We start from the raw sequence: 43,336 nt of genomic DNA on the forward strand, positions 1-43,336 counted from the left end.
GAAGGCGACGATCATGATCAGGGGCCCGGGCGTGGTTTCGCCCAGCGCCAGGCCATCGATCATCTGGGGCGCGGTGAGCCATTGATAGTGCTCCACGCCGCCCTGGTACACATAGGGCAGCACCGCGTAGGCGCCCCCAAAAGTCATCAGCGCGGCCTTGGTGAAGAACCAGCCCATCTGGGCCAGCGCGCCCGCCGCGCCGTAGCGCCACGCCAGCAGCAGCCACACGCCGGCACCGAGGGCCAGGCCGCCGAGGGCCACGCGCACCAGGCGCGGCCAGGTAAAGCGGGCGTGGGCCGGCGTGGGGGTGTTGTCGTCGATGAGCGCGATGCCGTACGAGGCGCGGCTGTCCGGGTGCTGGCCGCCGACCTGGAATTGCGCCGGCAGCAGCCGTCCGCCGGCGAAACCGATGGTCGCCGCGACCAGCACGATCAGCGGAAACGGCAGTTCGCCCAGCGCGATGGCGAGGAAGGCGGCGACGGCAATCGCCAGCAAGGTGCGGTTTTTCAGCGTGCGCGAGCCGATGCGCCAGGCGGCGGCCAGCACCACGGCCACCACCGCGGGCTTGATGCCGTACAGGATACCGGCGACCACGGGCAGGGTGCCGTAGGCCATGTAAATCCACGACAGGACGATCAGGATCAGCAGCGAGGGCAGGAAGAACAGCAGTCCGGCCAGGATGCCGCCGCGGGTCTTGTGCATCAGCCAGCCGATATAGATGGCAAGCTGGGTCGCTTCCGGGCCGGGCAGCAGCATGCAGTAGTTGAGCGCGTGCAGGAAGCGTTGTTCGGAAATCCAGCGGCGCCGCTCGACCAGTTCGGTGTGCATCAGCGCGATCTGACCGGCCGGCCCGCCAAAGCTGATGAAGCCGAGCTTGAGCCAGTACCGGAAAGCCATGCGCAGGGTGACGGGAGCGGGAGGGATATCGGCTGGAAAGGTCATCGTTCACTCAGGTTCAAAGTAAATACGTGGTTTTTTCACGTAAAAAAGGGGAAGCCTCAGCTTCCCCTTTTTTTGTTGCGCCCTGATTACTGGCGGCTGGTATCCACCTGGACCAGCGGCTCATCGACTTGCGGCGGCAGCGGCTTGCGCTCGCGTGGCACGCGCACCGGCGGCGCTGCATTGGCGGCCGCTTCCTGGGCTGCACGCAGCTTTTCAGGATCGGTGGCAGCCAGGGTCAGGCCGGCCGAACCGAGGATCTCGGAGAGGTCGGCAACCGGTGCCGCTGCCGCTGCAACTGGTGCTGGGGCAACCGGCGCTGGTGCAACTGGCGCTGGTGGCGCGACAGGGGCCGGCGCAGGTGCTGCAACCGGCGCCGACGCTGCTTCGACCGGCGCCGCTGCGGCAGTTGCATCGGCAGCCGTTGTTTCGGTTGCCGCAGCGTCGGCTGCCGCAGCGTCGGCTGCCGCAGCGTCGGCTGCCGCAGCGTCGGCAACCGCTTCCGCAGCTTCCTCCGCAACCGGATCGGCCGGGGTGAACATCGTTGCTGGCACGATTTCTTCGCGTACCGGAGCAACTACCGGAGCAACCGCTGGAGCCACTTCCGGCGCTGCTTCGGCTGGTGCTGCGGCAACTACCTCGGCTACTGGAGCTGGCTCGGCAGGTGCCGGTGCCGCTTCCATTACCGGGGCCGGGGCTGGTGCAGCGTCGACTGGCGCAGGCGCTGCTGCTTCCACCGGCGCTGGCGCCACTACGTATTCCGACACGGGCTCAGGTGCGGCTTCCGCTTCAGCTTGCGCAGCTTCCACTGGTGCTGCCTCGGCGACAACCGGCTCGGCTGCGGCGAATACTGGCACTGCTACTTTTTCGAAGGACGGTGCATCCGCTGGCGCTGGTTCGACGGTGAAGCTGGCTTCGTTGACAACGTCGCCGTCTTCGCCTTCCATGCCCTCGGCCTGGTCGCGGTCGCGGCGATTGCGGTTGCGCCCGCCTCGACGACGACGACGGCGCGGCTCATCGCCACCGGCTTCGACTTCGATTTCTTCACCGTTCGGGCCGATCGTGGTGATCATTTTCGGCACGGCGGCTTCTTCATCGCCTTGCGGCACGGTAACATTGACGATTGCCGCGGCGGCCACGACCGGCGAAACGGCCAGTTCATCGGTCTTCGCTTCGGCTACCGGGGTGCGGTAGTCGGCGCGTTCGCGCGGTGGACGCGGGGTGCGCTCACCACGTTCCGGACGCTCGCCACGCTCCGGGCGTTCCGCACGTTCGGCGCGCGGCGCCACTGGCGCGCCGGCGGCGTCGACCTGCGCTTCACGCGGCTCGCGCGGCGGGCGTGGAGGACGCGGCGGGCGGGCAGCCTTGTCGGCGTCGCCCGGCTTGCCTGCCTCTTCCAGTGCGGCTGGCTTGCCCGGCTCGCGCTCAGGACGGCCGTCCGGCTTGCCGCCACGGGTGCGGGCACGCGGGCCACGGCCGTTGCGGTCTTCGCGGCCCGCAGGCGCGGCGGCCGGCTTGGCCGGGGCTACTGGTGCCGGAGCGACAATGACGGGTGCTTCCTTCTTGAAAAAGAAACCCATGATCCTGGCCAGGAATCCTTCTTCCTCGGGCGCGGTCAGTACCGGTGCCTGGACCGGCGGGGGGACCGGCTTGAGCACTTCGGAGCGGTCCACCATTGGCGCAGGCTGGTCCGGGGTGATGGTCTTGACGACGGCTTCCTGGCGCGGCTTGACTTCTTCCTTCTGGCGCTTGCTGTAAGCCATGTCGGTTTCAGCTTCTTCGGCCAGGTTGTAGCTGGCCTGGCTGTCTTCGAGGCGCGGATCGTCGTGCTTGATGCGTTCGAGCTTGTAGTGCGGCGTGTCCAGGTGCTTGTTCGGGATCAGGATCACGCTGATGCGGTGGCGGTTCTCGATCTTGAGCACTTCGCCGCGTTTTTCATTGAGCAGGAAAGCGGCAACGTCCACGGGAACCTGCACGTGGATGGTGGCCGAGTTTTCCTTCATCGCTTCTTCCTGGATGATGCGCAGCACCTGCAGGGCGGACGATTCGGTATCGCGGATGTGGCCGGTGCCGGAGCAGCGCGGGCACGTCACGTGCGAGCCTTCCGACAGCGAAGGGCGCAGGCGCTGGCGCGACAGTTCCATCAGGCCGAAACGGGAAATCTTGCCCATCTGAACGCGTGCACGATCATGGTGCAGGGCGTCTTTGAGGCGCGTTTCGACTTCGCGCTGGTTCTTCGCCACTTCCATGTCGATGAAGTCGATGACGATCAGGCCGCCAAGGTCGCGCAGGCGCAGCTGGCGTGCCACTTCTTCGGCCGCTTCGCAGTTGGTATTGAATGCGGTGGTTTCGATGTCGGAGCCGCGCGTGGCGCGGGCCGAGTTGACGTCGACCGAAACGAGGGCTTCGGTGTGGTCGATGACGATGGCGCCGCCGGACGGCAATGGTACCGTGCGGGAATACGCGGTTTCAATCTGGTGTTCGATCTGGAAGCGCGAAAACAGCGGTACGTCGTCGCTGTAACGCTTGACCCGGTGGATCATGTCGGGCATCACGTGGCGCATGAACTGGTGCGCTTGTTCGTAGATATCGTCGGTATCGATCAGGATCTCGCCAATATCGGGCTGGAAGTAGTCGCGGATCGCGCGGATCACGAGCGACGATTCCTGGTAGATCAGGAAGGCGCCGCTGGCCGACTTGCCGGCGCCTTCGATCGCGCGCCACAGTTGCATCAGGTAATTCAAGTCCCACTGCAGTTCTTCGACATTGCGGCCGATGCCGGCGGTGCGGGCGATGACCGACATGCCCTGCGGCAGGTCCAGCTTGTCCATCGTTTCGCGCAGTTCCTGGCGTTCTTCGCCTTCGACCCGGCGCGAAACACCGCCGCCACGCGGGTTATTCGGCATCAGGACCAGATAACGGCCGGCCAGGGAAACGAAGGAGGTCAGGGCGGCGCCCTTGTTGCCGCGCTCTTCTTTCTCGACCTGGACCATGATTTCCTGGCCTTCGCGCAGCGCTTCCTTGACCGAGGCGGTACGGACATCGACGCCTTCGCGGAAATAGGTGCGGGCCACTTCCTTGAATGGCAGGAAACCGTGGCGGTCTTCGCCGTAGCTGACGAAGCAGGCTTCGAGCGACGGTTCGATCCGGGTAATCACGCCCTTGTAGATATTCGACTTGCGCTGTTCGCGACCGGCGGTTTCGATATCGATGTCGATCAGTTTCTGACCGTCGACAATCGCTACGCGCAGTTCTTCCTGCTGCGTAGCGTTAAACAACATGCGTTTCATTTTTATTGACTCCGCGACCCGGGGGCCGTTCTAGTGCCGCTCTGCGCGGGACGCAGGGCGGCGAAAAGTACAGGGATGTACGCGGGAAGGGAAGTGGAGGGTGGGTATGCCTTTTCGCACGGCGCAGCAACGCAAAGCGTTACGGCCGCGACAGGGCGCGGTGGGGTCGATCGACATGCCGAGTGCACGCATCACCTGCAACTTAGCTGAAGCAGCCCCGGTGTGATCGGGGCACAGACAAAGCCAGGCGGTGAGCAAATCGGTGAGCCAAACCGTAGCCAGCGAACATACTAAGACTTCGATACCAGGCTTAAACACCAGCCCTTATTCTCAAGCCTTCAGGATGAGGCTTACATCGGGTCGGGCGAAAACGACAAGCGTTATCGACGCCATCATCCGGCGAGCTGGCCCCGAGGGACAGCTTGCCAGTACTTATCCTTACAATTCCAAACAATCCATTCCGCAGCCTTGCGCGTTATCCGATTACAACAACGGTGCAACCTTGATTCGCGCCGGGATGTGCGTACACATTTTTTCCATCGAATTTGCAATTTGGCGGGGCCGATGGAGACGCCCCTGTGTAAAATATCGTTTTAATTCTTACACCAGCAGAGGTTTGACCGCCGCCTGTCGATTATATATTCAAAATGAAGGACTTAGAGAGAATTTCTGGGAAGACAGAGCAAATGAAGATGCAAAACGATGTTGTTCCCCCTTCATCACAGGCCCCCGTTCAAGCCCAATTTGTCACAATTACCGAAGAGGAAGCCGGACAGCGGATCGACAACTACTTGTTGCGGGTCTGTAAGGGCGTTCCGAAAAGCCATATTTACCGCATCCTGCGCTCGGGCGAGGTCAGGGTCAACAAGGGCCGTATCGACCAGTTGTACCGGCTCGAAAGCGGCGACGTGGTGCGCATTCCGCCGGTGCGGGTGGCCGAGAAATCGACCGCCGTGGTGCCGGGCGCCGAATTCCCGATCCTGTTCGAGGACGCGCACCTGCTCATCATCGACAAGCCTTGCGGCGTGGCGGTGCACGGCGGCTCGGGCGTGTCCTACGGCGTGATCGAACAGTTGCGCGCGGCCCGGCCGGACGCCAAGTTCCTGGAACTGGTGCACCGGCTCGACCGTGAAACGTCGGGCCTGCTGTTGCTGGCGAAAAAACGCTCGGCCCTGACCAATCTGCACGAGCAGATGCGCGACGGCCTGACCGACAAGCGCTACCTCACCATGGTGTACGGCGACTGGAAAAACGCGCGCCAGCACATCAAGCTGCCGCTGCACAAGTTCACCACGGCCGATGGCGAGCGCCGCGTCTGCGTGCAGGCCGGGGGCATGGAGTCGCATACCGTGTTCAGCCTGCTGCGCAAGTTCGACAAGTTCGCCCTGCTCGAAGCCGAACTGAAAACCGGGCGTACCCACCAGATTCGGGTTCATCTGGCTTCGTCGGGCTTTCCCATCATTGGCGATGATAAATACGGCGATTTTGCGTTAAACCGCGTCCTGCTCAAAGCCGACGCCACGCGCGGCGCGCTCAAGCGGATGTTCCTGCATGCGCACCAGATTACGTTTACCCATCCTGAATCCGGCAAGGACGTGACGATAAATGCACCGTTGCCAGCAGAATGCGAACGTTTCTTGGTAAGCTTGGGGAAACCGCTGAACACAGCACCGCGCTAGTCTCACGAGAATAGTCCGCGTTGATCAATCCTGGAAGGAGCCGGCCGCCACAAGCGGCCGCAATACATGGCACGTAAGCAATTTGATCTGATCGTTTTCGACTGGGACGGCACCTTGATGGACAGCACGTCCACCATCGTCAAGTGCATCCAGGCCGCCGCCAGGGACCTCGGCTTGCCGATTCCGCGCGACGATGCCGCTTCGCACGTGATCGGCCTGGGCTTGCACGAAGCGATGCAGGCCGTGATGCCGAATATCGACCCCGCGTTTTACCCGCGCATGGTCGAGCGTTACCGTTTTCATTTTCTGTCGAAAGACCACGAACTGGTGCTGTTCGACGGCGTTCGCGAGATGTTGACCGAACTTTCGCAGGAAGCTTACTTTTTGGCGGTAGCCACCGGCAAGAGCCGGGTTGGCTTGAACCGTTCGCTCAACGCGGTCGGGCTGCTCTCGCTGTTCGACGCCACCCGTTGCGCCGATGAGACATTCTCCAAACCGCATCCAGCCATGCTGCAGGAACTGACCCGCGAACTGGGGCAGGATCTGAAGCGCACGGTGATGATCGGCGACACCACGCACGATTTGCTGATGGCGAATAACGCCGGTGCGGCCGGGATTGCCGTGCAGTATGGCGCCCATCCGCACGAGCAGCTGAGCGCTTGCAATCCCGTCTACTCCGCCGAAACCGTGGCCCAGCTGCGCACCTGGCTGAGCGAGAACGCATGATGGCGGACCAGGCCGACGGCGTGCTGGTCTGCGGGTCGGAGCACGTGCTCGAAGGCGGACGCGGCGTGCGATTTGGCGTCAGCGCCTTCGGCGACAAGGCGACCGGTTTCGTGGTGCGTCACAAAGGAACGGTGTACGCCTACCTGAACCGCTGCGCCCACGTGCCAATCGAGCTCGACTGGGCCGAAGGCGAGTTCTTCGAGTCCAGCGGCCTGTACCTGATGTGCTCGACCCACGGCGCCATTTATGTACCGGAAAGCGGCTTTTGCGCGGGTGGACCTTGCAAGGGCGGCCGCCTGCGCCCGATCGGCGTGCGCGAGGAAGATGGGCAGATTTACTGGCAACCCGACGAGTTCGTCAAGCCGCCCGCGGCCTGAGCACGCAGTACCGACACCCTATTACGTAAAGCGATTTATGAGAGACAACACTTTCGTCGATTCCAAGGAAACAGCGCTGGCGGCGGCACCGAGCACCGGCAACTGGGAGCGCGACACCCTGGAAAAGCTGGTTTTTGCCACCGTGCGCGAACAGCGCGCCACGCGCCGCTGGGGAATTTTCTTCAAGCTGACCTTCCTCGGGCTGGCGTTTTTCGCGCTGTGGGCGTTTTTCGATTTCGATTTCAGCGGCTCCGACGGCGAGGCCCTGGGGCGCCATACCGCCCTGATTGAAATCGACGGCAGCATCGAATCGGAAGGCAGCGGCTCGGCCGATGTGGTGATCCCTTCATTGAACAAGGCATTTGCCGATTCCGGCTCGGTGGCGGTGGTCCTGCGGATTAACAGCCCGGGCGGCAGTCCGGTCCAGGCGGGCAATATCGTCGATGAGATCCTGCGCCTGAAACAGGCCTATCCCAGCAAGCCGGTATATGTGGTGGTCGATGAAATCTGCGCCTCCGGCGGCTATTATATTGCCGCTGCCTCCGACAAGATCTTTGTGAATAAGGCCAGCATTGTCGGATCGGTGGGCGTGCTGATGGACGGTTTCGGCTTTACCGGCACCATGGAAAAACTCGGGGTCGAGCGGCGTTTGCTCACGGCCGGCGAAAACAAGGGATTCCTCGATCCTTTCAGCCCGCAATCGGACAAGCACAAGGCGCATGCCCAGGCCATGCTCAACGAAATCCACCAGCAATTCATCGCCGTGGTACGGACTGGCCGCGGCAAGCGCCTGAAAGAGACGCCGGAGACCTTCTCGGGCCTGTTCTGGAGCGGCGCCAAGGCGGTCGATATGGGCCTGGCCGACGGCTTCGGCACGGTGGAGACGACAGCGCGCGATGTGGCCAAGGCCGAGGATATTGTCGACTACACGGCGCGTGAAGGTTTGCCGGAGCGGGTGCTGAAGAAATTCGGTGCGTCAGTGGGGGCGGGAATGGTCAAAACCCTGGGGCCAGCGGCACGGCCAGCGTTGCATTAATATCGCGAGGCGAATATTTTCCTTGAAAGTTCGGGCAGGTGTCCTATATTAGACCTGTAGTTCTTTCCAAGGGAGGCCGATATAAAAAGTACACCCTGTGTTGGCAGCATATTGTTTGAAATGAACTACTAACCGCATCATGATGCGGTATAGAGAGAATTACAATTCCTCGCATGAAGTCCTTTCACCGGGACGTGGAAGCGGCGGCGTGAAGCCGCCGTTTTCCATCCAGCCGATGTTATTCCCGCTATTGTTTATTCCACCATTGTTTATTTCGCCATCTCCTCGATGTGCGATCGCATGGCCGTACGGGTGGGATATCGCCGTCGATTAACAATGGTCGTCCCCTTCCGCGCGCCGCACCGTCGCGCGCAATGGCCGGCCATGCCGGATGCATTGGTCGGGGACGCGCGGGGCCCGGACCCTAGGCCGCCAGCACGGCGCCGTACGAGGCATCGTTGGCGCATGCGCCGGCGCGGATCCTCAGGCGAGGAGATTGCTGCACCGACACCGGCTGCTCCTCACCGGGCAGGGTCACCATCGCCGCCACAATACCATCCATGCCGAACGCACCGGACAAACACTGGCGCAAATTGAAAAGGATTCGGACCGCGACAATTACATGTCGGCCGCCGAAGGGGCGCAATACGGCCTGATCGACCGGGTACTGGCCACGCGCGAGGGAGATTGAGGACGTCAATGCCCGTCAATTCCGCGCCGGGAGGCCGGGAGCGGCGGATCCGTCATTGCCGCCATTGGCAATCAGGAGGGATCCGCATCGGGAATGGATCTGGAGCGTGCCGGCGCGCTCGAGGGCGCCGGCGACAGTCTGGCGACGCGATCAGTCGATGCAGGATTCGCTGCTGTCGGCGTCGACCATGCGCAGGCGCTCCACGTTGCGTTGCGCGCAATCGATGTCCAGCACAGCCTGACCGGCGCAATCGGCACTGCTGGCTTGCACCGTATCGCCATCGTAGCCCTGCGCAAAACCTCCCTGGCTGAGCCATTCCTGAAAGCCATTGTTGGCTTGCGCATACCAGCGCGCCTGCGGCGACACGCGCACCATGCCCGGCACCAGCATGCGCGGCAGATGGATGCCGCCGGTCCAGCGCGCTATTGCGTCACGCGTCGTCTCCAGCGCCGACTGGGCCAGCGGATTGTCGGGAAGATTGTCGGCGGCCGATTCCAGGAAGTCGGCAGTGTTCATTTGCGTGGCGGCGGAAGTAATGGTGCGCATCCTGGTCCTCATCATGTTTGTCGGGTTCAATTGCCCTAGTGTTACTGTAAGCATTCGCAGGTGGCGTTAGGCCGATTCCTACTGAGGTTTCAGTTTAACAATCGGGCTCTTGCCATTCTTGATCTGTGTCAAAGATGCGTAAAGGCTCTTCCTTAACTCGCCATCAATCGGGTCTTTATCCTACAAAGTGCTAGGAGCATTCCTATCCGGTCAAAGGCGCATCTGGTAAAGTCTCGCCCATGAGTAAATTATCCCTGGACCGCATCCTGCAATCGCAGGGCTTCGGCACACGCAAATATTGCCGCGCCCTCATTGAAGACGGCGAAGTCGTCATCAATGGCGCCCCCTACACCGACTACAAGACCGCCATCGACACCGATGGGCTGGTCATGACGATCTTCGACGACGAATGGGTTTACCGCGAACATGTGTATATTGCGCTGCACAAACCCGTCAATGTCGAGTGTTCGCGCAAGCCGAGCCATCACCCCGGCGTGCTGACCTTGCTGCCCGAACAATTCACCTGGCGCGACGTGCAGCCGGTGGGCCGGCTCGATCACGACACCACCGGCATGTTGCTGATGTCGGACGATGGTCCGTTTATCCACACCCAATCGTCGCCGAAGCGGCACATCCCCAAGATATATCAGGCCACCACGCAGGACCCCGTCACGCCTGAACTGATTGCGCAACTTCTGTCCGGCGTCAAACTGCACGACGAGCCGGCGCCGCTGGCGGCCCTGAGCTGCGTCCAGCGCGGCGAGCACCAGCTCGAAATCGTGCTGGAACAAGGCAAGTACCACCAGGTCAAACGCATGCTGGCTGCGGCCGGCAATCATTGCAGCGCGCTGCACCGGTCCGCCATCGGCCAGCTGACGCTGGAGTCGCTCGGCCTGGCCGAAGGCGAGTGGTGCTATCTGGACCAGGCCAGGCTGGACTTGCTGGTGCCGGGTTGAACGCGCACGCCGGATAAGATCATGAAATTAGCCACACTCAAGGATGGTAGCCGCGACGGCCAGCTGGCGGTCGTCTCGCGCGACCTGAAAACGGCGCACCTGGCCGACGGCATCGCGCCCACCCTGCAGGCGGCGCTGGACGACTGGGCATTCATTTCGCCCCAGCTGAGCGATATGTACCAAATGCTCAACAGCGCACGGACCTCGCGCAGCTTCGACTTCGATCCCGCCACATGCATGGCGCCGTTGCCGCGCGCGTTTCAGTGGGTGGACGGCTCCGCGTACGTCAATCACGTCGAGCTGGTGCGCAAGGCGCGCAATGCCGACATGCCGGCGTCGTTCTGGGAAGATCCGCTGATGTACCAGGGCGGCAGCGACGATTTCCTGGGGCCGATGGACGAGATCGTGCTCGCGCATGAGGAGTGGGGCATCGATTTCGAGGCCGAGGTGGCCGTGATCACGGGCGACGTGCCGATGGGCAGCACGCCGGACCAGGCGTTTCAACAGATCAGGTTGTTAATGCTGGTGAACGACGTCTCGCTGCGCAATCTGATTCCGGCCGAGCTGGCCAAGGGCTTCGGGTTTTTGCAGTCCAAGCCGGCGTCCTCGTTTTCGCCGGTGGCGGTCACGCCGGACGAGCTGGGCGATCAGTGGCAGGATGCGAAGGTGCATCTGCCGCTGCGTTCGACCTGGAATGGCAAGCTGGTGGGGCAGCCGCATGCCGGCGTCGATATGGTATTCAACTTCGCGCAACTGCTGGCACATTTGTGCAAAACCCGCAATGCGCGCGCTGGGACGATCATCGGTTCCGGCACGGTGTCGAACAAGGATGCCAAGCGCGGCTATTCGTGCATCGCCGAGAAGCGCGCCCTGGAGATGATCGCCGATGGCGTCGCTAGCACGCCGTTCATGCTGTTTGGCGACACGATCAGGATCGATATGCTCGATGGGGCAGGAAAGTCGATCTTTGGCGCGATCGAGCAGACGGTCAAGCAGGCCGAGGCGAAGAAAAGCCGCTAAACGCCCGTTCTCCGCGCGCCGCGGCGGCATGCGGGGGAACGACGGCGAACAGTGTCTAGTAGCCGTGCATGCGCTTCAGATAAGCCGGCAACAGCCACCATATCGATAGGATGAAGGTGGCGATCCCGCTTGCCGTCACCAGCCCCACAACGCTGCCGAAGACTTCCGAAATCACCAGGTTGGTCGCCAGTATCAAGGCCACCCCCAGCGAAAACGCCCCCGCCACGATCTGCCGCGTCGCTACCCGCTTGAAGCGGGCGCGGTCGTTCAATGGCCGCATCAGCCGGTGCTGAATGGCCGGTGCGCTCAACAAGACCAGACTCGTCAACGCCAGCACGAAGGTTGCCAGGAACACCATCTTCTCGCTCTGCACGATCTGCCGGAAACCGCCGTTGAACGGCAGGATGATCAGAAACGCGGTCAACATCTGTGCCCCCGGCAGCAGGATGCGCTGCTCGCTGAGCATGTCGGAAAAGTCGCCATCTTCCTTGAGGTCGGCCGCGACGAGCGGCTCTTGGGGATCGGACGGAACCAGCGAATTCATGGTGTTCGTGTAGAAGTTGATAATTTTTAATTATACGAGAGCCCGCGCAAGAGCCCCGTTCGCCTGCCACCACCCGAATTGAGCCCTGTTTGCCGCCTTAATCGCTGGATAGCTCTAGAGCAATTTCGCGAATAATGGCATCTGTTAACGGGAGCCTGGCATGTCAGACAGTAGCGACGCAGAAAAGACAGAAGCAGCGTCACCCAAGCGATTGGAGCAGGCGCGCGAAGAAGGCGACGTGCCCCGCTCGCGTGAAGTGGCGACGTTTACGGTCCTGATGACGGCCGGCTGCACCCTGTGGTTCTTCGGCGCCGGCATCGCACGCCAGCTGAACGCGACCATGGTGTCGGGCCTGAGCATGGACCGCGAGCAAATCTTCAACCCCAACGCCATGATCCTGCGCGTGGCCGGCGATATCGCCCAGGTCATGCTGGCATGCCTGCCGCTGGCCATCGCCATCATGATCGTGGCGCTCGCTTCGCCCCTGCTGATCGGCGGCTGGCTGTTCAGCAGCAAGTCGTTCATGCCCAAATTCAGCAAGCTCAACCCCATGCGCGGCCTGACCAACATGGTCTCCACCAACGCGCTGGTCGAATTGCTCAAGGCGATCGCCAAGACCATCGTGGTCGGCACCATCGCCTGGATGGTCGTGATGAGCCAGAAAGACGCCGTCATCGGCCTGGCCGTCGAGCCCCTGAAAAGCGGCAGCGTCCACATGATCGACCTGATCGGTTCGGCGTTTTTGTTCATCGTCGGCGGCCTCGGCATCGTGGCCGCGATCGACGGTCCGTACCAGATCTGGCACTACGCGAACAAGCTCAAGATGACGCGCCAGGAAATGATCCAGGAGTCGAAAGAGTCGGACGGCAATCCCCAGATCAAGGGCAAGATTCGCCAGATGCAGCGCGAAATGTCGCAGCGCCGCATGATGGCCGACGTACCGACCGCCGACGTGGTGGTCACCAACCCGACCCACTATGCGGTGGCGCTGAAGTACGCCGATGGCCAGCGCGGCGCGCCGCGCGTGGTGGCCAAGGGCAGCGATGAAGTGGCGGCCCGCATCCGCGAACTGGCCAAGGAAAACAATGTGGCCCTGCTGGAAGCGCCGGCCCTGGCCCGTGCGCTGCACAAGCACACCGAGATCGGCGACGAGATTCCGGAAGCGCTGTACTCGGCGGTGGCGGAAGTGCTGGCGTATGTGTTCCAGCTGCGCGCCTACAAGAACGATGGCGGCACCTACCCCGACCGGCCGACCAGGCTGCGCGTACCGCCCGAGCTCGACCCGCATGACCCGGCATCGCAAACCAAACCTGAACCGAAGAACGGAGCCACACCATGAACCGCCTGAACGTGCCGTCCTGGTTAAGTGGAATGAAAGGCGGCGGCAACGCCCTGGCGGCGCCGGCCATCATCATCATGCTGCTGATGATGATGATCCTGCCGCTGCCGGCCTTCGTGCTGGACGTGTTCTTCAGTTTCAACATCGCCCTGTCGGTCATCGTGCTGCTGACCAGCCTGTACACGGTCAAGCCGCTCGACTTCATGGCCTTCCCGACCATCCTGCTGGTGTCGACCATGCTGCGCCTGTCGCTCAACGTGGCCTCGACCCGTATCGTGCTGACCGAAGGCCACACCGGCGGCGCCGCGGCCGGCAAGGTGATCGAAGCCTTCGGCCACTTCCTGATCGGCGGCAACTACACGGTCGGTATCGTCGTGTTTATCATTCTGACCATTATTAACTTTACCGTCGTCACCAAGGGTGCCGGCCGGATCGCCGAAGTGGGCGCCCGTTTCGCCCTGGACGCGATGCCGGGTAAACAGATGGCGATCGACGCCGACCTCAACGCCGGCCTGATCGCCGAAGACGAAGCGCGCCGCCGCCGTACCGAAGTCGCCCAGGAAGCCGAATTCTACGGCGCCATGGACGGTGCCAGCAAATACGTGCGCGGCGATGCCGTGGCCGGCATCATGGTTACCGTCATCAACGTGATCGGTGGCTTGCTGGTTGGTATCTTGCAGCATGATATGGCCTTCGGCGAAGCGGCCAAGACCTACACCCTGCTGGCCATCGGTGATGGCCTGGTGGCGCAGATTCCATCGCTGATCATCTCGACCGCGGCCGGTATCGTGGTCTCGCGCGTGGCCAGCGACCAGGACATCGGCACCCAGCTGGTGCGCCAGTTGTTCGCCAAGCCGGAAGTGCTGTATATCACCGCCGCGATCATCGGCGGCATGGGTTTGATTCCTGGCATGCCGAACCTGGTCTTCCTGCTGCTGGCCGGCGCGCTGGCGGGCATCGCTTATCTGATCCACAAGAAGGCCAAGGCGCCGCCGCCGGAAGAAGTCGAAGCGCCGGCCCCGGTTGCCGCGCCCGAGCAGGAAGAAGCCAGCTGGCAAGACATCATGCCGGTCGATACGCTGGGGCTGGAAGTCGGGTATCGCCTGATTCCGCTGGTCGACAAGACCCAGGGCGGCGAACTGCTCAAGCGCATCAAAGGCATTCGCAAGAAATTCGCGCAGGAAGTCGGTTTCCTGGCGCCACCGGTACACATCCGCGACAACCTGGAGCTGAAACCGTCGGCCTACCGCATCACGCTCAAGGGTGTGGAAGTGGGCAGCGGCGAGTCGATGAACGGGCAGTTCCTGGCGATCAATCCGGGCATGGCCAGCGGCAACCTGCCTGGCCTGGTGACCACCGATCCGGCGTTCGGCCTGCCTGCGGTGTGGATCGATGCCGGGCTGCGCGATGAGGCGCAGAGCATGGGCTATACCGTGGTCGATGCCGGTACTGTGGTGGCAACGCACCTGAATCATTTGATCACGACGCACGCGTCGGAATTGCTGGGCCGGGCCGAAGTGCAGGCACTGCTCGATCATCTGGCCAAGGAAGCGCCGAAGCTGGTGGAAGACCTGGTGCCGAAGCTGGTGTCGCTGTCGACCTTGCAGAAAGTGTTGCAGAATTTGCTGGTCGAAGGCGTGCACATCCGTGATATGCGCACCGTGATCGAAACCCTGGCCGAATATGCTCCGCAGACCCAGGACCCGGCCGACCTGACCGCCGTGGTAAGGATTGCGCTGGGGCGGGCGATTGTGCAGCAGTTGTTCCCGGGCACGAATGAATTGTCGGTGATGACCCTGGATAACCGGCTTGAGCGGCTGTTGATGCAGGCGCTGGGGACCAATGGCGATGGCGCCGGAATCGAACCTGGCCTGGCCGATACGATTGCGCAGCAGGCCGGCGCGGCGGCGGCGCAGCAGGAACAGATGGGACTGACGCCGGTGCTGCTGGTGCCGGGTCCGTTGCGGGCGATGCTGTCGCGCTTCCTGCGCCGGGCCTTGCCGCAGCTGAAGGTGCTGTCGCACAATGAGATTCCGGAGACCAAGACCATTCATGTGACCAGTCTGGTGGGGGCGCAGTAAGGAATCCGGAATGTGACTGTGGCGAGGGAAACGCAATTTCCGTGTCATGGGCACCGGGCAATGGCGAGAAAAACGACGATTGACGGACCCTCAACACAAAGGCGTCCTTAGATTTCCAGGTCAATCCGCTCCGCAATCTTTTCCGCCAACTGCGTGAAGTCCTTTTTGGCGTCCTGCACCGCGCCAAAATGGCTGCCGATCGCGCCATCGGCCGAGGTGAGGTTGAAAATGGGTTTTCGGCGCTCGTGAGCAATGTGGATCAGGCTGCGGTAATGTTTAATTGTTGCCAAGCAATTAAGATCGTCCTCCTCCTCGTCCCGCGTCTCGGCAAGTGCCGGTTCATTTAATATGAACTCGCGATATGCCGCCGGAATGCGTTGCGACCATCTGTCGACAATGCTCACGGGCCTGCCCAAGTACATGTTGAGTTGCTGGCGCATGTAGCCGATCGGCTGCATGTGGCGATCAGGCGGCTTGAAATCGATAAGGCTGCTATTCTCACCGCGTGCATTCCAATTAGCCACTCTTTCATGCCAGGAACTTTTCCAGTTGCGAAGCGTCGGTCCAAGGCTTTTCAGGCTCATCAGCGAAGGTAAATCGGTCCCTAAAGGAATTGCGACATAGTCGGTAGCAATCAGAACTGAACGATTGATGGCACCGAGGTTCGGCCCGCTATCCACCAGAATAATATCCGCCCGCACTTGATCAGCCGCCATTTGCAGGACGCGCCAGAACGAGCTGAGTATTTGCATCGGTCGGTAAGGATTTTTATCGCCGAGGCTGCTGCGCCACGCTGCCGAAAGCGTATCTTCAAACGCTGAGAGCTCGATATCGCCTGGGAGTAAATACAACTCAGGCGTGATGCGCTGAAGAATGGGTTCTGCAATATCCCCCTCGTCAGTCAGCGCTTTGACACATTGATAGATTGTCGACCCTGCGTATTGTTTTTCCCAGAGTGCCTCTATCTTATTTTCGTCAAGTAAAGTGGAGGTGAGGGTGGCTTGCGGATCCGCATCCACGACGACCACCCTCTTACCCAGACGGGAAAACATCCAAGCTAAGTGATATATCAAGGAAGTTTTGCCTACTCCTCCTTTGTTATTGAAAAAAGTCAACACAGGCGTACTCATGATTTCCCTCGCAGAACACAGACCACCGCGCTTTGGGTAGTCTCGAATTCAGGTACGGGATTGCGTTCGGCACGGTCTGATTCGGTGTCGTTCAGCAGATTGAGCAGATCTTGATCGGTAAGTCTTAGCATGTCTGTTGCCCAAAAGTCACTTACTTGGCATGATTGCGCTCTCATTCGCTCAGCGGACCATGTCGACGGCCACGCGCAGCGCTACCAACGTGATTGGATACTGTGAATTTTTATTGACGTCGCAGCAGTGTTCCTATATGCCGTATGATACGCTACTTGATTCATGGCTCACACTTCAGTCCATATTCCCGGTCCGACGTGCCGTTAAGCTGACGACGCGATTTTCGGCGCCAGTCTTGCGCCGGCCTGGCTGACGTCTCCCATCTTGCCAGTCAGCCAAATTTTTTCTTATGCCAACATTGCGCGTAGCCGGTTTGCTCTCGCTTGCCGGTTTGGATCGAGCCGCGCAGGCGATGAGCGAGGATCTTGCTGCTCCACCGAAATGAACCCCTTTTACCGTCCTTCTCCCTCGATCGTTTCCAAACTGCATCGTCAATAATGGATCCTGTCAGTGCCTCATGTGAGCGCACCCAGCAGGAACCCCAGGAGTTGGCGATGAATGTCAAAAAATTTACGGCTGCAACATCACGCGACGCACTGCGTAAAGTACGCGAAGCGCTCGGGCCCGACGCCGTCATCCTGTCCAACCGTCCGGTCGACGGCGTGGTCGAGATCCTCGCCCTCGCCAGCGACGACGTCGCCTCGATCTCGTCGCCCGCCCACGAATCCGAGATGGCCCAGCCGCGCCCATCCCTGTCGATCCCGCCCGACACCTACGCCAACCGCCGCGCCGCGCCCACGCCAGCCCCGGCCTACGCCGCGCCGGAATCGTTCGACATGTCGATGATGGCCTCGCACATGTCGTCGATGATGCAGCAAGCCATGAATCAGGCCAAGGACAGCGCCAGCGCCGAAATGTCGGGCATGATGAATGAAATCCGCGCCATGCGTGGCTTGATGGAAAGCCAACTGGCCGAAATCGCCTGGGGCACCACCCAGCAGCGCGAGCCGCAAAAAGCCGGCGTGCTGCGCGAAATGCTGGCCGCCGGTTTCTCGGCCAGCCTGTCGCGCTACCTGATCGAAAAACTCCCGGCCGGCAAGGATGCCGCCGAGAGCCTGCGCTGGATCAAAACCGTCCTCGCGCGCAATCTGACCACCATCTCGAACGAAGATGAAATCCTGGAAAAGGGCGGCGTGTTCGCCCTGGTCGGCCCCACCGGCGTGGGCAAGACCACCAGCACCGCCAAGCTGGCCGCGCGCTGCGTGATGCGCCACGGCCCGGAAAAGCTGGCCCTGATCACCACCGACGCCTATCGTATCGGCGGCCACGAACAGCTGCGCATCTACGGCAAGATCCTCGGCGTGATGGTGCACTCGGTCAAGGATGAATCGGACCTGCGCATCGCCCTGAAAGAACTGCGCAACAAGCACACCGTGCTGATCGACACCGTCGGCGTCTCCCAGCGCGACCAGAACGTGGCCGAACAGGTGGCGATGCTGTCCGAGACCGGCGCCGACGTCAAGCGCCTGCTGTGCCTGAACTCGACCTCGACCAACGAAACCCTCAACGAAGTGGTGCGCGCCTACCAGGGCAGCGGCCTGGCCGGCTGCATCATGACCAAACTCGACGAAGCGGCTTCGATCGGCAACGTGCTCGACGTCGTGATCCGCCAGAAACTGAACCTGTTCTACGTCTCGAACGGCCAGCGCGTGCCGGAAGACCTGCACCTGGCCGACCGCAACATGCTGGTCGACCGCGCCTTCCGCCTCAAGCGCGATGCCGCCGCCACCCAGTTTTCGGATGCCGAACTGCCGCTGCTGATGGCCAATACCAGCACCGCCCGCAACGACCGCAGCCTGCGCGAGGTGTCCCTTGGCTAACCACTTCGATTTCGACCAGGCCGAAGGCCTGCGCCGGATGCTGGCCGGGCCCAAGCCGCGCATCGTCACTTTTCTGTCGGCCACGCCCGAAGACGACAAGGGCGCCATGCTGGTCAACCTGGGCGCCTCGCTGGCCCGGGCCGGCAACGACGTGCTCATCGTCGACGCCTGCGACCGCGAATACGGCGTGGCCCAGCGCCTCGGCGTGGCCGACCGCGCCAGCCTGCTGCAGGTGGCGCGCCAGCAGTGCGCGCTGAACCAGATCATCCACCAGGTGCCGCAGGGCTTCGGCGTGGTCAGCATGGCGCGTGCGCGCGGCGGCCCGGACGAAGCGCGGCGCCTGGCCAAGACCTTCGAGGTGCTGGTCAAGCAGACCGGCATCGTCATCGTCGACGGCGAATTCGGCGACGACGACAGCTTTCCGGTGCCGGTCATGGACAGCGCCGAAATCGTGGTCCAGGTCTCCACCAGCGCCGCCTCGATCACGGCCGCCTACGCCCTCATCAAGCGACTTTCGCAACAGTTGGGGCGCCGTCCGTTCGGAATTCTGGTAACGGGCGCATCCGAAGCCGAAGCCAAGGTGGTATACGATAATATGTCATCTGCGGCAAGTCGTTACCTTGCCGTACAGCTCACGTCGATGGGCTCGGTCCCGGCGGACGAATACCTGCACCGGGCCGCGCGCTTGGGCCGGGCCGTGGTCGATGCGTTCCCGCTGGCCGGCGCCTCGGTGGCATTTCGCCAGCTGGCGGGGCGCTTTGCCCTGACAGCCATGCCGCAACTTGGCAGGACAGGGGGGACTTCCCATTTTGGTTCTTAAAACATACTTATAACTATGTACACCGTCAAAGGGAAAGCGGACAAGAACCATTTACTGACGGAGCACATGCCGTTGGTGAAGCGTCTCGCCCACCACATGAAGGCCAAGCTGCCGCCCAGCGTCGAAGTGGACGACCTGATCCAGGCCGGCATGATCGGCCTGCTCGACGCCATCACCCGCTATGAGGAAACCCACGGCGCCCAGTTCGAGACTTATGCCGTGCTGCGCATCCGCGGCGCCATGCTCGACGAACTGCGCAGCAGCGACTGGCTGCCGCGCTCGATGCGCCAGAACATGCGCAAGATCGAAACGGCGATGAGCACCCTGCAGCAACAGCTCGGCCACCCGCCCACCGAATCCGAAGTGGCCAAGAGTCTCAAGCTCTCCCTGGCCGACTACCAGGACATGCTGACCGACGGCGGCGGCCACCAGCTGGTGTACTACGAAGATTTCCACGACAACGAAGGGGGCAACGACAGCTTCCTCGACCGCTATGCGGTGGACGATGCCGATCCGCTGCGCAGCCTGCTCGACGGCGACTTCCGCCATGCCGTCATCGACGCCATCGACAACTTGCCGCCGCGCGAAAAAATCCTCATGGGCCTGTACTACGAAGAAGAACTGAACCTGAAAGAGATCGGGGCCGTCATGGGGGTATCGGAATCGCGCGTGTCGCAATTGCACACCCAGGCGGTCGCGCGCCTGCGGGCGTCCTTGAAGGAGCAGGCGTGGACCGGGCCAGCGTAGCGGGGATCTTCCTGGCGCTGTCGGGCCTGCTGATCGGCCAGGCGCTGGAGGGCGGCAAGCTGTCCTCCCTGGTGCAGCCGGCGGCGTTTGCCATCGTCGTCATCGGCACCGCCGGCGCCGTGCTGCTGCAAAGCGAAGCGTCCACCTTCATGCGCGGCGTGCGCATGCTGCGCTGGGTGTTTTCGCCGCCCCCCAGCCAGCGTGCCGGGCTGGCGCGCGAGATCGCCGTGTGGGGCTTGCATGCGCGGCGCGACGGCCTGCTCTCGCTGGAAAAGTACATGGCCGTCAACAAGGATAAATTCGTGCAGAAGGGCTTGCGCCTGGTGGTCGACGGCATCGCCCCCGACAAGCTGCGCAGCCTGCTGGAGATGGAAGTGACGGCCTACGAATTCGGCGAGCGGCAAGCGGTGAAAATCTGGGAGTCGGCGGCCGGATACTCGCCCACCATCGGCATCCTGGGCGCGGTGCTGGGCCTGATCCACGTGATGGAAAACCTGAGCGACCCGGCCAAGCTGGGCAGCGGCATCGCGGTGGCCTTCGTGTCGACCGTGTATGGCGTCGGGCTGGCCAATATGTTCTTCTACCCGATCGCCAACAAGCTCAAGACCATCGTCGCCGAACGGGTGACCCAGTACGAAATCCTCACCGACGTCTTTCACGACATCGCCAGCGGCGACCACTCGCGCGTGATCGAAGAGCGCGTTGCCTGCCTGCTCTCGCGGCCCTGAGCCATGGCGCGCAAAAAGTACGAAGCCGAGCACGAAAATCACGAACGCTGGCTCATTTCGTACGCCGATTTCATCACCCTGCTGTTCGCCTTTTTTGTCGTGATGTACGCCATTTCGGTCGTCAACGAAGGCAAGTACAAGGTGTTTTCGGTGTCGCTGGGCGACGCCTTCGGCGGCAAGGACAAGAGCACGGCCAGTGTCGCCAGCAGCAATGTGCCGCAGCTGATCGTGCTGCCCGATCCGCTCATCAAACGGCGCGCGGAAGCGATGCGGCTCGAAAAAGAACGCCTGACCAGCCTCGCGCAGAAACTCACCTCGACCCTGGCCCCGCTGGTCAGGGAAGGCAAGGTGCGGGTGACGCAAAACAGCCGCGGCGTGAGCGTCGAGATCAATGCCAGCGTGCTGTTCGACCCGGGCGACGCCACCCTCACGCCGGAGTCGGACCAGGCCCTGCGCGCGCTGGCGGTGCTGCTCAAGGACGACCCGCACGCGGTGCATGTCGAAGGCCATACCGACCCGACGCCGATCAGGAATGCGCTGTTTCCGTCGAACTGGGAACTGTCGGCGGTGCGCGCCAGCAGCGTGGTGCGCCTGTTCATCGACAGCGGCGTGGGCGCCGGGCGGCTCACGGTGGTGGGGCACGGCGCCAACATCGCGGTGGCCTCCAACGACACGCCCGAAGGGCGCGCGCGCAACCGGCGCGTGGCGGTGACGATCCTGTCGGCGCTGCCCGATACCACGACCGAGATTCCGACCCGTTGATCCAACCGGGCTGGCCCGATGGGCGAAACGAGGCACAATGGCCGGGAACGGCACAGGCGGGCGACCCGGCCCCGCCGATCGAGCGCCGCAGCCGGGCTGACGAGAACAAGGAGCGTGGCGATGAAACGATCACTGGCGGGCGTGTTGATGATCATGGCGCTGGGGCTGGCCTATGCGAAGGATAAACCGATGGTTGGCGTGAGCGAAAAAGTGGCGGTGGCGTCGCGCGACGGCAAGGTGCTGGTAACCCTGACGGTGAGCAACAAGACGGCGCAGCCGATCTACCTGTGGAAGGTCACCTACCAAAGCGAGCAACTGTTCGGGCCGGAGTTCGACATCAGCGTGGCGGGCAGTGCGGCGCCGGTCAATTACATCGGCCCGATGGTCAAGCGCGCGCCGCCGCGACCGGAGGACTACGTCAAGGTCGAGCCGAACGGCGTGCTTAGCAACACGATCGACATCACGGGCGCGTATGACTTCCTTCCAGGCAAGCGCCGCTACCGGCTCAGCCATACCGGCAGTTACGTGCTTGACTTGCAGCAGTTGGATCATCCGGTGGCGATGAAGCCGGCGTCGACGGTGTTCACGCACACCCAGGTCGCGCAGCCGGCCGAACAATAATACTCCTCCCAAACCTTTCCTAACCGGGGTCAGACCTCCGACTCGAAACATTTCTCAACCGGGGTCAGAGCTCGAATGAGAAATTAAAAGCCGGCGGCAGACTCCGAAGCCATAAAAAAACAGCCTGGCCGCTCGCGCTGCCAGGCTGTTTTTATGCCATCGTCCGCTTATGGCAGCGACGGGGTGTTTTCGCTGAAATATTCGTGGGAATCGGCATTGTCGACGGCTTTCGTCGGGTTGCTGGTTGCCAGGCTGGCGGCGGCCGACTGGCCATACGCCCAGTCATCGGTCGCGGCGACCACGTTGAAGTGGCTCAGCTCGTGCACCAGGGTGCCGCCCTTGGAATCCGTGCCGGTCGTTGGGGCCGACCAGAACGCATTGCAGACGTAGATCTTGTACGGCTGCGTCGGGTACACATAGGCGTAGTAGGATTCCTTGCAGCTGCAATCGACCACGATCGGCTTGCTGTCGAGCGCGTTCTTGATGTTGGCAAAGTGCGATTTGACCGTCGAGTAGCGTCCCGAGGTGTAGGCGCCGAACCATTTCTTGTAGCGCGTGCCCTGCAGGCCGCTGTTGAGGTAAGTAACGCTGCCGTTGGCCATGTTCTTGGCGGCCGACATGGCCGAGTTGATCGTCGTCTGCTGAGACGAGCTGCAGCTGGCGAACGAGACGCCGGCCGGGCCTGCGGCCTGTTGCTTGGCAGCGAGCTCGAACGGGTCGGCTACCACGGTGCCGCGCTCAAGGCGGCCATCGATCCACAGCGATACCGGCGCCGAAGCGATCTCGCCGATCTCGCGCTCGCCCTGGCGCGCGTTCACGCTGTTGTCGTCGTCCGAGGTCGAGTTGAACAGGTTGAGCGAGGCGGCGTGGTAGCGCACCGAGTAGTCGCCCGTCACGCTCATGTCGTACATGGCCGACAGCTCCACCTTGGCCGTGTGCGAGGCGCCCGGCTTGAGCAGGTAGTAATCCTTGGCGGTCGGGGCAGGGCGCTTGTAATGGCGGCCCTGGTAAGGCACATCCACGCCGTCGCGGGTCACGTCGAACAGATGATCCTCGACGCCGGCAAACGGGGTGTGCCACTTGAGCACGTATTGCGGCTTGGACGAGGTGTTGGTGATGGTGACGCGCATGACGACATCGTCCTCTTTGCCCAGCGAGGATTTTTCGGGACTCAGGCTGACAGTCACCCCGTTCGACCCCGCCTGGGCTGCCAGGCAGGCTGCTGCTGCTACGATACCGACGCTTGCTTTAACCAAGTGATTCCAGTTCATACAGTTCTCCGTGAGTGAATGTGCTCGTTCTTGAGTGCCGGGCTAGAAGCTGCCTCAACAACCCATCGTTACATGGCGCACTTGCACGGGACATACATATTCAACGGAAATTTTGTCGTTTGAGCAAATTCTGAACGTATCGCCAGCGGCACAAAAAAATGTGTTTTCGCACAATTTCCTCAATGAAATCAAGCTTGTAGGAAGAGAGAATTTCCTATCAGAATTTTATGCGGCGCAAGCCTGTTCGGTACCAATCAGGGTGCACTTGTCCTTGTCATCGAGCCCGTTCATGCACAGCTTGAAGCAACAGACAGGCGAGGGGCGTGGCCGCGTTGCGTTCGCCATGCCGTGTTTGGCGGCAGATATAGGAAACCCTCCGGGCAACGTGTATTCTGTGGCCAACGCCACTTACCGCAATCCGACAGAAAGGGATGCAGAATGACCGAAACCCGCGCGCTGCCCGCCAGCGCCTCGATGCTGCTGGAACCCGTTGTTGCGCGCGCCGCCTGCGCCGCCGCCGTGCTGGCGCTGCTGCTCGGCGGCGCCACGCCGGCAGTGGCCGCGCCGAAGGCCAAGGCCGCCGCCAAGGCGGTCGAGTCCGGCATGGCCGATACCATCTACCGCAACGGCTACGTCTACACCGTGGACGCCAGCGACAGCGTGCAGCAGGCCCTGGCCGTGCGCGCCGGGCGCATCGTCTACGTGGGCGACAATACCGGCGCCGCCCTGCTGGCCGGCAAGGGCACCCGCATCATCGACCTGCAGGGACGCATGCTCATGCCGGGCCTGATCGACGCCCACATGCATCCCCTGTCCGGCGGCAAGCGCCTGCTGCGCTGCAATCTGAACTACGAAGCGCTGACCGTGCCCCAGTTCCAGGCGCGCATCCAGGCTTGCGTCGACAAGGAAAGCCGTACCAAGGGCATCAAGGAATGGCTGCAGGTGGTCAACTGGTTCCAGCAAAGCATGCTGCCAGCCGGCGTGGAAACCACCCGCGCCACGCTCGACGCCATCAATACCGCGCGCCCGATCGTGGTGCGTTCCTCGTTCGGCCACTCCAACCTGGTCAATACGCGCGGCCTGCACATGGCCGGCATCACGCGCGCGACCCCCAACCCGGCCACCGGCAAGATCGCGCGCAACGCCTTTGGCGAGCCGACCGGACTGCTGGAAGACGCGGCCATGGATCTGGTCGACAAGCTGCTGCCGAAGACCACCCCGGCCGAGAACATCACCGCCGCCACCTTTGCCATGCAAGCGCTGGGGCGCCAGGGCGTGACCAGTTTTCTCGACGCCAGCAGCGACCAGGAAATCTTCACCGCCTTTGCCGCCATCGAGCGCCAGGGCAAGCTGAGCGCGCGGGCCCATTTCGCCGCCGAAGTGGCCACCGAAGACGGCGCCGATCCGGCGCGCGCGGTGGCCTCCGTGCTCAAGATGGTCAAGCGCTATCACCAGGAAAAGAACGGCGTCGCACCAATCATGCGCGTGCGTCACGCCAAGCTCTACATGGACGGCGTGATCGCCGCGCCGGCCCTGACCGGCACCATGGTCGCGCCGTACTTTGTCGACCGCGGCACGCCGCAGCATCCGCACTGGGTGCCGGGCGACAGCAAGGGGCCGCCGACCTATTTCCCGCCCGCCGCGCTGAAAGCCATCCTCGCCGGGCTGGCCACCGCCGGCATCGACGCCCACGTGCACGTGGACGGTGACGGCGCGGTGCGCGAAACGCTCGACGCCATCGAGGCCCTGCGCGCCACGCCCGGCGGCAAGGATGCCCGCCCGGCGCTGGCGCATGCCGAAATTGTCGACCCGGCCGACTTCGGCCGCTTTGCCGCGCTCGATGCGAGCGCGGTGCTGTCGTTCCAGTGGGCCAAACCGGCGCCGGACACGGTGGCCGGGCTGAAGGATTATCTGGGTCCGCAGCGCTACGCGATCCTGCAGCCGCAGTCGCTGCTGCTCGATGCGGGCGCGCGCGTGGTGTTCGGCAGCGACTGGCCGGTCGATGCGCTCGACCAATGGTTCGCGCTCAAGGTGGGCGTCACCCGCACCAACTCGCCGGCAGCCGGCCCCGAGTTCGCGGGCAAGCTCGGTCCGGCGCCGGGCATGCCGCGCGCCGCCGTCCTGCGCGCGGCGACCATGAATGCCGCCTATACCTTGCGCCAGGAGGGGCTGGTGGGCTCGCTGGAAGTGGGCAAGCTGGCCGATCTGATCGTGCTGGACCGTAATTTCTTCCAGATTCCGGACGAGGAAATCGCCGACATCAAGGTGCTGCAGACGCTTGTCGGCGGCAAGGTTGTCCACCAAAGCCCGGGCTTTCCATAGCCATGCCCGTAGCAACGCTGGCTGGGCCAGGAGAGATTGCTCAAGAAATCGCCGCATCAGGCCGCGTATGCAATGCAAAACGGCCGCACCAGGCGACCGTTCAGTGAGCACGACAGACAAGGGCAGGGCGTTCAGCCCACCACGTAGCGCTTCGATGGTCCGCCCGGCGCCGCCTGGCCGCGCGGGCCGTACACGGCCGCTTCGCTACCGCTGGTCGGGGTGCGCATCGCATTGATCAGGCCCTGGGTGTGCGACAGTTGCTTGTTGATCAGCATGCCGTTAATACGGTTCAATTCCTTGGCTTCGCGCGTCTTGCCCAGCAATGCTTGCCAGCCTGATAAGGCATCCGCCGCGCCGCTGGCTTCCACCCACGCCTGCATGCCGCTGTCGTCGGCCGCAAAACCGGCCGCGGCCAGGCTCTGGTGCCGTTGCCGCGCCAGCGCTGCCATCCCGGCCACCACCTGCGCCTTGCGCGGGGTCAGCTCATCGAGGCCGGCCGTGTCGGCGTTGACCAGCAGTTGCTGTTCCTGCGTCATCAATTCCAGCGCGGAAGTGATCAAGGCAAGTTCCTGCGGCAGGGTTGTGCTCGGGCTGGCTGTGGACATGGTCGTGGTATCGCCGGAAAACCGGCGCCGTTAGCGATTTCGGGAGTGCAGCAGATCGCGCACGGTGTCCAGCAAGCCATCCGCCACCTTCTCGGAATTGACCTGGAACTGGCCGTCGGCAATCGCCAGCTTGATGCGCTCGACTTTCTTGGTGTCGAACACGCCATTGTTGTTGCCCACCGCGCTGGCCATGGCCTGGCCCTGCGACGACAGCTTGACGCTGTCCGTGCTCGCGGGCGCGCTGCTGCTGGCTTTTTCGGTGCTCTTGGCATTGGCCGCGGGCGTACTGGCCGCCGGCAGGCCGGGGTTACTCTTCAGGGTATCGTTAATTTTCACAGCATCATCCTTCTCTGGGCGGAGCGGTAAAACCTCCAGGGTCTGCGTAAGTAACGGCGCTCGCGTCGTAAACTTTAGCGCTTTCCGGCGGGAGATTGCACCCCTTGCCTAAAACACTACTTCGACCAGCCCGCCGGCCTTGGCCACGCCGCTGAGGATGGCGCCGGCCGGGGTCCTGACCTGCACCACCTGGCCATCGCTGGCGTTGCCGATCGCGCGCGCTTCGGCCGAAACCCGGAACCCGTTGCCGCTCGATACCACCCTGACCAGCTGTCCCTGCTGCACCACCGGCTTGCCGCGCAGGGCGTCGAGGCGCAAGGGCGCACCCGAGGCCAGCGATACCGTGCTGGTCCGTCCGACAGCCTGCGCCATGTCGGTGACGATCCCGTTGGGCATCGCCGAAATGTCACCTCTAAGCAACACTAATTGCGATTGCTCAATCGTTTGGCCCTGTGCCAGCGGCACCGCGGTGGCCACATAGTCCGTTACCACACTCACTTGGGCCTGAATATACACCGTCCACGCGACCGGCGCAGTACAGCGCACGCCGACCGTGGTTTTTCCCCAGGTGCGCGCGCCCGGCTGCTGGAATGCCTGGGGTGCGGGGCAAGAAGCCAGGCTCATGCGCTGGTTGACGGGACCGACCGTGACGGTCACTTCCCCCGCCAGCGCCGCGCTCTGGGCTTGCAGAAACGCTTCGGCCACGCGCTTTAAGGCGGCCGGGTCCTGCAGGGCCAGCGCCGGGGTGGCCGCTGCCTGGGCGGCGGCCGGTGGCGCAAAGCAACATTGGGAGGCAAGCAAGAAGGCAGTAATCAGGGCGATTTTCATATGGATTGCTTTCAGGAATGAGAGCATCATAGACTTCACGCGACATTGCCGAACTTCCGAATAGCCGTGTTTTGGTGTTCCTTATCGTTCGATTGGGCCGGCAGCACGGCCCGTATGATTCTTCCTGTCATCACAAGTACATTGCCGCCAACCCGGAGGCAGTCGACAGATGCGGAGCACGACATGATTGGCAAACTCGACGATTACATGCGCTTTAACGAGACGGCCCTGAGCCTGCGCTCGCAACGCCAGGAATTGCTGGCGTCAAACATCGCGAATGCGGATACGCCTAACTACAAGGCGCGCGATATCGACTTCGCCAGCGCCCTGCAAGGGGTGATGGCCAAGACCACCCCGCCGGCCGGCGTGCTCAAGCAAACCGCCCCGGCCCACATGCCGACCGGCGCCCTCAAGGGCGACGTGCTGGCCAACGGCACCCCGCTGCTGTACCGCACCCCGGCCCAGGGCGCGGTCGACGGCAACACGGTCGACATGGATGTCGAGCGCAACCAGTTCGCCGACAACGCCCTGCGCTACGAAGCGGCGGTGACCTTCATCAACATGCAAATCCGCGGCATGAGCACGGCGATCCAGGGAGGCCAGTAATCATGTCGCTATTTAATATCTTTAACGTATCCGGCTCGGCCATGAGCGCCCAGGCCCAGCGTTTGAACACCACCGCCAGCAACCTGGCCAATGCCGACAGCGCCACCAGCGCCAGCGGCGAGGCTTACCGCGCCAAGCAGGTCGTGTTCGAGGCGGTTCCGACCGAAGGCGGCGGCACCGGCGTGAAAGTGCGCGAAGTGATCGAAGATCCTTCCCCGCTCAAGCAGGTGTACGACCCCAAGCATCCGATGGCCGACGACAAGGGTTATGTGGCCATGCCGAACGTAAACGTCGTCGACGAGATGGTCAACATGCTGTCGGCCTCGCGTTCTTACCAGACCAATGTCGAAACCATGAACGCGGCCAAGTCGCTGTTGATGAAAACGTTGACCATCGGTCAATAACCTGAGTAATCAACTGAGAAACCGCCATGGCAACCGTGAATTCCAATGCACCCGTGATGTCGCAAGACTTGCTCAATTCCGTCAATCCCAAGAAGCCCAAGGCGGTCGAAGGCAGCGTCGAGGCGGACACCAACAAGTTCATGACCCTGCTGGTCACCCAGCTCAAGAACCAGGATCCGATGAATCCGCTCGACAATGCCCAGATCACCAGCCAGCTGGCCCAGCTGTCGACGGTGACCGGCGTCAACAAGCTGAACACGACCATGGAGTCGCTCAAGTCGAGCTACCAGGCTTCCGAAGGCTTGCAGGCGGCTAACCTGATCGGCCACGGCGTGCTGGTGGGCGGCAATGGCGTGACCCTGGCCGGCGGCAAGGGCATCATGGGCGTCCACCTGGACAGCGCGGCCGACAAGGTGCAGATGATCATCACCGACCCGAAGACCGGCAAGGATATCCAGACCATCGACCTCGGCCAGCAGCCGGCCGGCACCGTGCCGATCGCCTGGGATGGCGTGGTCGACCCGACCAAACTCGATGCGGCCGGCAAACCGATCGCCCTCAAGGATGGCAATTACCTGATTCGTGTCGTCGCCGAGCGCGGCGGCGAAGTCTTAAAAGATGCCAAGGCCCTGTCGTTCGACACGGTCGCCAGCGTGACCACCAGCGCCAAGGATGGCGTCAAACTGAATCTGCCTTCGCGGGGCGTCGTGGCAATGACCGACGTCAAGCAAATTCTGTAACCAAGCCGCTACTACTTATACTTTTTAGGAGAAACACCATGTCGTTTCAACAAGGACTTAGCGGCTTGAATGGCGCAGCCAAATCGCTCGACGTTATCGGCAATAACATCGCCAACGCCAGCACCGTCGGTTTCAAGGGGTCGCAGGCGCAGTTTGCCGACGTGTACGCCAATTCGCTCAATGGCGCCGGCGGCAACCAGGCCGGGATCGGCGTGAAAGTGGCGCAGATCGCCCAGCAGTTCACCCAGGGCAATATCGAAAGCTCGAACAACCCGCTCGACATCGCCATCAACGGCGCCGGCTTTTTCCGCACCGATGTCAACGGCGACGTCCAGTATTCGCGCAACGGCCAGTTCTCGCTCGACAAGAACGGTTTCGTGGTCAATGCCCAGGGCGCCAAGCTGACCGGCTATGGCGTCAGCGAGGCCGGCAACATCCTGACCGGTTCGCCGATTCCCCTCAAGATCGACAACAGCGACATGAATCCGCTGGAAACGTCGCGCGTCGATACCAAGCTCAACCTCGATTCGCGCAGCCCGCTGCCGAAAACCGTGCCCTTCGATGCGACCGATCCGGAAACGTACAACAAGCAGACCTCGATCGACGTGTTCGACAGCCTGGGCAATTCGCACGTGATGTCGACCTACTACGTCAAGACCGGTCCCGGCTCGTGGGATGTGTACGTCGGCTCGGACGGGGTCGAAATGACCAACCAGGCCGTGGCCGCCGCCGCGCAGACCGATGCTGCCGCCGGTACCGCGCGCGACGCCTTCCAGACCGCCGCCACCAGCGTGCCGCCGGGTAACATGGCCGCCGCAGCCGCCGCCTACGCCACCGCCGCCGGCGCCGCCGTGGCCGCTGCCGCCGGCACCGCCGGCGCCACGCCGGCCCAGCAGACCGCCATTACCACCGCCGCCACCAGCGCCGGCGGCATCCCCGGCACCACGCCGGCCGAGATCGACAAGCTGATCGCCGCCGCCGTCAAGGTGCCTGGTGTGAGCGTCGGTCACCTCAATTTCGACACCAATGGCGTGCTGAGCAATGCCGCCATGGCGCCGCAGACCCTGCCGCTGAAGATCGAGTTGCCGGTATTCCCGCTGACCGGTGCCAAGCCGACCATCGAATTCGACCTGCATTTCGCCGGCTCGACCCAGTACGGCGACGCCACGGAAGAGAAGCTGTCGAGCCAGGACGGTTATACGGCCGGCAGCCTGCAGCGTTTCTCGGCCGGTCCCGACGGCACCATCCTGGGACAGTACAGCAATGGCGAATCGCGTCCGCTGGGACAGGTCGTGCTGGCCAATTTTTCCAATCCGAACGGGCTGCAACCATTGGGTAACAATGCGTGGGCGCAAACGCCGACCTCGGGCTCGCCGCTGATCGGTACGCCGAATTCTGGCAGTTTCGGCAATTTGCAAGCGTCGGCGGTGGAGAATTCGAACGTGGACCTGACGGCGGAACTGGTCAATATGATCACGGCGCAGCGGGTTTATCAGGCTAATGCGCAGACCATCAAGACGCAGGATTCTGTGCTGCAGACGCTGGTCAATCTGCGTTAATAGCTAGCTCGTCGTTCCTGGCATTGCCAGAAACGACTTCCCGCGCCAAGGCGGCACTCGGCGGGAACGTCAGTAGGGCACGCTTTAAGGAAAAATCATGGATAGACTCATCTACACAGCCGCCAGCGGCGCCAAGCACATCCTGGAGCAGCAGGCCACCACCTCGCACAACCTGGCCAACGTCACCACGACCGGTTTCCGTGCCCAGATCGATGCCTTCCGCGCCGTGCCGATCGTGGGTGAAAACCTGCCCCTGCCCACGCGCGCGTTCGTGGTCAACGCCACGGTCAGCTCCGATTTTTCCTCCGGCCCCCTGCAATTGACCGGGCGCGACCTCGACGTCGCCCTCAAGGGCAAAGGTTTCCTCGCCGTGCAAATGCCCGACGGCACCGAGGCCTACACCCGTAACGGCGCACTGCAGATGAATGAGAATGGACTCCTCACCAACACCGCCGGCTTTACCATCCAGGGCGACGGCGGCCCCATCACCGTACCGCCCGAAGTGTCCGTGGCCATCGGCGGCGACGGCACCATTTCCACCATCGCCACCACCACCAAGCCGGGTGCGCCCACCGTGCTGGGCCGCCTGAAACTGGTCAACCCGCCCGAGCAGGACCTGGTGCGCGGCGACGACGGCCTGTTCCGCCTCAAGGACGGCAGCGCCGCCCCGGCCGACCCGCAAGTGGCAGTGGCCGGCGGCGCCCTGGAAGGCTCCAACGTCAGCCCGGTCGATGCCATGGTGACCATGATTTCCCTGGCCCGCTCGTTCGAACTGCAAATGAGCCTGATGAAGAATGCCGAGAACAACGCGGCGAAAGCCACCCAGATCCTCGCTTTGGGATAACACAAGGGCGCGCATAATCTCTTCATTGATCGGTGCGTGGCGATGTTCGCCGGCCGCCGTTACTGGAGAAGACCATGATTCGTTCCCTTTTTATCGCCAAGACCGGCCTGGAAGCGCAGCAGACCAACCTGGACGTCATCACCAATAACCTGGCCAACGTCAGCACCAACGGCTTCAAACGCAGCCGCGCCGTGTTCGAAGACTTGCTGTACCAGAATGTCCGCCAGCCAGGCGCCCAATCCTCGCAACAAACCCAGCTGCCTTCGGGCCAGCAGATCGGTACCGGCGTGCGCGCCGTCGCGGTCGAACGCATCCATACCCAGGGCAATCCCCAGCAGACCGGCAACTCGAAAGACGTGATGGTCAACGGCGCCGGCTTCTTTTCGGTGCTCATGCCCGACGGTACCGCCGCCTACACCCGCGACGGCTCCTTCCAGAGCGACTCCAACGGCCAGCTGGTCACTTCGTCCGGCTTCGTGGTCCAGCCGGCCATCACGGTGCCGGCCAATGCCCAGTCGCTCACCGTCGGGCGCGACGGCACCGTCTCGGTGACCCTGCCGGGCACCAACGCGCCCTCCCAGATCGGCAGCCTGCAACTGACCACCTTCGTCAACCCGGCCGGGCTGGAATCGAAAGGCGAAAACCTGTACGTGGAAACCGGTGCCTCGGGCAACGCCAACACCAATACCCCGGGCACCAACGGCGCCGGCGTGCTGCTGCAAGGTTACGTGGAAACCTCGAACGTGAACGTGGTCGAGGAAATGGTCAACATGATCCAGACCCAGCGCGCCTACGAGATCAACAGCAAGGCGATCACCACGTCCGACCAGATGCTGCAAAAACTGTCGCAGCTGTAAGCCCCCAGGAGATTATTCATGAAGCCTTTCCTCATCGTTTCCCTGCTGGCGCTGGCCGGTTGCGCCGCCACCCCAAGCTCGATCGTGCAGCGGCCCACCAGCGCGCGTCCCCTCATGGCCGAGCAGAGCGCGCCCGCCAACGGCGCCATCTACCAGAGTTCCCAGTACCGTCCGCTGTTCGAGGACCGCCGCGCGCGCCACATCGGCGACATGCTGACCATTAACATCATCGAGAAAACCTCGGCCGTGAAAGCCGGCGCCAGCTCGGGCAACAAGTCCGGCTCGGCCAGCTTCGCCGCGCCCGGCGTGATCAAGGGCGTGTTCGGGGCCAGCGTCGGAGTCGAGGGCGCCAACAAGTTTTCCGATTCGGACAACCAGAGCGCCAGCAACACCTTCACCGGCACCATTGGCGTGACCGTCACCGAAGTGCTGCCGAACGGTAACCTGATCGTGGCCGGCGAGAAGCAGGTTGCCATGAACAAGGGCGTCGAGTTCATTCGCTTCTCCGGCATGATCAGCCCCGACAACATCGGCACCGGCAACACCGTCTCGTCGACCCAGGTGGCCGATGCGCGCGTCGAATACCGCACCAACAGCCAGATCGACCGCGCCGAAGTGACGGCGATGGTGTCGCGTTTCTTCCAGTCCCTGCTGCCATTCTGATCGGAATATTCATGCGTGCATTCCTGAAAACCGCTGCCCTGGCTTTGTCGCTGACCCTGCTGCCGCAGGCCGTCCAGGCCGAACGCCTGAAGGACCTGACCACGATCGCCGGCGTGCGCCAGAATCAGCTGAGCGGCTACGGCATCGTCGTCGGCCTCGATGGCAGCGGCGACCAGACCACCCAGACCCCGTTCACGGTGCAGTCGATCGTCTCGATGCTGCAGGCCAAGGGCGTGAACATGCCGCCCGGCACCAGCCTGCAGCTCAAGAACGTGGCCGCGGTCATGGTCACCGCCTCGCTGCCGGCGTTTGCCCAGCCCGGCCAGACCATCGATATCACGGTCTCGTCCATCGGTAACGCCAAGAGCTTGCGCGGCGGCACCCTGATCATGACGCCGCTGCAAGGCGCCGATAACCAGGTGTACGCCATGGCGCAGGGCAATGTGCTGGTCGGCGGCGTCGGCGCCCAGGCTGGCGGCGCGCAGGTCCAGGTCAACCATCTGTCGGTGGGCAAGATTTCGGGCGGTGCCACGGTCGAGCGCGCCGTCGCCTCGAACCTGGGCGAGAATAACCAGATCCGACTGGAACTGAACACTACCGACTTTTCCACCGTGGCCCGGGTGGTCGAAGCGATCAACAATCATTTCGGCCCGGATATCGCCACCGCGCTCGACGGGCGCGTGATTCGCGTGCGCTCGCCGTCGTCGAGCGACCAGCGGGTCGCCTTCATCGGCATCCTGGAAGGGCTGGAAGTGAACCCGTCCAAGCTGGCCGCCAAGGTCATCATGAACGCCCGTACCGGCTCGGTGGTGATGAACCAGACCGTGACCCTGGACACTTGCGCGATTTCGCACGGCAACCTGTCTGTGACGATCAGTTCCGATCCGCAAGTGAGCCAGCCGGGGCCGTTCTCGGGTGGCCAGACCGTGGTCACCCAGAACACCCAGGTCGAAGTCAAGAAAGACCCGGGCAAGGTGGTCATGGTCAAGGGCGGCGCGTCGCTGGCCGAAGTGGTCAAGGCCATGAATGCCATCGGGGCCTCGCCGCAAGACTTGCTCTCGATCCTGCAGGCGCTGAAAGCGGCCGGATCGCTGCGCGCCGAACTCGAAATCATCTGAGGACGCCATCATGATCGGCCCATCGAACGACCTGAGTAGCAAGCTTGCCCTCGACACCAATGCCCTGGGCGGGCTCAAGCAGTCGGCCAAGGCCGGCTCCCCGGAGGCGCTGAAAACGGCCTCGACCCAGTTCGAGGCGATGTTCATCAACATGATGATGAAAAGCATGCGCGACGCCACGCCCCAGGGCGAAGGCATGCTCGACAGCCAGCAAACCAAGACCTTCACCACCATGCTCGACCAGCAGATGAGCCAAAACCTGGCCAAGCGCGGGGTCGGCCTGGCCGATGTGCTGATCCGCCAGCTGACTACCCAGACCGCCAATGCGCAGGCGCTGGCGATCAACGGCGATGTGCTGGCCCAGCCGGCCCAGCCGATTCCGATTGCCGGCGACCAGCCCGCCAGGCGCATCGCCATGCCGCCGGGGCGCGATGCCGGCGAAATGGTCAAGTCCCCCGGCGCGCTGCTCACGCCGGCGGCGCCATCGATGCCATCGACGCCATCGGTGCCGGGCGTGAGCGCGAGCGGGCGGCCGCAGTCGCCGCACGTGCGCGCCTTCCAGGAAAAACTCGGCGCCCATGCCGACGAAGCCTCGCGCGCCACCGGCATTCCGGCCAAGTTCATGCTGGGCCAGGCCGCGCTCGAATCGGGCTGGGGCAAGCGCGAGATCCGCAATGCCGACGGCGGCACCAGCCACAACCTGTTCGGCATCAAGGCCGGCCCTGGCTGGACTGGCAAGGTTGCCACGGCGGTCACGACCGAGTATGTCAACGGCAAGCCGCAGACCCGGGTCGAGAAATTCCGCGCCTACGATTCGTATGCCGACAGTTTCAAGGATTACGCCAAGCTGATCACGAATAACCCGCGCTACGAGAAAGTGCTGGCCAATGCCCAGGATGCGGCCGGATTCGCCCAAGGCCTGCAAAAGGCCGGCTACGCCACCGATCCCCTGTACGCGGCCAAGCTGACCAAGATTATCCAGCGCAATCTGGCCTGACCGGGCCTGGGCGGCCGGGCCTGGCCCGGCTCGGCCTGGCCCGGCTGGCTCAAGTTTCTCCAGAATCTGCCGTAGATAGAGTTATTCAAGGAAAGAAACCACATCATGTCTGGAAATCTCCTCAACATCGGCAAGACCGGTCTGTTCGCAGCGCAAGTGGGTTTGTCCACGACCGGACACAATATCGCCAACGCCAATGTGGCTGGCTACAGCCGCCAGACGGTGGTCCAGGCAACCGGCATCGCCCAGGGCTATGGCTATGGTTTCATGGGCAGCGGCACCGAAGTGGAGCAGATCAAGCGCTATTCGGACAGTTTCCTGAATGGCCAGGTGCGTTCCGCCCAGACCCAGGTCAGCTCGTTCAACGCCTTTTATGCCCAGATCAGCCAGGTAGACAACCTGTTGTCCGACACCACGTCGGGCCTCTCGCCAGCGCTGCAGGATTTCTTCAAGGGCGTGCAGGACATGGCCTCGAACCCGTCCTCGGCCGCGTCGCGCCAGGCGGTGCTGTCGAACGGCGAATCGCTGGTGTCGCGTTTCCAGGGCATCAACGACCGCCTGACCGAGATCCGCCAGGGCGTCAACAGTGAAATCACGGCCAAGGTCGGCGTCATCAATTCCTACGCCCAGCAAATCGGCCAGCTCAACGACAAGATCGCCCAGCTCAGCACCGGTACCGGCAACGAGCCGAACGACTTGATGGATGCGCGCGACCAGCTCATCGCCGACCTGAACAAGGAAGTCAAAACCACTGTCACGCGCGGCAACAACAATAGCCTGACGGTCTCGATCGGCAGCGGCCAGCCGCTGGTGGTGGGCAACAAAGCCTTCCAGCTGGCGGCCACCACCTCGCCGACCGATCTGAGCCGGGTCCAGGTCGGCCTGGTGACCGGCAGCAAAGTCACTGTGCTGGCCGACAGTGCGCTCTCAGGTGGCGAACTGGGTGGCCTGATGGAATTTCGTTCCGGCACCCTCGACCGCACCCAGAATTCGCTCGGCCGCGTGGCCATCACCCTGGCGCAAACGTTTAACGCGCAGCACCGCCTCGGCATCGATGGGGCCGGCAATCCGGGCGGCGACTTCTTCAAGGTCGGCGTGCCCGTGGTGGGGCGCAATATCAACAATGCGGTCGGCAGCACCACCGATGTGCAGGCCGCCATCGTCGACCCGAGCGCGCTGACCCAGAGCGACTACAAGGTCAGCTACGACGGCACCAATTACATGGTGACCCGCCTGTCGGATAACAAACCGTTCCCGGTCACCCCGTTTCCGCAGACCGGCCCGCAAACCATCGATGGCGTGGCCTTCACCGTCACCGGCAGCGCGGTGGCGGGCGACAGCTTCCTGGTGCGTCCGACCATCAACGGCGCTTCGGACTTTGCGATGATGGTCAACGAGCGCAACGCGATTGCCGCGGCGGCCCCGATCAGCACCAGCCTGCCGCTCAGCAACAAGGGCACGGTTACCATCAGCGAAGGCAATGTCGACGCGGCGTACCTGACGCCCGGCAATGCGCTGACGGCGCCGGTCAACCTGACCGTGGGCGGCACTCCGGCCGGCCTGTCGGGTTTTCCTGCGACTCAGGCCGTGACCGTCACCACGAATGGCGTGGCGACCACCTATCCGGCCGGCACCCCCTCGATTCCCTTCACGGCGGGCGCCAACTACAACTTCGGCGGCGTCAACCTGAAGTTTGCCGGCACCCCGGTCGCGGGCGACACCTTCACGGTCAGCCCGAATACGAATGGCACGGCCGACAACCGCAACGCGCGCCTGCTGGGCAACCTGCAGACCAAACCGATCCTGGATGGCGGCAAGGCCACCTACCAGTCGGCCTACGCCGAGCTGGTCAGCTTTGTCGGCAACAAGACGCGCGAAGTGCAGGTCAACGGCCAGGCTGGCGATACCCTGCTCAAGCAGGTCACGGCGGCCCAGCAGGATGTCTCGGGCGTGAACCTGGACGAAGAAGCGACCAACCTGCTCAAGTACCAGCAAGCCTACCAGGCGGCCGGCAAGGTGATGCAGATGGCCAGTACCTTGTTCGATACGGTTCTGTCGATCAGTCGTTAATCAATGTCAATGTAATTGAGCAGTTCAGTCGAGGGAAACAGCATGCGCATCAGCACAAACACCATCTACGCCAACGGCATCGGACAGCTCGGCAGTTTGCAGAGCCAGCTGGCCAAGACCCAGATGCAGCTGTCGACCAACCGCCGCCTCGTGACGGCCGCCGACGATCCGGTCGCGGCCGCGCGCGTGCTCGAACTGACGCAGTCGGCCTCGGTCAACGAACAGTTCAAGGTCAACCGCATGAACGCCAACAGTTCGCTGGGACAGGTCGAAGGCGCGCTCACCAGCGCCACCACGCTGATGCAGGAAATCCAGCGCCTCTCGGTGTACGCCGGCAATGGCTCGCTGACGCCGCCCGACCGCGAAGCGATCGCGATCGACCTCGAATCGCGCATGCAGGATTTGCTGGCCGTGGCCAACACCGAAGATGGTGTGGGCGGCTACCTGTTTGCCGGCCACCGCGCCAACACCCAGCCGTTCACCCAGACCGCCGCCGGCGCCCAGTACAACGGCGACCAGGGCCAGCGCCAGTTGCAGGTCGGCTCGTCGCGCACGATGCCGGTGAGCGAAACCGGCAATGTCATCTTTGAGCGCAACATGACCGGCAACGGCGACTTCCAGACGCGCGCCGCGCCTGGCAACACCGGTTCGGGCCTGATTTCGCCGGGCACGGTGACCGACAAGGCGGCCCTGACCGGCCACAATTACAGCGTGACCTTCGCGGTGACGGCGACCACGCCGCCGGTGACGACCTACATGGTGACCGATACCACCACCAACGAATCGATTCCGCGCCCGCCGGCGGTGGCCACGCCGCAGCCGTACAAGTCCGGGCAGCAGATCGCGTTCGATGGCATGGCGCTCGACGTCAAGGGCGAACCGGCCAATGGCGACAGCTTTACCACCGAACCGAGCGTGAACCAGTCGGTGTTTACCACCATCACCGATCTGGTGGCGGCGCTGCGCCAGCCGACCATCGGCGCCGGCGGCAAGGCCCAGCTGGCCAACAGCCTGAGCGTGGCCAATGCCAACCTCGGCTCCTCGCTCGACAACATCCTGTCGGTGCGCGCCTCGTTTGGCTCGCGCATGCAGGAACTCGATTACCTCGACAGCGCCGGCTCGGACCGCGACATCCAGTACCAGACCGCCATGTCGAACCTGCAGGACCTGGACATGGTCAAAGCCCTGTCGCAGTTCGCGCAGCAGCAGACTTCGCTTGAAGCGGCGCAGAAATCGTTCAAGATCATGTCGGGGTTATCGCTGTTTAATTACATTGGCTAGTGTTTGCTGAACATGGGGCGACAGCCCGTCGATCCCTGTGGGCCTGTTCACCGGCTGTAGCCAGCCGGATTGCATCCGCAGAAACCTGTATCGAAGCGCGTAGCAGGATGATTGCGGATGTCTTTAGCCGCTAAAAAAAAAGCCGCACCGGAACCCGCGCGAAGCAGCAGCGGGTTGGGGACGGCTTTTTTGTTTAATAGAGAAGCGCTGGGAAACGAATGATCCAGATAAGCATGAGCCCGTGCCCGTTTGTCGAACCTGACCCCGTTTCCTTGCGTATGCGTAGAGTTTTATAATCCCGTGTCCGGATTTAGGGTTCCTGTATTGTAAATTCTTTAGAGCCCCCTGAACCTGGGCCAGAAGCAAGTGCTAAATACGAGGCTCCCGGAATCAAGGGTTTCGCTTTTGTTGTCTCCGAAAAATCACTTGGCGTTATGCCATAGCTAACCTGTTTAACTTCTAAAGCACTCCCGGGCTCCAGTGTGAATGCCCAGAGCGGATTCTTGTAATCCCACTGACCATTCTTCTTTTCCACAACAAAAAAATCATTGAGCTTAACGCTGCTTTCGGTTCCAAATAACGGATTTTTTCGCAGAAATTTGAAGGAAATTTCGTTGTTTTTTAAGTGATTGACATAAACTTCAAATTGGAATGAAAAGCCTGCAACGGAAAATGCAATAATTAAACAAATTAAAATTCGAGGAGCTTTTTCCATCGCCGCCTCCAATATGCTATAAATCTTATTTATTGCACTTTCCAAAATTCTTTTCGTTTGAAATATTTTAAAAGTTCGCAATTCTTCCAGGCATTCCCTGTAAAGCTGGAAAGTAGTCTGATAAAAGTTTGGCTTGTTGTCCGTAGCGATAAGCATCAAAAGATTTGTCTGGATCAAGTTTATATATGTAGGTATCACTACGCATTCCTTCTGTTGCAGCTTTCATCCAGCTACACGTTGGGTCATTTTAATGTTGATATACATGGCCGACTTCATGAGCAAGCCATACTCGCGCTATTGAACTTCAATTTGAAAAATCAGAGTGGTACCCGGATGATGGAAAATTAATTGCATTGCCGATCGTAACGGAATTCTCGTCGAGATCGGCGCGCAAGCATGCGCGTCAAGTCCGCTTGATAGAAACTTTCATAGAGATTTTGATCCGCAGATAGGCCGGCATATCTAAGGCGGCCCGACTGGGTTGCGCCTGGCATTATGTCAGTTTTCATGCCTGGCCCGATGGACGAATTGGTGGCACGCGTACATCTTTCTTATATGGCAAGAAAAAGACTTTAGAATGGTCTATTTTATCTAAGGGTCAGCCACTGTCCGTTATTAGGCTTGATTACGTTCTTTGTCGCGTATTCGCTTCAGATTACGCAATGCCGTCTCACGCCAATCTTCATCTTTCATTTCCTTTATACGCAGCTCCAGTATCGCCATAAGCTCATTGTCCACAGCTACGTCATATGTGTCGAGCTGTTGCATTTCGTGCAGGGCATAGCTGATATCGCGAACAGTTAAATCATCTGTAGTCTTTGATAGTTTCTTTTTCAATAGAGCTACTCCATACGCCCCCTCGGATGCGAATAATGAGGCAAATTCCAATCGAGGTGGATGTGTACCCTGACTAGCGCAGATGAGTACATCATACTTCTTTTCCAAAGAAAATTTTACGAATTCCTGTTCCGCCCGAGTTATATCATGGAAAAATTTGTAACCAACGCTTGCGCAATGCCCTTCGATTGAGGCAGTGGACGTGCAATTTAGTTGAGTTAAGGCCAATAGAATTATTGATCCTGTTTTAGTTTTTTTTGCCATCCTTTGCAAGGGCATGGGCTACCTCCACTCGTCGATAATTTCGCCTTAATTCGATCTGTCATCTTATAGGCCGGTTTTTCGTATTTGTTTTTTCGTACCCATTACAAGCAGTTTCCAACCGTAAGGGAATAATGTCATTCGTTTTCGATACTCGCCCACGTGAACAAGTTCATGCCCCAGTATGGGAAGGGCTCGGAGCCGGGTTGGGAGAATTAATCAGCGCTTTCCTAGGGCAGGGTGGCAGTACTGGGGACTGCTCCGTGCGATCTCGATCCGCCCTGGAAAAAACGTCTTCCAATCGTTCTTTACCATCCAGGACAGCAAGTATCCGTTCACGGGTGTCTGACAATCTATATTTTCCTCCTACTTCCATTACGTTGCCGCTATTCGCAACGAATTGAGATCCAACGTCCGATACAAACGCTACAAAATATTCACCCACATCGAGGCGCGTCCCACAGCAAGCGCCAGTAGCAAACTTGATCTTTTCAGGAAGTTTTTTAGCTCCGCGCAGGCGCTCGATGGTTTTTATCTGACCTATTATTTCCGTCCCAGTGCGCTCATCGTCACTGTTGAGCTTTACCTTAGCTTGGGTCAAGCGAAAGATAAATACGTCTTTCGCGTTGCGCGCCGACTCTGTATCAAGTGGCGCAAACGCACATGTGCACGCCTGAGCAGCACAGGAGAATGTCAGAATCCAGGCAAGAAGAGCAGATTTAATCATTGAATTTACTTTCATTGAAATGGTCAGTCATGTGTCGTCGTGATTGCTCATGCGGGGCAAGATCATTCCCATCTCACGCAGCGTGCGCCGCTCGTCCTCGGAGAGCTCCAGATGTTTCATCGCTCAACTCCTGCTGCATTGCCAATTCGACTTTGACAGCAAAAATAGGCAGACTACTTAGCAGAAGCTCTATTGATCCTACGTATACGCTCTGCGCCAACTCCAGCCCTTTTACTTCCGAAAATAGTCAGTAAGTATTTTTGTGGGTAGAGTCAACACACATCGCAATAATTTTTTGCTTTTTAGGGTCTGGGGCATTTCGTTCATTCCGTTGAAAACATTCGACAATATTAGTGTTTAAGCGCTTGGCAATTTTCAACGATGTATTGCGGTAATGGCAACGCATCCAAACTTTACCATTTTCCATATCTGACAACTTCCAAAACGCGACGTCATCCTTATTCATGGGCAGTAGAGTTTGTTCAAAACCACTACTGTTTGGACCAAGTTGGCCAGTAATGATATCCAATCCTGTCAAATCATGTGTTTGCGTTTTTGATAAAATTATCCAATCAGGCAATAAGGCACTAAGCTCTGGACTCGTTGTTATGTTGGCCGGACACGTTTGCGCCAACCCGATACGACAAAAAAACAAAACATTAATCATAATAAATGAAATATTTTTCATTTTTTCTTCTTTGGAAAAAGTATGACGTTATAGTCCTTGGCGTTGTTGCTAGGCGTCGGATTGGTAGCGTTTACAGGAATTAAATGGCGAGCCCGAATCTGATCATCTGGCACAGTTTTATACTGCTCAACAATAATTATTCCTCCATTCTTATCTTTTGCGGTATAGAGCAATGCACCGTGCTGTCCAGTGTCATTCGTGTCAAATTTCCCTGCTTTGTTGAAGTTGCCTACGGCAGTTCCAGGGGGGGTATTCTTATCGACAATTGGTCCCTGTCGCCACTCTTGGCTTGATCGGCCACCACCTACTGTTTGCTTAACGAGTTCGACACATTCTGCTTTTCCATCTTTATTTTTGTATGTTTCTTCACCTACCAGTAATTTGTAGTCCTTGTAGATTCTTGATTCGTATCCAGGCCCCCAGTTGAAGGTTTGCGAAGAATTGAGACCGTAGGGATCAGAATAGAACAACGGGTTTCCTTCGACATAGGCATAGGTATTGACGCCACCACCCAGCCCAATGGGGTCCGACTGGATATAACGTCCAGTCTGCGGATCGTAATCCCGATGATAGTTGTGAAACAAATTCGTACTCCGGTCGTAGTACTGGCCAGGCATCCGCAAATTGAACGTAAAGGTGCCTGATCCGCTGAAAGATTCGGTCGGCGGTGTCAGCCCGAACGGATCACCATTGTCCCAGCGCCAGACAATCTTGTTGTCGAGCGTGCGCGTAATCATCCGGGGAGTTCCCAGATGATCGGGATGAATATGGAACACGTTAATCGCCGTGTTTTGGGCGGGTGCCGTACCCGTCACTGTCTGCGTCAGCACAGCCACCGGAAGGTTGCCCAGGTACACCGTATCGCGCGTTACCTTGCCGTTGAGATAGCTGTACTCACCTACCAACTGTCCTTGTTCGTCATAGACGAATATACCACCACCGTAAGTCTGAAATACACGCTGATCCAGGCCGTTGAACAGCTGGTGGGTGGTGACGGCACCATTCTGGTTCCTGTACGGGCGGCCCCGGCCGCTATAAGTGACGACGTGCGTGCCATCCGTCATCAGATCACCCGCGCCGTTATAGAGATTTGCCTTGGCCGGCCCCGGGCCGGTGGTCGCACTCAGCTTGTTGCTGAGCGGGTCGATGGTGTTCGTATAGCTGTTCGCTCCGAACCCAGCCTTGATGCGGTTACCGCTGGCATCGTAGGCGTAGGTCTGGCTGGTGCCGTTGCCGTTGTAGCTGGTCAGGCGATTCAACTCGTCGTACCCAAAGGTCTGGTTCAGGCTGGCAGGGCTGGGCGCCGTTCCTGTGCCGGTATGGGTGTATCCCTTGATACGGCTGGCAGCATCGTAATTGAGCGTGCGTACAATGCCGTTCGCCGAAGGGCTTCCCAAGGTATAGCTGCTGATCCGGCCATCGAGATCGTAGCTGCGCACATGCGCGTACTCGTTTGCTGAAACGCTATTGCCCCATGTCCAGCCGGTGGTGCCGCCAAACGGTGCGTAGGTGATATTGTTCAGCAAAACAATGTTTTCGGTGCCCGTGCCGGTACCGTTGGCTAGCACCGGGTTCAGCGTGATGCTGGTGACCTGGCCTTTACCGTTGTAGCCATAGTTAACG

41 protein-coding genes (1 of these 41 cut by a window edge) are annotated in these 43,336 nt (G+C 61.2%); 27 read left to right on the forward strand and 14 right to left on the reverse strand.

What is annotated here, in order from left to right:
* Window positions 1-942: the 5' portion of a chromate efflux transporter gene (gene chrA / locus RBA41_RS12565; RefSeq protein WP_306624231.1), read on the reverse strand. It extends 393 nt beyond the left edge of the window; only the first 942 of its 1,335 coding nucleotides appear in the window; it begins with the start codon at window positions 940-942; its stop codon lies off the left edge, out of view.
* 86 nt (window positions 943-1,028) lie between these two features.
* Window positions 1,029-4,229 carry an Rne/Rng family ribonuclease gene (locus RBA41_RS12570; protein WP_306624233.1) on the reverse strand — a complete coding sequence of 1,067 codons (3,201 nt, stop codon included), beginning with the start codon at window positions 4,227-4,229 and terminating at the stop codon, window positions 1,029-1,031.
* Between the two features lie 686 nt (window positions 4,230-4,915).
* On the opposite strand from RBA41_RS12570, the gene RBA41_RS12575 reads away from it, so the two are divergent.
* From RBA41_RS12575 to RBA41_RS12595, 5 genes are all read left to right on the forward strand, one after another.
* Window positions 4,916-5,908, forward strand: a complete 993-nt coding sequence (locus tag RBA41_RS12575; RefSeq protein WP_306624234.1) for an RluA family pseudouridine synthase — start codon at window positions 4,916-4,918, stop codon at window positions 5,906-5,908.
* A gap of 66 nt (window positions 5,909-5,974) precedes the next feature.
* The gene (locus RBA41_RS12580) at window positions 5,975-6,634 is read left to right on the forward strand and encodes an HAD-IA family hydrolase (RefSeq protein ID WP_306624235.1); all 660 of its coding nucleotides are present in this window, start codon (window positions 5,975-5,977) and stop codon (window positions 6,632-6,634) included.
* Window positions 6,631-7,011 carry a Rieske (2Fe-2S) protein gene (locus tag RBA41_RS12585; protein ID WP_374709545.1) on the forward strand — a complete coding sequence of 127 codons (381 nt, stop codon included), beginning with the start codon at window positions 6,631-6,633 and terminating at the stop codon, window positions 7,009-7,011. The genes RBA41_RS12580 and RBA41_RS12585 overlap by 4 nt, the downstream gene beginning before the upstream one ends.
* 37 nt (window positions 7,012-7,048) lie before the next feature.
* Window positions 7,049-8,047, forward strand: coding sequence for a S49 family peptidase (locus tag RBA41_RS12590; protein WP_306624236.1), 999 nt, complete (start codon window positions 7,049-7,051; stop codon window positions 8,045-8,047).
* 496 nt (window positions 8,048-8,543) lie between these two features.
* A complete protein-coding gene (locus RBA41_RS12595; RefSeq protein WP_306624239.1) occupies window positions 8,544-8,738 on the forward strand; it encodes an ATP-dependent Clp protease proteolytic subunit in 195 nt (64 codons plus the stop codon).
* A 150-nt stretch (window positions 8,739-8,888) separates the two neighbouring features.
* On the opposite strand, the gene RBA41_RS12600 is transcribed toward RBA41_RS12595, so the two are convergent.
* Entirely contained in the window at window positions 8,889-9,284 is a 396-nt protein-coding gene (locus RBA41_RS12600; RefSeq protein ID WP_306624241.1) for a hypothetical protein, read from the reverse strand.
* Between the two features lie 239 nt (window positions 9,285-9,523).
* Here RBA41_RS12600 and RBA41_RS12605 point away from each other — a divergent pair, with 239 nt between their 5' ends.
* Together RBA41_RS12605 and RBA41_RS12610 are read left to right on the forward strand one after the other, a co-directional pair.
* Entirely contained in the window at window positions 9,524-10,240 is a 717-nt protein-coding gene (locus tag RBA41_RS12605) for a pseudouridine synthase (RefSeq protein WP_099875559.1), read from the forward strand.
* A gap of 21 nt (window positions 10,241-10,261) precedes the next feature.
* Window positions 10,262-11,260, forward strand: coding sequence for a fumarylacetoacetate hydrolase family protein (locus RBA41_RS12610; RefSeq protein ID WP_306624243.1), 999 nt, complete (start codon window positions 10,262-10,264; stop codon window positions 11,258-11,260).
* 55 nt (window positions 11,261-11,315) lie between these two features.
* Here RBA41_RS12610 and RBA41_RS12615 read toward each other — a convergent pair whose 3' ends face one another.
* Window positions 11,316-11,804: a DUF6328 family protein gene (locus RBA41_RS12615; RefSeq protein ID WP_306624244.1), complete on the reverse strand. Its 489-nt coding sequence runs from the start codon at window positions 11,802-11,804 to the stop codon at window positions 11,316-11,318.
* A gap of 160 nt (window positions 11,805-11,964) precedes the next feature.
* On the opposite strand from RBA41_RS12615, the gene flhB reads away from it, so the two are divergent.
* Together flhB and flhA are read left to right on the forward strand one after the other, a co-directional pair.
* Window positions 11,965-13,143, forward strand: a complete 1,179-nt coding sequence (flhB, locus tag RBA41_RS12620; protein ID WP_306624246.1) for a flagellar biosynthesis protein FlhB — start codon at window positions 11,965-11,967, stop codon at window positions 13,141-13,143.
* On the forward strand, window positions 13,140-15,224 hold the full coding sequence (gene flhA, locus RBA41_RS12625) for a flagellar biosynthesis protein FlhA (RefSeq protein WP_306624248.1): 2,085 nt from the start codon (window positions 13,140-13,142) through the stop codon (window positions 15,222-15,224). Before flhB ends, flhA begins: the two co-directional genes overlap by 4 nt.
* Before the next feature lie 107 nt (window positions 15,225-15,331).
* Here the strand turns inward: flhA and RBA41_RS12630 are convergent, their stop codons facing one another.
* Entirely contained in the window at window positions 15,332-16,354 is a 1,023-nt protein-coding gene (locus tag RBA41_RS12630) for a ParA family protein (protein ID WP_306624249.1), read from the reverse strand.
* 626 nt (window positions 16,355-16,980) lie between these two features.
* Between RBA41_RS12630 and flhF the strand changes: the two genes are divergently transcribed.
* The 6 genes from flhF (at window position 16,981) to RBA41_RS12660 (ending at window position 21,984) form a co-directional block, all read left to right on the forward strand.
* Complete coding sequence (gene flhF / locus RBA41_RS12635) at window positions 16,981-18,306, forward strand: flagellar biosynthesis GTPase FlhF (RefSeq protein WP_306624250.1); 1,326 nt, start codon at window positions 16,981-16,983, stop codon at window positions 18,304-18,306.
* Between the two features lie 37 nt (window positions 18,307-18,343).
* On the forward strand, window positions 18,344-19,126 hold the full coding sequence (locus tag RBA41_RS12640) for a MinD/ParA family ATP-binding protein (protein ID WP_374709546.1): 783 nt from the start codon (window positions 18,344-18,346) through the stop codon (window positions 19,124-19,126).
* A gap of 15 nt (window positions 19,127-19,141) precedes the next feature.
* On the forward strand, window positions 19,142-19,873 hold the full coding sequence (locus RBA41_RS12645; protein ID WP_099875567.1) for an RNA polymerase sigma factor FliA: 732 nt from the start codon (window positions 19,142-19,144) through the stop codon (window positions 19,871-19,873).
* Window positions 19,855-20,601, forward strand: coding sequence for a flagellar motor protein (locus tag RBA41_RS12650; protein WP_306624253.1), 747 nt, complete (start codon window positions 19,855-19,857; stop codon window positions 20,599-20,601). The genes RBA41_RS12645 and RBA41_RS12650 overlap by 19 nt, the downstream gene beginning before the upstream one ends.
* A gap of 3 nt (window positions 20,602-20,604) precedes the next feature.
* Window positions 20,605-21,363 carry a flagellar motor protein MotD gene (motD, locus tag RBA41_RS12655; protein WP_306624254.1) on the forward strand — a complete coding sequence of 253 codons (759 nt, stop codon included), beginning with the start codon at window positions 20,605-20,607 and terminating at the stop codon, window positions 21,361-21,363.
* Window positions 21,364-21,483: 120 nt separating this feature from the next.
* Window positions 21,484-21,984, forward strand: a complete 501-nt coding sequence (locus tag RBA41_RS12660) for a hypothetical protein (RefSeq protein WP_306624256.1) — start codon at window positions 21,484-21,486, stop codon at window positions 21,982-21,984.
* Window positions 21,985-22,151: 167 nt separating this feature from the next.
* Here RBA41_RS12660 and RBA41_RS12665 read toward each other — a convergent pair whose 3' ends face one another.
* Window positions 22,152-23,255 (reverse strand): M35 family metalloendopeptidase, encoded by a 1,104-nt coding sequence (locus tag RBA41_RS12665; protein WP_306624257.1) that lies wholly within the window; start codon window positions 23,253-23,255, stop codon window positions 22,152-22,154.
* A 438-nt stretch (window positions 23,256-23,693) separates the two neighbouring features.
* On the opposite strand from RBA41_RS12665, the gene RBA41_RS12670 reads away from it, so the two are divergent.
* Complete coding sequence (locus tag RBA41_RS12670) at window positions 23,694-25,577, forward strand: amidohydrolase (protein WP_306624258.1); 1,884 nt, start codon at window positions 23,694-23,696, stop codon at window positions 25,575-25,577.
* A gap of 131 nt (window positions 25,578-25,708) precedes the next feature.
* On the opposite strand, the gene RBA41_RS12675 is transcribed toward RBA41_RS12670, so the two are convergent.
* The 3 genes from RBA41_RS12675 to flgA form a co-directional block, all read right to left on the reverse strand.
* Entirely contained in the window at window positions 25,709-26,182 is a 474-nt protein-coding gene (locus RBA41_RS12675) for a flagellar protein FlgN (RefSeq protein WP_306624259.1), read from the reverse strand.
* Window positions 26,183-26,212: 30 nt separating this feature from the next.
* Window positions 26,213-26,518 (reverse strand): flagellar biosynthesis anti-sigma factor FlgM, encoded by a 306-nt coding sequence (gene flgM / locus RBA41_RS12680; RefSeq protein ID WP_099875573.1) that lies wholly within the window; start codon window positions 26,516-26,518, stop codon window positions 26,213-26,215.
* A 108-nt stretch (window positions 26,519-26,626) separates the two neighbouring features.
* Entirely contained in the window at window positions 26,627-27,346 is a 720-nt protein-coding gene (flgA, locus tag RBA41_RS12685) for a flagellar basal body P-ring formation chaperone FlgA (protein ID WP_306624260.1), read from the reverse strand.
* Between the two features lie 183 nt (window positions 27,347-27,529).
* On the opposite strand from flgA, the gene flgB reads away from it, so the two are divergent.
* From flgB to flgL, 11 genes are all read left to right on the forward strand, one after another.
* The gene (gene flgB, locus RBA41_RS12690; RefSeq protein ID WP_099875574.1) at window positions 27,530-27,952 is read left to right on the forward strand and encodes a flagellar basal body rod protein FlgB; all 423 of its coding nucleotides are present in this window, start codon (window positions 27,530-27,532) and stop codon (window positions 27,950-27,952) included.
* 2 nt (window positions 27,953-27,954) lie between these two features.
* On the forward strand, window positions 27,955-28,356 hold the full coding sequence (gene flgC, locus RBA41_RS12695; protein ID WP_099875575.1) for a flagellar basal body rod protein FlgC: 402 nt from the start codon (window positions 27,955-27,957) through the stop codon (window positions 28,354-28,356).
* Window positions 28,357-28,382: 26 nt separating this feature from the next.
* Entirely contained in the window at window positions 28,383-29,096 is a 714-nt protein-coding gene (locus tag RBA41_RS12700) for a flagellar hook assembly protein FlgD (protein ID WP_306624261.1), read from the forward strand.
* Between the two features lie 38 nt (window positions 29,097-29,134).
* Window positions 29,135-30,655 carry a flagellar hook protein FlgE gene (locus RBA41_RS12705; protein WP_306624263.1) on the forward strand — a complete coding sequence of 507 codons (1,521 nt, stop codon included), beginning with the start codon at window positions 29,135-29,137 and terminating at the stop codon, window positions 30,653-30,655.
* A 97-nt stretch (window positions 30,656-30,752) separates the two neighbouring features.
* On the forward strand, window positions 30,753-31,499 hold the full coding sequence (locus RBA41_RS12710) for a flagellar basal-body rod protein FlgF (RefSeq protein WP_306624264.1): 747 nt from the start codon (window positions 30,753-30,755) through the stop codon (window positions 31,497-31,499).
* 74 nt (window positions 31,500-31,573) lie between these two features.
* The gene (flgG, locus tag RBA41_RS12715) at window positions 31,574-32,356 is read left to right on the forward strand and encodes a flagellar basal-body rod protein FlgG (protein ID WP_099875579.1); all 783 of its coding nucleotides are present in this window, start codon (window positions 31,574-31,576) and stop codon (window positions 32,354-32,356) included.
* Window positions 32,357-32,374: 18 nt separating this feature from the next.
* Window positions 32,375-33,019, forward strand: coding sequence for a flagellar basal body L-ring protein FlgH (locus RBA41_RS12720; protein ID WP_306624266.1), 645 nt, complete (start codon window positions 32,375-32,377; stop codon window positions 33,017-33,019).
* A gap of 11 nt (window positions 33,020-33,030) precedes the next feature.
* Window positions 33,031-34,137 (forward strand): flagellar basal body P-ring protein FlgI, encoded by a 1,107-nt coding sequence (locus RBA41_RS12725; RefSeq protein ID WP_306624267.1) that lies wholly within the window; start codon window positions 33,031-33,033, stop codon window positions 34,135-34,137.
* A 10-nt stretch (window positions 34,138-34,147) separates the two neighbouring features.
* The gene (flgJ, locus tag RBA41_RS12730; RefSeq protein ID WP_306624268.1) at window positions 34,148-35,134 is read left to right on the forward strand and encodes a flagellar assembly peptidoglycan hydrolase FlgJ; all 987 of its coding nucleotides are present in this window, start codon (window positions 34,148-34,150) and stop codon (window positions 35,132-35,134) included.
* A gap of 105 nt (window positions 35,135-35,239) precedes the next feature.
* A complete protein-coding gene (gene flgK / locus RBA41_RS12735) occupies window positions 35,240-37,204 on the forward strand; it encodes a flagellar hook-associated protein FlgK (protein ID WP_306624269.1) in 1,965 nt (654 codons plus the stop codon).
* Window positions 37,205-37,246: 42 nt separating this feature from the next.
* Window positions 37,247-38,485 carry a flagellar hook-associated protein FlgL gene (flgL, locus tag RBA41_RS12740; protein WP_306624270.1) on the forward strand — a complete coding sequence of 413 codons (1,239 nt, stop codon included), beginning with the start codon at window positions 37,247-37,249 and terminating at the stop codon, window positions 38,483-38,485.
* A gap of 310 nt (window positions 38,486-38,795) precedes the next feature.
* Here flgL and RBA41_RS12745 read toward each other — a convergent pair whose 3' ends face one another.
* The 5 genes from RBA41_RS12745 to RBA41_RS12765 form a co-directional block, all read right to left on the reverse strand.
* Entirely contained in the window at window positions 38,796-39,398 is a 603-nt protein-coding gene (locus RBA41_RS12745; protein ID WP_306624272.1) for a hypothetical protein, read from the reverse strand.
* A gap of 417 nt (window positions 39,399-39,815) precedes the next feature.
* Entirely contained in the window at window positions 39,816-40,316 is a 501-nt protein-coding gene (locus tag RBA41_RS12750) for a hypothetical protein (protein ID WP_306624274.1), read from the reverse strand.
* A 154-nt stretch (window positions 40,317-40,470) separates the two neighbouring features.
* Window positions 40,471-41,040: a hypothetical protein gene (locus tag RBA41_RS12755; RefSeq protein WP_306624275.1), complete on the reverse strand. Its 570-nt coding sequence runs from the start codon at window positions 41,038-41,040 to the stop codon at window positions 40,471-40,473.
* 232 nt (window positions 41,041-41,272) lie between these two features.
* Window positions 41,273-41,713, reverse strand: a complete 441-nt coding sequence (locus RBA41_RS12760) for an STY0301 family protein (RefSeq protein ID WP_306624276.1) — start codon at window positions 41,711-41,713, stop codon at window positions 41,273-41,275.
* The coding region (locus RBA41_RS12765; RefSeq protein ID WP_306624277.1) for a BPSL0067 family protein at window positions 41,710-43,336 on the reverse strand (1,627 nt) is incomplete at its 5' end. The genes RBA41_RS12760 and RBA41_RS12765, both read right to left, overlap by 4 nt.

This window comes from Massilia scottii (genome assembly GCF_030846495.1).
Taxonomy (GTDB): Bacteria; Pseudomonadota; Gammaproteobacteria; order Burkholderiales; family Burkholderiaceae_D; genus Telluria_A; species Telluria_A violaceinigra.

Excerpts from the sequence above, each read along its gene's own strand:
- flhF (WP_306624250.1), top strand. The coding sequence starts at position 16,981 with ATGAATGTCAAAAAATTTACGGCTGCAACATCACGCGACGCACTGCGT.
- motD (WP_306624254.1), top strand. The coding sequence starts at position 20,605 with ATGGCGCGCAAAAAGTACGAAGCCGAGCACGAAAATCACGAACGCTGG.
- flgG (WP_099875579.1), top strand. The coding sequence starts at position 31,574 with ATGATTCGTTCCCTTTTTATCGCCAAGACCGGCCTGGAAGCGCAGCAG.
- RBA41_RS12675 (WP_306624259.1), bottom strand. The coding sequence starts at position 26,182 with ATGTCCACAGCCAGCCCGAGCACAACCCTGCCGCAGGAACTTGCCTTG.
- RBA41_RS12700 (WP_306624261.1), top strand. The coding sequence starts at position 28,383 with ATGGCAACCGTGAATTCCAATGCACCCGTGATGTCGCAAGACTTGCTC.
- RBA41_RS12615 (WP_306624244.1), bottom strand. The coding sequence starts at position 11,804 with ATGAATTCGCTGGTTCCGTCCGATCCCCAAGAGCCGCTCGTCGCGGCC.
- RBA41_RS12645 (WP_099875567.1), top strand. The coding sequence starts at position 19,142 with ATGTACACCGTCAAAGGGAAAGCGGACAAGAACCATTTACTGACGGAG.
- RBA41_RS12665 (WP_306624257.1), bottom strand. The coding sequence starts at position 23,255 with ATGAACTGGAATCACTTGGTTAAAGCAAGCGTCGGTATCGTAGCAGCA.
- RBA41_RS12585 (WP_374709545.1), top strand. The coding sequence starts at position 6,631 with ATGATGGCGGACCAGGCCGACGGCGTGCTGGTCTGCGGGTCGGAGCAC.
- RBA41_RS12660 (WP_306624256.1), top strand. The coding sequence starts at position 21,484 with ATGAAACGATCACTGGCGGGCGTGTTGATGATCATGGCGCTGGGGCTG.
- RBA41_RS12710 (WP_306624264.1), top strand. The coding sequence starts at position 30,753 with ATGGATAGACTCATCTACACAGCCGCCAGCGGCGCCAAGCACATCCTG.
- RBA41_RS12720 (WP_306624266.1), top strand. The coding sequence starts at position 32,375 with ATGAAGCCTTTCCTCATCGTTTCCCTGCTGGCGCTGGCCGGTTGCGCC.
- RBA41_RS12640 (WP_374709546.1), top strand. The coding sequence starts at position 18,344 with ATGCTGGCCGGGCCCAAGCCGCGCATCGTCACTTTTCTGTCGGCCACG.
- RBA41_RS12705 (WP_306624263.1), top strand. The coding sequence starts at position 29,135 with ATGTCGTTTCAACAAGGACTTAGCGGCTTGAATGGCGCAGCCAAATCG.
- flgC (WP_099875575.1), top strand. The coding sequence starts at position 27,955 with ATGTCGCTATTTAATATCTTTAACGTATCCGGCTCGGCCATGAGCGCC.
- RBA41_RS12570 (WP_306624233.1), bottom strand. The coding sequence starts at position 4,229 with ATGAAACGCATGTTGTTTAACGCTACGCAGCAGGAAGAACTGCGCGTA.
- flgK (WP_306624269.1), top strand. The coding sequence starts at position 35,240 with ATGTCTGGAAATCTCCTCAACATCGGCAAGACCGGTCTGTTCGCAGCG.
- RBA41_RS12600 (WP_306624241.1), bottom strand. The coding sequence starts at position 9,284 with ATGCGCACCATTACTTCCGCCGCCACGCAAATGAACACTGCCGACTTC.
- flgB (WP_099875574.1), top strand. The coding sequence starts at position 27,530 with ATGATTGGCAAACTCGACGATTACATGCGCTTTAACGAGACGGCCCTG.
- flhB (WP_306624246.1), top strand. The coding sequence starts at position 11,965 with ATGTCAGACAGTAGCGACGCAGAAAAGACAGAAGCAGCGTCACCCAAG.
- flhA (WP_306624248.1), top strand. The coding sequence starts at position 13,140 with ATGAACCGCCTGAACGTGCCGTCCTGGTTAAGTGGAATGAAAGGCGGC.
- RBA41_RS12750 (WP_306624274.1), bottom strand. The coding sequence starts at position 40,316 with ATGCCCTTGCAAAGGATGGCAAAAAAAACTAAAACAGGATCAATAATT.
- RBA41_RS12610 (WP_306624243.1), top strand. The coding sequence starts at position 10,262 with ATGAAATTAGCCACACTCAAGGATGGTAGCCGCGACGGCCAGCTGGCG.
- flgJ (WP_306624268.1), top strand. The coding sequence starts at position 34,148 with ATGATCGGCCCATCGAACGACCTGAGTAGCAAGCTTGCCCTCGACACC.
- RBA41_RS12580 (WP_306624235.1), top strand. The coding sequence starts at position 5,975 with ATGGCACGTAAGCAATTTGATCTGATCGTTTTCGACTGGGACGGCACC.
- RBA41_RS12575 (WP_306624234.1), top strand. The coding sequence starts at position 4,916 with ATGAAGATGCAAAACGATGTTGTTCCCCCTTCATCACAGGCCCCCGTT.
- RBA41_RS12725 (WP_306624267.1), top strand. The coding sequence starts at position 33,031 with ATGCGTGCATTCCTGAAAACCGCTGCCCTGGCTTTGTCGCTGACCCTG.
- RBA41_RS12630 (WP_306624249.1), bottom strand. The coding sequence starts at position 16,354 with ATGAGTACGCCTGTGTTGACTTTTTTCAATAACAAAGGAGGAGTAGGC.
- flgA (WP_306624260.1), bottom strand. The coding sequence starts at position 27,346 with ATGAAAATCGCCCTGATTACTGCCTTCTTGCTTGCCTCCCAATGTTGC.
- RBA41_RS12590 (WP_306624236.1), top strand. The coding sequence starts at position 7,049 with ATGAGAGACAACACTTTCGTCGATTCCAAGGAAACAGCGCTGGCGGCG.
- RBA41_RS12670 (WP_306624258.1), top strand. The coding sequence starts at position 23,694 with ATGACCGAAACCCGCGCGCTGCCCGCCAGCGCCTCGATGCTGCTGGAA.
- RBA41_RS12605 (WP_099875559.1), top strand. The coding sequence starts at position 9,524 with ATGAGTAAATTATCCCTGGACCGCATCCTGCAATCGCAGGGCTTCGGC.
- RBA41_RS12760 (WP_306624276.1), bottom strand. The coding sequence starts at position 41,713 with ATGAAAAATATTTCATTTATTATGATTAATGTTTTGTTTTTTTGTCGT.
- RBA41_RS12755 (WP_306624275.1), bottom strand. The coding sequence starts at position 41,040 with ATGAAAGTAAATTCAATGATTAAATCTGCTCTTCTTGCCTGGATTCTG.
- flgL (WP_306624270.1), top strand. The coding sequence starts at position 37,247 with ATGCGCATCAGCACAAACACCATCTACGCCAACGGCATCGGACAGCTC.